The organism is Motilimonas eburnea (assembly GCF_021295345.1).
In the GTDB taxonomy this organism is placed as follows: domain Bacteria; phylum Pseudomonadota; class Gammaproteobacteria; order Enterobacterales; family CBDFNC01; genus Motilimonas; species Motilimonas eburnea.
Genome location: NZ_JAIMJB010000003.1, coordinates 205,863 through 263,021 on the forward strand (window position 1 = coordinate 205,863; position 57,159 = coordinate 263,021).

The window sequence follows — 57,159 nt, forward strand, 5'->3', positions numbered from 1 at the left end:
CATCCCACGGCAACGACCGCGAGGGCGGCACTCAATATAGTGGGATTAGCAGAATACCAATACATCAAAGCGCACTGCTACGCTCAGTTGGAGTAACATCCCACGGCAACGACCGCAAGGGCGGCACTCATCATAGTGGGATTAGCAGAATACCAATACATCAAAGCGCACTGCTACGCTCAGTTGGAGTAACATCCCACGGCAACGACCGCAAGGGCGGCACTCATTGTAGTGGGATTAGCAGAATACCAATACATCAAGGCGCACTGCTACGCTCAGTTGGAGTAGCCTTAGTTTAAAGGCCACTTCGTTCAACTAAAGCCTCGAGCCGAGAAAGAAGTAAACGGCATTATTGCCCCCTTCCGCCCAGCCACTGGCGAGGGTGATCGGCCCTAAGCGAGTATCCACTGAAATACCCAAGCTAGCGGCTGTTAGCATATTATCAACACGGATATCACGGCTGTTTTGCCAAATATTGCCTTGTTCAAAAGAGCCCGATAAATAGACAGGTAGTTTAATCGCACCAAAATCATTATCAAATAAACGGTAGCGGTAAACCACGGCGGCAAATACCTTATGGGGCCCCGATAACTCATGGTGAAGGAAGCCAGACAGGTTTTGATACCCCCCTAACTCAGGTAGCAAGGTTGGGATCCGCGTTTCTAACTCAGTGCCAGCATATTGCGCGTTAAGTTCAACGACATGACGCTGCCAACTGTGCACATTTTGCCATTGCAATTCACCTCGCCAGCCATGATCTTTAAGTGAATCATTTTCCCCCTCGATCCACTGCAACTTGCTGGTGAAACGCGTGCCTTTAGTGGGGAAAAAGGGATGATCTAAGCTGTCTACCCCAAGATAAAGATAGGGGCTATAAAAGTGAAAGCGAGAGTCAAAGCTCGATCCCACCAATTCCAGCTCACCCGTTTCCACTAATCCTCCTAATTCAAGGATAGCGTGTGAGGCGAGGTTGATGCCTAAGGAAGTAGCCAAACCTAAAGTACTGTAATCCGCCCGCCAATATCTCAGCTCTTCGGAGCCGGCCTCATCAGGAAAAAAATAATTACGCTGATCGGCAAGGTAGTAAATTTCCCCGTCCCAGTAGAACTTTTGTTCGACATCTAATGGAAAATAGAGCTCGGTACTCAGTAGCGTTTTCGTACCCAAAATCAGTCGATTACGCCACTCCGCGCCATAACGGGATAAATCGGTCTGGGTATAGGACAGCCCGAAATAGATATCGGTACTATCGCCACTGGTTTCTTCCATGCCCGCCATAAAATCAAAAAAGCCTGGCCCCCATGGCTTTTCCTTCGCGTAGACATTTAGCACCCGCTCACCTTCGCGCATATCAAAGCCATAGTCGACCCGCTCAAATACACCTTCTGCGTACAAGGCCTCAATGTTTTTTTCCAATTGCTGCTCGGTATAGGGTTCACCTTCAACCACTTTCAACCTTGCTAAAATCGTTTCCTCTGCAAGCCTTGCATCAGTGGCGACTTCAACGCGATCCACCACAAATTCATCACCCACAGGAATGCCTGCTCGCACCGTCATTTTTGACGCGTGATAGCGTTGATAGTCTTGTTCGGACACAGATAAAGAGGCTAACTCATGTCTTTGCAACTGAGCAGCCACGACACCTAACGGCAATATTTGTGCCATGCGCTCAAAATCACCGGTGCCAAAGGCGTTAATGGCGGGTTGGATCAAGATGTCTTGCTCTGTCATTAACGCGATCTGCTGTTGGGTACTCGATTGCGTCATAAAATTGGTTAACTGATCCAACACCATCAAATAGGAATCAAGCTGCTCCTTACTGCTTAATGGTGAAGCGATATCCACCGCGATGACGATATCCGCCCCCATTTCTTTTAGTACATCAACAGGTAAGTTATTCACTATACCGCCATCGGCCAACAAGCGGCCGTCAATTTCCATCGGTCTTAGCACCCCTGGCACCGACATACTGGCTTGCATGGCATTAGCCAAGTTACCCGAATCAAGCACATAAGGTTGCATCGAAGCCAGATCCACCGCTACCGCCCGAAACGGGATAGGCAGAGAGTCAAAGCTGGTAAAATATGGCAGGTTTAGGGTTGATTCTCGTAATAATCGCGCCATGGTTTCGCCTTGGATCACACCATGAGGTAAGGCGATTTTTTTACCATCGAAACCGATGTCTGACTGCAACATAAATTGCTCGGTTTGTTTCTTTTTCCGATAACTTAAGCTATCGCGGCTGACCTTGTCGGAAAAACCTCGGCTCCAATCGGTGCCCAGCATACGCTGCTCAATTTCATCGGCCGATAAGCCCGAGGCATACATGCCAGCCACATACGCCCCCATCGAGGTACCAGCAATATAATCAACCGGAATGTTGAGCTCCTCAAGCACCTTAAGCACGCCAATATGAGCCGCCCCCTTTGCCCCACCACCACCAAGGGCAAGACCAATTTTTGGCCGCTCATTGACCACGCGCTCACTCGCCACACTGTATGATGCAACCAACAGCAATGTGATAACCCATAAAATCCGCAACATTTAACTTCCCTACCCCCTACAGGCAAACCACCCTCGCAGATTATACCCCTGCGCCGATGAAAAATAGACCACATAACTTGCATTATGCAGCTCCCCCCCCATTGGGTGATTGCAATTTGCAATTAAATATCAAACAGCTCATTTCAGCATTATTTAATCAATTGAATTAATTAATAAAAATATCGGAACGTTTTCTGCTTAACCCTAACACAAGACAGTCAGCATTATCATGAAGATGAGGAAACACCATGACAACACTTAGTTTAACCCACGCCAAACAGTGGTTAAAAACGAGCCCGCACCCCTTTGCCCGCGGCTTGTTTAATACCCTTAAAACCCTGATGCAATGTTCAATTCCAGCTCCCAAGTGGCTGTTTAAACCTATATTTTGGTTTTATACCAGTTTAACTGGTCTGCTTAGCTGGCTAAGTCGCAGCTTATTTTGGACGCCGATGTTTAAAAGCCAATGTCGACAAACCGGCAAAGGACTTTTTCTCTACGGTGGCATGCCCTACATCAGTGGCTCACCATATATCTCCCTGGGTCACCATGATCGCATTAGTGGCCACATCACCATCTCTGGCCGTAGCCAAGAAAAAAGACCAGAGCTCATTGTCGGTGACAATGTCGATATCGGTTGGATGACCACCTTAGCCGTTGGCAGCCAAATTATTCTCGAAGATAACGTTCGCATTGCAGGACGCGCCTTTCTAGCGGGTTACCCCGGCCATCCGTTAGACAATGCCATGCGCGCAGCGGGCATGCCGGATACACCTGATCAAGTAGGCAAAATTCATATCAAAAATGGCGCGTGGCTAGCAACCGGGGTCAGTGTGATGGCCGGTGTGACCATTGGCGAAGGCAGTATTATTGCAGCTGGCAGTGTGGTTACAAAAGACATTCCCGATTTTGTTGTCGCTGCAGGCTCACCTGCTAAGGTGGTCAAACAGCTTACTCCTAGCGCCGCCTGTAGCCCAAAATCCTAACCAAATGAGGGCGTAACCATGACAAGATCTATGTTGGTGTTTGGTGAAGATTGGGGCGGCCTACCCAGCAGTAGCCAACACCTCATTAAAGGCCTGGTGCAGCAATACCACACTCGCGTAAATTGGGTCAATTCCATTGGCCTGCGCCAACCTCGAGTGAGTATTCGGGATCTTAAGCGCGTGATAAGCAAGTTAGCCAGTAAAGGCTCAGCCCAAGTACCACTTGCTGAAACAACCCCGCAAACAAATCAAGCCAAGCCCTTTAAGGTATTAGCTCCCAAGGCTTGGCCTGCACCACAACATCATTGGGCCAGAGCCATCGCCAGCCAAATGCTCGCCAAGCAATTAGCCGCATACAGTGCTGACATCATTTTCACGGCATTACCCACCGCAATTGACACTATCAATCAATTGCCTCATCAGGCCTTAGTTTATTATGCTGGGGATGATTTTGGCGCTTTGGCAGGCGTCGATCACACCACCGTTTTGGCCAGAGAGCACACCTTGTTACAGCAAGCCGATTTGGTGATTGCTGCCAGCAACGCCTTAGCCGATTTACTTCATTCAAGGGCCCCGCAGCAAAAGAATATTCAGGTTTTACCTCACGGCGTTGACCTGGAGTTATTTCAAAGTGCGGCTCCCCCTGCCGCTGAGCTAGGCTCAGGTCACCTCGTTGCAGGCTTCTACGGCAGCCTGTCCGAGTGGCTTAATCAACCCTTGCTCGTTGAGGTTATGCACGCCCTCCCTCATTGGCAGTTTGTGTTTATCGGCAAAATAGAAACCGATATTTCAATGCTATTGGCCATGCCTAATTTTGTTCATCTAGGGGCTAAGCCCCATCATCAATTACCCCGTTACAGTCAACACTGGCACGCAAGCCTGTTGCCTTTTGTTGATAACCCTCAGATCCAAGCCTGCAATCCACTTAAGCTACGGGAGTACCTCGCCGCCGGTCGCCCCGTGCTGAGCACCTATTTTCCGGCATTGGAGGAATACCGTGACAGTGTCCACCTAGTGCAAAATAGCCAAGATTTAGTACAGCATTTACGCGCAATTGAGCAAAACCAGCCTAGAATTCAACTAGCATGCCGACTTGGCTTACAACAAGTGCAACAGCAAAGCTGGCACCACCGCGTAACCCAATTAGCCACTTGGCTGGAGCGCTTATGAAAACCCAAACCAAGAGTCTAAGCTACCGTTTTTATTGCATTTTAGCCGGAGGCTGGCGACAACGTTACCTCATCGTTATGCCAATTTTGTTGATGCCGATATTGGGGGCGCTGATCGGCATAATGACGCCTAAGCAGTACCACGCTCACACGAGCATGTTGATTCAAGAAACCTCCAAGATGAATCCGTTTCTCGAAGATTTTGCCGTTTCCGCCATGCTCAAAGAGCGTATCGCAGCGCTGCAAACCTTATTGCATAGCCGTCATATTTTAAGCGCCGTTGCCCGTGAGCGCGGTTTGATCAATGAGGATAGCTCTGCCAGTGAGCATGACAGCGCCATCGCAAAATTGTCCAACGCGCTCAACATGAGCATGGCTGGAAAAGACTTAATTCGGATCGACTATAAAAGCCACCAGCCCGCTGGCATGAAAGAAACCCTCACAGTGGTCAGTGAGCATTTTATTGAGCAACTATTGGCACCCGAGCGCTCATCAATGCGAGATTCAACCCAGTTTTTGGCCGACCTATTGGTCGAGCGTAAAGCCGACTTAGCCCAAGCAGAGCAAGCACTCGCCGAGTATAAAAATATCAACGCCGCACAACTGCCCGAATTACATGTCAGTAGCGTGGCGCGCTTGTCGCAATTACAGCAAACCTTAGCCGAGAAAGAAGCCGAACTTGCTGGAGCTCGAAAAAGCTTGGGCAGCCTAGATGCGCAACTGTCCAAAACCAACCCAGTGGTGGGGCGCTTAGAAGAACAAATCGTAACCTTACAATCTGAATTGGCTGTATTAAGAGCGCGGTATACCGACAATCATAGCCAAGTGTTAGGAACCATACGTAAAATTAATCGCCTTGAAGCCGAACGCCAGAAAGCCCTCACCAATAATGACGCCGGGATCAACACCAGCCAATTGTGGGATATCGCCAGTACCGTTAGCCAGGATCAAAACCGCCCCAACAGCCAGCCATTGCTGATATCACAAATGGAAAACTTACAGGCAGCCCGTAGCCAAGTCACCCGTTTAGAAGAAGAAACGGCAAGCTTGGTAAAGCTGATTAAACCATTACAACAACAGGTTGCACGCTACGGTGAACAAGAACGCAGTTTGTCACAACTCATCCGTGAGATTGACGTTAAACGCGAGCTGTATCATGAGCTCGCTCAGCGCCATGAGATGGCCCGAGTGACCGGTTCCCTTGGTAACTACGAACAAGAGAAAAGAATAAAAATCATTGACTTGCCTTACACACCTAGCAATCCGAGTAACCTTCCTCTCATCATTTATGTCGTACTTGGGTTAATAGCAGGTATTGCCCTTGGCGTCGGTTTAGCCACCTTAATTGAGGTATCCGACACCACCATACGCCGGCAAGAGCAATTAATTTTACTCACTGGCAAGCCTGTTTTGGCGCGGATCCCACCATTGCAGGCTAATTAGCAAAACGCAATGCAGCCTGCTTTTAGCTAACAAACAAAAACAAAAAACCATTAATTAACAAAGAGTTATTATTGGCACAAAAAATGTACTTCTTCTTTTATCATCAGTAGGGGGAAGTCATCATGGCACAACACAACTCGATTCAAGTGGTACAACATTTAAAACCTGGCGGCATTGAAACCTTAGCGCTCGAGCTCGATAAGCTCAGCCCCAGCAAAGGAAACCGGTATATCTTAAGCCTAGAAGGTGAACGCCAACATGCCTTGAACACCTGGCCTCGCCTACAACCTGTCGCCAACCGACTTATCTTTATGAACAAGCAGCCAGGATTACGACTCGGCTTAATATGGCAGTTGGCTCAGTTATTTCGCCAGCTCAATATCAGTACGGTGCACAGCCACCATATTGGCCCACTTTTTTATGCTGGAGCTGCGGCTCGCCTTGCTCGCGTGTCACACTTGATCCACACCGAGCACGACGCTTGGTACCTGCGAGAAATGAAAAATCGCCGCTTACAAAAACGCCTTTGTAAACTGCTGCAACCCAAAATTATCGCCGACGCCAAACGCGTCGCGCTAGACGTAGCCAGCTACCTCAAGTGCCCTCCCCCTCAAGTCATTTTAAATGGGATCGATAGTCAGTATTTTAAGCCTGGCAATTCGGTATTGGCACGCGCCAAATTTAACTTACCCTACACCAAATACATCATAGGAAGCGGCGGTCGTTTAGCACCAGAAAAAGGCCATAAGTACCTTATACAAGCGCTGCCTTTATTGCCTAAACAAACCCATTTGGTGATTGCTGGCCACGGCTCAGAGTTTGTTCCATTAAACGAATTAGTAACCAAATTAGGCTTGTCCGATCAGGTGACCTTTTTAGGCCGAGTTGATGATATGGTGAGCTTCTACCAAAGCTTAGACGTGTTTTGTTTGCCTTCATTGAATGAAGGCATGCCACTGGCCCCTCTTGAGGCACAAGCCTGCGGTGTGCCAGCTGTCGTCACGGCCACTGGCGCATCCCGTGAAGCGCTTTGCCCCATTAGCGGCCGTATCGTACAAAAGGCCAATCCTCAAGCCCTTGCGGCGGCTTTACTTGAAGCCATGCTCAGTGAAACACAGGCCAGCATTCCCAGAGGCTTTGTCACCGATCATGCAGACATTCGCCGCACTATCGCAGCTTATCAAGCATTAACAAACGTATCTTAACGAGAAGGAAGAGCATCATGCAGTCCACTCAAGTTTACCTCCTCATCACAGATTGGCTAGGGGTCATTGAGGCCGACCTCAATCAAGGCCCATTAGCGTGGTTCACCTTAATCTGTATCACACTGGTCATTTATCATCACGTGGCTTACCCCTTGCTTCTAAAATGGATTGCCAGTCGCAAAATGGAGCCCGCCACCCCATCAGTGACCATTTCATCTTGGCCAGACATCACCATTTTGATGCCTGTGTTTAACGAGGCGAAATATATTGAAAGTAAAATTTACAACTTAGGTACGCTGGATTACCCCAACACCAAATTGAAAATTGTGATTGGGTTTGATGGTTGTAGCGACGATTCCGTGCAGCGCGCGCAGCACGCACTTGCCATGCCCGAAAACAGCCACCTCAATTGCCAGTTAGTCATCAACCCACACAACCAGGGTAAAGTGGGCTTAATCAATCAATTAATGCAAGGTGTGACGGCCACAACGGCTGCGGCTGACACTTGGGTCGCCTTAACCGACGTCTCGGCCTTGATCTCTTTCGACGCCCTAACCCTAGCCGCACAGCATATCGCCAACAGTAGCCATCAAGTGAACCAACATAAACCGGTTGGCGTGATTTGCAGTCATTATCAAATGTTACAACCCGGTAGCGAAGGCGAAGCGACCTATTGGCGCTACCAAAGTAACATCAAGCGACAAGAAGCCACCTTTGGTGCCACGTTAGGAGCGCATGGTGCCTTATATCTATTTAGACATGATTTGTTTTCTCCCCTCGCCAACGACACCATCAATGATGACTTTATCTTACCCATGCAAATTGTGGCCAAGGGCTATCGCTGTCTCTATGAACCCAATATGAACGCGGTGGAGCTAGAACAGGCTAGCCAACAAATGGACAGCCTAAGACGCAAACGCATTGCAGCCGGAAACACGCAACAACTTGTTCGGTTGCGTTCACTCTTATTGGGTAAAGCCGGGCTGGGGGTCGCCTTTACCTTTCTCTCAGGTAAGGCGTTAAGGGTATTAATGCCCTTTTTAATGCTGGCCAGTCTGATCTTAAGCGCTTGGCTAAGTTATCAGTCATGGATCTTTGCCAGCTTATGCTTGATTCAACTGAGCCTGTATACCTTGGCACTGCTCGCTCCCTTGCTTGATCCCCACTGCCCTAAGATCATTCGCACCATTAATTACTTGGTACTAGGGCACTGCGCTAACCTAGTGGGTAGCACCCGATACCTATGTGGCCTAGAGCAGCACAGATGGCAAAAAATTGAAAAATAACTTGTTTACAACTCGCATTATTAAAGATCAAAGAGGCTCACTATGAACACACTCCCATTTAAAACCGTAAGCGTTGACAGTGTTGCAGATGAATCTAGCTATATCGACCCCATGACGCGTCGCTGTAAACGTGCTTTTGATTTAATCATCGCCACCACCGCCTTGGTGATGCTACTGCCTTTGTTTCCATTAATAGCCCTTGCTATCAAATTTGATTCCAATGGCCCAGTGCTGTTTAGCCAACCACGTATTGGTCGAGCCAAAGCGCAGCAGACGGCTATTTTTAACATGCTAAAATTTCGAACCATGGTTGCCGATGCCGAACGATACAGTGGTGCAGTATGGGCGCAAAAATCCGACCCGAGGATCACCCGCATGGGTAAGTTCTTGCGCAAAACGCGTTTAGATGAGATCCCTCAACTGATCAATGTCGTTCGCGGTGACATGTCCTTGGTTGGCCCCCGTCCTGAGCGACCAGGTTTCTATGCAAAATTAGAACAAGCCATCCCATACTTTGCTGAACGCACCTATGAAGTATCGCCCGGCATAACAGGGCTTGCTCAGGTGAATCAAGGTTATGACACCTGCATTGAAGACGTGAAGAACAAAGTCGCCTTTGATCATGGCTACGCCTTAAGTTTATCGTCGCCTTGGCGCTGGTTAAAAACCGACTGCGCCATTTTACTTAAAACCTTACTGGTGATGATCACTGGCCGCGGTCAATAAGCGTCCCCAATAGCAAGGACGCGATGATGCCCCACCTCATTTATCCTCACCTTCTGTGATGGCAAGCTGCAAAGCGCTTTGCAGCTTGCAAAAAATACCAATCCCGGGTCTCACCAAATAATTAAAACCTACAAATTCAATACCTTACACATTGGCACTGGTTATGCAAACTCCTTTACTGTGAAAACACTTATGCAAAAAGGGGAAAACCATGGATATTTATACCAATACACCACAACAAGATGAGCTCGTCACCTATTTGAGTGGTGACTTTGATGCCCTCAACATCAACCAAATTCGTCAACAATTAGAAGAGGTTGCCAGCCAACATCAAGCTAATCGCATTATTTTGGACCTCTCACATGTGAACTTCATCGACTCTTCGGGAATTGGTGCCATCGTATTTTTGTTTAAACGCCTACATAAAGAAAAACGTCAACTAGAATTAATCGGAGCACAAGGACAACCTAGGCAACTTCTTGAATTGTTGAGAATTCATCAAGCAATGCCCGTGACATGGGCGAACGTATGAAAGCGCATAAAGAAAGAGTTTAGCCGCCACGCCCATTGACGATCAGGTGATAGGTTAAAAACAGGAGCCAATATGAAAGACAAGCTATTGAGTTTAATCGCCAGCCTCGCCCTTCTTTCTGGTTGCAGTCAATGGGCTGAACCGGGACAAGGCGGCATGGCGGAGCACAATTTGTCCGAGCTCATTCCAGTGGAAGCAGAGCAGCCTTTGACTGCCGATCACGGCCTGCGGTTTGACTTTGAGTTGCAACGCCAACTACTCGATACCTTAGTCAACCAAGGCGCACAGCTATGTTACCCCGCGACGGTTTCTCAACTGCAACAAAGAGAAAACCGCATTGCTCGCGAGCTCAAAGCGGGCATGAGTCAAGATGCTGCCAATACCTTACTGGTTCAACGCCAACAAACCGCTCAATTGGAGCGCCAGTTAAACCAAGCGTTAGCAGAGTCTGATTGCGTCATTACCCAGCGCGCACATCAAACCGCCACCCAAGTGGGCATGACCATAGAGCAACTATTAAATGCCGATAATCAGTTCGCCCTCAACTCAAGTGAACTCAACCCCAAATACATCGGCCGCCTTGCCGAAGCCGTTGCCTTATTAAAACAACAAGATCATTACCGCTTAATGATATACGGCCACGCCGACAGCAGCGGCAGTGAACAAGCCAATCAGGCTCTTTCACAAGCCCGTGCCGAACAAGTCTCTCGATACTTAGCTATTTTAGGCTTAGACCCGGCCCGCTTTGAGGTGGCCGCGATGGGCGAAAGCGCGCCGCTTTTCGATCAAGAAGGGGCAGAAAATCATTTAGTTAACCGCCGCGTTAGCATTACCTTGATTGAAAACGCGCATCAAACCCAAGCGCAATAACGATAACGAACAGCGTGCTCAAGGAGGCCACCATGTGGGGATGGATTCAACGTTTAGTCATAGTCATCATGTGCACCTTATGGGGGTCAGCATGGGCAGTGCCATCGCAACAATTAACCCAAGTGGGTGATTTGATCTATGTTAACTTACCTGGCGAAGACAGCTTAACAGGCGAATATGCCATTGATGAGCGAGGACGCATTATCCTGCCCGAGGCTGGCAGTGTCGAGGTGGCGCAATTAGATGAAATCGCGCTAAAAGAAAAAGTGAAAGAAACCTTGAAGCGGGTTTATCGCGACCTCGATAGCCTAGAGGTCTACGTGCTTGAAAAGCGCTTACTGCTGAAAGTCTATGGTTATGTCGAAAACCCCGGTTTAGTGGTGTTACCAGCCGATGCCAGTGTTCAGATGGCCCTCGCTAAAGCGGGCGGTTTACGCGCAGGGGCGCAGCTAAATAAGTTGCAATTACGACGCGATAACCAAACGCAAACCTTTAACTATAAAGCCTACCTTGATTCAGGCGACAGCAGCACTCTGCCGGCACTTGAGCCACTGGATACCCTATTTGTTCCCGCCTCCCCCATGACGGGTAACATAGAGGTTGAATTTGATCCGGCCAAAATGGCGCTTTCAGGTGATGCTTCGGAAACTCGCAGTGCTATCAAGGTATTTGGCGAAGTCAACAGCCCTGGCAGCTTCTCCTACAAACCCGGCAATAGTTTAGTGGATTTGATCATGCAAGCCGGCGGCGTCACTCGCTATGCAGGGGTCGAGCAAATCCGCGTGATCATCGATAACGAGCCAAAAACATTTAATTTAAAACGGTATCTGGATACGGGTGACAGCAGTCATTTACCACAAATCGCCGAGGGCACCACGATATTTGTTCCCAAACAGGAAGAAGAAATCAAATCAGGAGCCAATACCGTGTATGTCATGGGGGAAGTGTTTAAACCCGGTGCCTATGAAGGTAAAGAAGGGGCCACCTTTATCGATATTCTCGCTAATGCTGGCGGCCCAACCCGCTTTGCAGAAAGCCGTCAAATTCGCATTATCAAAGGAGATGGCAGCATAGTGCCCTTTGATATGACGGCTTACACCGAAGGGCAGCTCGCTCGGATCCCGAGCGTACAATCGGGCGACGCGATTTTTGTGCCAGAAAAAACCGACATGAATGAAAAATCTTGGCTAAAAGTAGCGCCGGATCGCGCCGTCAATGTGATTGGTGAAGTGGTACGGCCCGGCCGTTATGAATGGTCTAATGAAATGTCATTGTTAGATTTACTCGCCCATGCTGGCGGCCCCACGTCACGAGCCGATACCAGCAATATCGATGTGTTGATCCCACAAGGCGGCAGCACCAACACCATTAAGTTCAACCTAGATAATTACATCAAAAGCGGCGGCAAGGGCGCCCCCTTACCCGCTATCTATGCCGGTACGATTATTCGCATTCATGATTTGCCCCAAGATCCCAGTGATAACAAATCCCAATGGGTTCGCCAGTCATCTGAAAAATCCATCTATATCTTCGGTCAAGTCGGTGCACCGGGTCGTTATCGCTTCAATGATGATATGCATTTTCTCGATATCTTGTCGGCCGCCGATGGACCCACAGATCAAGCTGACATTCACAATATTCGAGTCAGCCATCGCAACGGCGGCCACGCCCGCGTCAGTAAACTCAACCTAGCCTTGTATTTTGAAACCGGCGATGAACATATACTGCCTAAAGTGCAAACCGGCGATACCATTTATGTCCCCGAAAAAGATCGGCTTTGGCTAAGCCAATCAAAAGAGACGACGGTTCGTGTGTTAGGCGCGGTTAACAAACCAGGGCGCTATCGCTTTGATGACACCATGACGATCCTCGATTTGCTGGCAGAGGCTGGCGGCCCTACGGACAAGGCTTATTTAGAAAAAGTCACCATAGTCAATTTATCTTGCTGTAAAGATAAGGCCACTACCTTTGATTTGCTGGAATTTAGTCAAACCGCCAATTTTGATTCGCTGCCCTTAGTTCGTGTCGGCGATACCGTTTATGTCCCCAGTAAAGAAGACAGCAACTTATACAAAGCCCGTGAAGGCTTGACAGATATCTTCCAGCTGGTGTCGATTGCGGCATTAATCGGTTTATTCTAGGAGGCCCTATGACTCAATTAGCCCCGATAACGAACGAGTATGACGGCGCCTTTAACGCCAGCGCTAAATTGCACCAATACCAAGAGCTAGAACAGATCTACAATCAAACCTTTGGTCAAGGGATCCGTACCCTAGCCGTAGTAGGGTGCGCGCCTAAAGAAGGCGTGACCACCCTGATTAGCGCCTTGGCTGAGCGCACCTTGCTCGCCGGTAAGTCAACCTTAGTGGTTGATCTCAATTTACATCACCCCAGTCTGGCACGTTTACTCCCCAGCCAAGATACGGCAACGAATACCGATATATCAACACAAGATAACCAAGCAGAATTGGTGAGTATTAACCACAGCCAAAGTGTTTTCACGGGTATATGCATAAGCCAACGCCGAGAATGGCTACAGAAATGTCGTGAGCCGCAATTTCTCAAGCAACAATTAGCCGGCTGGCTTGAAGAATTCGACCATGTGCTCGTCGATACCAGTGCCTTAAACCAACGTAATCAGCAAAATATTCCGGCTGAATTAGTCGCCGCCGCAGCCCAAGGCTGCGTTCTCGTCGCGCAAGCGGGGCAATCAACCGAAGGCATGCTCCAATCTGCGCTCGCCCGCTTGGACGAAGCCAGCGCTAACTTGCTCGGTTGTGTCATTAACGATCAATACAACCCCCGTTTAGCGGACGAAATATGCAGGGAAGTTAGGCGGTTACAAAACAAATTGCCCAAGTTAGCAGCTTGGCTATGTCAGCGGGTCAAACAAACCCGTCTCCTTAACACCGAAATTTAACCTGTCATCGATAGAATAAGGTCAGCATTATGAGCTTCAGGATTAAAAATACCCTTGCAACCCTCATTCTCACCCTGCTGATTTTAGTGGCCAGTCTAGGCTACTTGCACTATCACATGGCGAAACTACATCAGCAACAGGTTCAACACCAAAGCCAGTGGTTAGCCAAACAACTCATTGCACAGCTTCAACAAACAGACCAAGATGCGTCAAGCCTCAAGCAAGCCTTGCAAGCTCTCATAAAACGCTCCCCCCTACTTCAGGTGCGCCTGCTTGATGATAACCAGCGTGTGTTGGTTGAAGCCAATACCACCTTAAGCCAACCCGTTGCACCTTATACCTTCATTCACCCTTGGCCCAATGAAAAGGGCGGCATCAGCCAGCTAGCCTTGGTGATTGACACGTCACAAATCGCTCCCCCATTACCCGTATCCACCAGCTTGGGCGTTGCGATGAGTATTTGGATACTCAGTGGGGTGATTGCGTTTTTTATTTCAAGTGCCATTAGTCGTCAATTAGAAGATTTAAAGCAAGGTGCCATTTTGGTTCAGACCATGGGGCCGGGCCACCAACTGCCCGAGTTAGTCAATCACGAGCTCAGTGAGGTCACGCAAGCATTTAACCGCATGTCCCTTGAGCTTGCCAATAATCAGCAAAGCTTACAAAGCTCCAATCAACAGCAGCAAAAAATTGCCACTATCGCTAATAAAAACACCGCGTTAAACAAAGCGATCCTATCTGCCTCCCTCGATGGCATTATTACTATCGACCATCAAAGTAAGATCATCGAATATAACCTACAAGCACAAGCCATGTTTGGTTGGAGCCGCGAGGAAATGCTAGGCCAATCCCTAACGGATCGCATTATTCCTCCTGAGTTTCGTGAAGCGCACACTAAGGGGATGAAGCATTATATGGCCTCAGGGGAAGGCCCTGTGTTCGGGCGGCGCTTAGAATTAGTCGCCTTGCATAAAGACGGCCACACTATCCCGATTGAAATCGCTATCTCACCCATTCGCTATGGCGGCGAAGCCCTGTTTACCGCATTTATTCGCGATATTTCCGAGCGACTTGAAGCTGAGCAAGAACTCAAATTAGCAGCCCATGCGTTTGACTCTATTGAGCCTATGTTTATTACCGATGCCCAAGGCACCATATTGCGTAGCAACCGGGCCTTTTCCATGGTCACCGGGTTTAGCGCTGAGGAAGCCATCGGACAAAATGCGCGACTGTTATCTTCGGGTAAACATGATCCCGCCTTTTACCGCGAAATGTGGCGTGCTCTATTACAGAATGGCCAATGGCACGGTGAGATCTACAATCAACGTAAGAATGGCGAGATTTACCCCGAGCATCTTACGATTACCGCGGTAAAAGATGCAGATTTAAATGTCAGCCATTACATTGCACACTTTATTGATATTAGTGCACAAAAGAAAAATGAAGCCAGATTAAAACAAGCTCGCCAAGAAGCAGAGCAAGCCAGTGAGGCGAAAAGCCGCTTTTTAGCCACCATGAGCCACGAAATCCGTTCACCCTTGAATGCCATTATTGCCATGACGGATATGTTACTGGAGTCCGAACTTAACGCAGAACAGCAAGAGCTGGCCCAGCTGGCTAGCCAAGGAGGCCATACCTTAATGGCCTTGATAAACAACATTCTCGATTTTAGTAAGATTGAATCCGATCATTTGGTGCTGCAACAAGATTGGTTTAGCTTACAACAAACTGCCGAAGCCGTGGTCACTCTGCTCGCCCCCCAAGCACAACAAAAAGACATTGCCTTGTGTTTAGCCATCGATCCCGACTTGAAACAAAGTTACTTTGGTGATCCACTCAGGTTAAGCCAAGTGTTAATTAACCTGATCAGCAACGCTATTAAGTTTACCGAGCAAGGCGGCGTTGCCGTCACCATCAGCATCGTTCGCCAGCAAGGTATCGATATTCAAGTCAGAGACACGGGGATAGGCATCAGCGAAGCAGACCAAGCCAATATTTTCAGTGAATTTGTCCAAGCGGAAAGCAGCTCTAATCGGCGCTTTGGCGGCAGTGGTCTTGGTCTTGCCATCAGCCAACGCATCATTGAGTTAATGGATGGCACCATAGAAGTCGCAAGTACCTTAGGACAAGGCTCTGTCTTTACGGTTTGGCTGCCACTGCAAGCAAGTAAGGATGCGGAGCTCGTCATCCCAATCAAACAACGCGGAAACCCCCACCAATTGCACTTTTATCACGCGATTGATAATCAAGTGCTCATCGATAGCTTGACCAAGCAGCTCGCTTGGTTTGCACTCCCTTTGATCGATATTCGCAGCCAATCAGCCAAACTTGAGCAACCCAGCCTGGTATTTATTGATAACGATCTTTCGGGCCAGCGACGTCAAGCGCTCTCCATCGAGAACACGGCGCAATTAGAATTTATTAACCTACTGCCTCTGGATAAACAAACCCTATTTCATACCCAGCGCCCAGAAGGTTATCAAGGCAGTTTGGCGCTGCCGATCAAGCTTAACAGCCTAGTGCAATTACTTGGCAGTGGCAGTGTCACTAAACATCATCTTCACGCTCATCAAGTTGAGGCTAACCCCAGTATCACCGCCAGTCCAAATCCTCAACATATTCTCTTGGTTGAGGACAGCCCAACGAATCAAGCCGTGGCCAAGGCGCTGCTAAAGAAAATAAACCCTGTCATCAGTGTGGCTGAAAATGGCAAAGACGCCGTTCAGCAATGTAAGCAACAAAAGTTTGCTTTGATCTTAATGGATCTGGCGATGCCCGTGATGGATGGGCTAACGGCCACCGAGATGATCCGCAATGGCGCGGGATTGAACCAACAAACCCCAATTATCGCCATGACGGCCAATGCGTTTGCCGAAGATAAGAACCGTTGCTACCAAGTTGGTATGAATGACTTTCTTAGCAAACCTTTGGATAAAGACGTATTTCGAAGTACCGTGCTGGAGTGGTTAACACTGGCGGCCAGTGTCAACGACCCCGATGAGCAGCCAACCGCACAGCCAACACAAGAGCAGCAGGCGGAGCCCGCTGCAGAATCAACACAAGCTGCGCCGGTGTCGGTGAATAAATCAACCCTAAAACAACTTAAAAAAGACATCCCAACCCAGGTATTGAATGACATTTTGGCCATATTCAGCCAAGAAAGTGAGCAAAGGATCGCCGATATTCACCATCACTATCAACAGCAGGATTGGCGCTTACTTGAAATTGAAGCTCACAGTTTAAAAAGCAGTGCGGGTAGCTTTGGCCTGGAACAATTACAGCAGCTGGCAAAAGCCATCGAAGACCTTAGCCACCAACAGCAAGCGTCCGACTTGGCGCCCTATATTGAGAAATTAGCGCACGTCTTTAACACGTCACAACAAGATTTGCAGCTCGCACTTGCGGCGATGGAGAGCCAAGATGAAAAAGCAACTGATTGATATAGAAAGGGCTGCCAACCTTGAAGAGATAAGTTTAGTACGCCACTTATTGGCGCGCGTCCTTGCTACGCTGGCGATTTCCTCCGCCAATCAAAATAACATCTTACTTTGCTTTGCCGAACTCACGAGCAATATCATCTTACACGCCAACCCTAGCGCTAAAGTCATCCGCAGCCAACTCACTTGTGACAGCGACACCTTGCAATTGTCATTGCTTCACGATGGTCAAGCCTGGCAACCAGAGCGCCCTCAATCCCTCAAACTAGATAACAGTATCAGTCAGCAAACCCATGGGCGAGGCTTGGGTCTACTCCAAGCCTTATGCCCTGATTGGCAATTTCAACTCACCCCCATGGCAGGCATTGTGATGCGCTGGCCTAATCCGCCTGTGCCTCAAGCCGATAAACTCTTGCTGGTTGAAGACGACAACACCATGCGCACACTGTTATCGGCCTATTTAAGCACCGACTATGAGATAGATTGCGCCAATAATGGCCAACAAGCGTGGCAAATGCTGCAGCAAAATAACTACTTATTAGTGCTATCCGACATTCATATGCCCACCATGGACGGCCTTGCTTTACGGGAAAAGACCTTAAGTTTACAAAATACCAGCTTGACCCCGTTTATTTTCATTAGCGCTGATTCAGCGGATACCATCAAGAGCCGCGCGAACTTACTGGCCATTGATGACTATTTAGTCAAGCCCATCGACAAGCAAGCCCTGTTACAAACGATAGACCGGGTATTGATGCGCTATCATCAACTCAGTCATGATTTCAGCGCCATTATCAACCAAAGGATCAGCAATAGTCTGCCTTGCCTTACCCCAAGGGACACCCATGATTGGCGCTTTGCACTCATTGCACGTAATACCGGCCAAGGAGGCGGTGATTTACTCCGCACTTACCCGCAGGGCGATAACATTAGGCTTATGCTGTGTGATGTAGAAGGCCATGATATTGATGCTAAATTTTTTGCTCATGCTTGGGCGGGGTATTTACATGGGCTATGTAAAACACAAGCAGCCAACCCCTTATCCCTGTTGTTACAGCAAATATCCCAAGCCGCCTTTGCCGACCAGTTATTGCAACAAAAGCTACTCACCCTCCTTGCCCTCGACCTGGCTCCCAAGGGACACTTTAGTTATGCCTGTGCTGGCCACCCGGCGCCACTGTTAATTTGCCAGCAAGAAGTTAAACAACTCAGTGGCTCAGGCATGTTGGCGGGGTTAGTGGCGGATACTCAATACCAAACCATGCACGGCCAACTTGAACCGGGACAACGATTATTGCTGTTTACTGATGGTTTATTTGAATCCGCCAAAACGACATCACAACGCCAACAATTAGAGCACACCTTACTCGAACAACTCCCCCTTACCCTGACACTTCCTATAAAACAGGCAGCGCGTCATTTAATGTCTGTTTTTGAGCAATACGCCACACTAGACAGTGATGATACCTTGCTATTATTAATTGAACTCAATGACAATTAAGTCACCTATTTTTCAGGAGCAATCCATGCATGTAATGCCCAAAGTGTTACTGGTTGAAGATACCCTATCACTGGCTGCAACCTATAAGCATTACCTGAGCAACGAAGCCATTTTTTTAACCCATGTTGATAGTGGCGAACGGGCGAAGCAGGCCATCGCTGATTTATTACCCTCTTTGGTGCTATTAGACCTCAAGCTACCCGATATGTCAGGTCAGGAGGTGTTAGCCTGGATCCGTGAACACGAATATCCCTGTAGTGTTGTGGTCATGACAGCCCATAGCTCGGTGGATGTTGCGGTAGATGTTATGCGTCTCGGGGCACAAGACTTTCTGGAAAAGCCCTTTGATGCAGCCCGCCTTCGCACGACGGTCATGAACGCATTAAAACAGCACCGGCTCAACCATATCGTGGCAGAAATTCAAAGCACGGCACGCACCAATTACCACGGTTTTATTGGCTCAAGCCTTGAAATGCAAGCGGTTTATCGCATCATCGATGCCGCCGCCCCCAGTAAAGCCACGGTGTTTATTACCGGCGAAAGCGGCACAGGCAAAGAAGTGTGTGCTGAAGCTATCCACAAACAAAGCCCACGAAAAAACAAACCTTTTATCGCCTTAAATTGTGGCGCCATTCCCCGTGACTTAATGGAAAGTGAAGTCTTTGGCCATGTTAAGGGGTCGTTTACCGGTGCTTCAAGTGAGCGCCAAGGGGCTGCAAGTTTAGCTGATGGAGGCACCTTGTTCCTTGATGAAATAGGGGAAATGGATCTCGATCTTCAGACCAAGTTACTGCGCTTTGTACAAACCGGCGTGGTACAAAAAGTGGGTGGCAGCAAAGCCGAGCAGGTTGATGTACGGTTTATTTGTGCCACTAATAAAGAGCCTTTAGCCGAAGTCGCGGCAGGACGTTTTCGCGAAGATCTGTACTACCGATTACATGTGGTGCCCATTGCCCTGCCCCCTTTGCGTGAGCGCGGTGATGATATCATTCGCATTGCCGAGGCCTTTCTCGAGCAATTTAGCCAAGAAGAGAGCAAAAACTTTAAAGACTTATCTCAACCTGTGATTGAGCGGCTATTAGATTACCCTTGGCCGGGTAATATCCGCCAGCTACAAAATATAATCCGCAACGTAGTGGTGCTAAATGATGGCGAATCGGTGTCACTTGAACATTTACCGCCGCCCCTTAATCAAGCGACGCCACAAAAAGCGGCTGAAACTAAGCCGAAGGCCGCGCCCAGCCAGTCCATCCCAGCCCCCCGAGAACAAACAAGCACCCGTGTCGCCGAAGCCGCTACGCTGTTAGACATGCCAGTACGCCCTCTCGCCGAGGTGGAAAGAGACACCATAGAGCACGCGATTAACCTTTGTGATGGTAATATCCCTAAAGCCGCCGCCCTGTTAGCCGTGAGCCCCTCTACCATCTACCGCAAGAAAATGGTCTGGGATCAAGGCGAATAACTTTCACCTACAAAAAAGCCGAGGGAAACAACCTCGGCTTATAATCTAGCTAAGTGTTTAGCAAACCATTAACGCGGACGGGGAATAAAGCCCACCGCATCGTACACCGCTTTTAAGGTTTTCTCGGTGCGAATCGATGCCTTTTCAGCACCCAGTTTCATGATCCGCTCTAACTCGGTTTGATCTTCACGGATCTGATGGAAACGCTGCTGAATAGGCTCAATCATGGCGACCATGGCAGCTGCGGTATCTTTTTTCAGATGGCCGTACATTTTATCTTCGTATTCAGGCACTAAGTCAGCAATGCTGCGCCCCGTTGCCACCGAAAGTAGCGTTAATAGGTTAGAAACGCCCGGCTTCTCTGTGGTATCAAAGTAAATACGGGCTTGCTCATCGGAGTCCGTTACCGCACGTTTGAGCTTTTTCTCAATTTGCTTTGGCTCATCTAACAACATGATGTAAGCGCCAGGGTTTTCGTCTGACTTAGACATCTTCTTGGTTGGCTCTTGCAGACTCATCACGCGCGCGCCTACCTGCGGAATAAACGGATCCGGCACCTTAAATACCTCACCGTACAAGTTGTTAAAACGCGTAGCGATGTCACGAGTCAACTCTAAGTGTTGCTTTTGATCTTCACCCACTGGCACCTTGTCGGCTTGGTAAATCAAAATATCGGCCGCTTGCAATGATGGGTAGCTAAATAAGCCCACATTGATATTGTTAGCATGCTTGGCAGATTTGTCTTTAAACTGCGTCATACGATTTAACTCACCCATTTGGGTGTAACAATTTAGTACCCAAGCCAACTGGGCATGCTCTGGCACTTGAGACTGGACAAACAGCGCCGATTTTTCAGGATCAATGCCGCACGCCGTGTACAGCGCGACACCATCAAGCACACGGTCGCGTAAAGCTTGTGGCTCTTGACGCACAGTAATCGCGTGTAAGTCAGCCAGCATATAGAAACAATCATGGTCCTGCTGTAAATTCAGCCACTGGTTGATTGCACCGATATAGTTTCCTATTGTCATGCCACCGGTAGGCTGAATGCCACTTAATACAACGGGTTTTGCCATAATTCTTTCCTTTATTTTCTACTTTTGCTGATTGTCATTTGGCCGTTAAGCGCTGACATTACAAGCTAATGAATGCAACAATTCTGAAATATTTTCTAATACTAAATCGGGTTCAGATAAGCGAATATCTTCACCGTAGTTATAGCCATAAGTTAAGCCTGCCACTGCCATGTTAGCGGCTTTGGCTGCGAGGATATCATTTTTTGAATCACCGACCATCAAGGTTTGCTCAATCTTGCTACCTAGCACCTCACAAGCATGCAATAAAGGAGCAGGATCGGGCTTACGTACAGGTAAGCAATCCCCTGCCACCACTAAATCAAATAAACCGGTTAGACCATAAGCCGACAAAATCGGCGCCATGTATTGACCAGGTTTATTGGTCACTATGGCCAATTTGTAGCCCACTTGTTTTAGGCTGATCAGGGTCATTCGCACATCGGGATACAACTGGGATTTATCACTTAAACACGCCGCATAGTGCTGTTTAAACAATAAATGCGCCTGTTGCAGTTCGTCAGCACAAATATCAGCCGAAATATCCACCGAACCCGATAAGGCGCGCTTAAGTAATACATTGGCACCATTACCTACCCAGCCGCGCACTTGCTCTTCGGGAAACGAGGATCTCCCCATCGCAACTAAGGTTTGGTTAACGGCTTGCGCTAAGTCCGGCGCACTGTCGAGCAAGGTGCCGTCCAAATCAAATAAAACAGTATTTATATGTTGATAGTCGCTCATGCCTTCACCTTAGCAAGTTCAGAGCGCATGTTATCTATCACCGCTTTATAATCAGGTTGGTTAAAAATAGCCGAGCCAGCAACAAACATATCGGCGCCAGCCGCTGCAATTTCAGCGATGTTATTAGCGCTGACACCACCGTCCACTTCAAGGCGAATATCATAGCCGCTGGCATCAATTTTGGCGCGAACTTGACGTAGCTTATCTAGGGTTGATGGAATAAATGACTGACCACCAAACCCAGGGTTCACCGACATCAATAGGATCACATCTAACTTATCCATCACGTAATCAAGGTAATGCAGTGAGGTGGCAGGGTTAAGCACTATGCCCGCCTGACAACCGTGATCTTTAATTAACTGAATGCTGCGGTCGATATGCTCAGATGCTTCGGGATGAAAGGTGATGATTGACGCGCCCGCCTTAGCAAAATCGGGAATAATTCGGTCGACGGGCTTAACCATAAGGTGCACGTCAATCGGCGCGGTCACGCCATGATCGCGCAGCGCTTGGCACACCATAGGTCCTATGGTTAAATTAGGCACATAATGATTGTCCATCACATCAAAATGAACAACGTCGGCACCGGCTGCTAATACATTATCGACTTCTTCACCTAAACGCGCGAAGTTGGCCGATAAAATCGAAGGGGCAATCAAAAAATCTTTCATTTTATTATTCTCTGGTAGGGCTCGCGGTGCATTTTACCTAAGGCGTCCGCTTCAAGCTAGTGCGGATTATTTGGCCAATGGCAAAGCTAACCCTGTGAGCCCGATTAGGGACAAAATTAAGGCGTGTCTATGAAACCATCCGATTTTGATAACAAGACCGACAACCCCCAACCGACTTCTTTTAAAGCTAATTTTCTCAGTGCCTTAGCTGCGTTGTTTGGCATTCAATCACAGCAAAATCGAGAGCGTGATTTTAAAGCCGCTTCTCCATGGCGATTTGTGGTAGCGGGGATCATTGCCATCGTCTTGTTTTTAGGACTGCTGTTGCTGGCTGTACAATGGGCGCTGAGTTGAGTTTAACTAAAGCAGGCTAATAACTCGGCGACCTTGTTGCGCTTACTGCCTTTGCTACTAATGGTGCGCTTTACTTGAACGACATTGAGCTTTGCACCATGGTAAAGTTCTCGCGTCAACGGAATATCGTGATTACTCACTAACACGGGAATGTCATTAGCGGCTGCTTTGCGACTTAATCGGCCAAGAATAGCCTGATCGTCCAAGGTAAATCCATTGGCTGCATAGGAGGTAAAGCTCGCACTGGTACTCAATGGCGCATAAGGCGGATCGCAATAAATCACATCACCACTTTTGGCGCGCTTAAAGGTGTCGCCATAGGATTCACAGACAAACTGAGCACGTTGTGCTTTTTCAGCAAAAAACCACAATTCTGCAGCCGGAAAATAAGGTTTTTTGTAGCGACCAAAAGGCACATTAAAACCGCCTTTTTTGTTATAACGACACAAGCCGTTATAACCATGGCGATTGAAATAGAGAAACAAAAGTGCACGCTCAAATTTATCTTGGCAAAGATTAAATTGACTGCGTAGGCCATAGTATTGCTCTGCATCATTGTATTTAGTTGCGAAAAATTTCTCCGCTTCTTTGATGTATTCGGCAGGCTGCTGTTGCAATATTTGATACAAGTGGATCAAGTCTGGGTTAATGTCGTTGAGCAAATACGCTTGATAATCGGTGTTCAAAAACACCGAGCCCGCACCGACAAAGGGTTCAATCAAGCGCTGTGAAGCGGTCGTCTGGGGTAAGTGGCGCGTGATATCTTCAATTAAGCCAAACTTGCCGCCTGCCCATTTTAAAAAAGCCCGATTTTTTTTCATTATTATTGTCAGTCAATCGCTTCTTGCTGGATTTGTTTATAACCCTTGGCCCACGGTTTTAAGGTGCGCAGATTAGTGGGTAAGGTTTTTATCGCACTCATCGCTTCACGGCGTGATTTGTACTCGCCATATATCACTAGGTAAGCGGTTTTACCTTTACGGTTAATTTTAAAGTAGGTCGCACTTTGTTCTATTTCGTGTTCTTTAACAAAGGCCTTAAGCACAGGTAGCGAGCTGACCGCTGCAAGCTGTAAACTAAAATAATTGCTTGGAACTTGCTTTAACTCGGCGACTGAGGTCATCTGAAAGCCTGCTTTTGACGCGGTTTGTTGCGCAACCACCTTCGGCTCTGGTGTCATCTCAACAATCAATTCAGCCTTAGGCACTGAACTTTCCTCTTGAGCGCGTTCATTTAGCTCAATCTCATTCGATGACTCAACTTCACTGTGCGCCTCTGCTTCGATGGGTTGATTTAACACCTGATTTAACTGAGCAACGGAGTTGACGGTCACATTATCAGCCGATACTTGGTCGGGACTAAGTTGTGCTTGAGCCGCACTGACGTCATTGCTGACACTGCCTAAATCCGCAATAGCCTGCTCTGTGAGGGTTACGCGTTTTCGTCCATCGTCTAACTTAACCAGCTCTAGTTCAGAAGGCTCAACCTGTTCAGGCAAGGCTTTATCATCTTGCCAACGACTGACTAAGGCATCGGGGGTGACCGGTGTTTCCGTTGGCTCATTCGTTGGTGCGGCCACCGTTACGCCTTGGGCCGGTTCATCCAGCAAGGCCATCGCCAAGGTGTCGTTATTCTCTGCCAGCTCCACATCATCTTGGGGGACGATAAAGTAATAGAAGGCGCCAGACATCAACAGCGCTGCAATCACCATCAATCCAATTAAGAGCAGTTGATTGTTTGTTTTCACTTTAGCAACAGGCTGCTCGGTTGATGGCTCATTAACAATGACATCGACGAGCTGTTGTAAGCAGGCGGGTAAACCATGACAAGCTTCAATCTGTCTATGTATCGCAGCATTATTTTCAACTTTAGCCTGATAATCGGCGCGCGCTAATAAGCCACGCACAAACTGATGACTTTCCGATTCCGATAACGCGGGTATTTCCATTTCAATCGTCGGTTGTTCGGTTTTACCTGCTAGCAAAGCCACTTGTTGCTGACACCAAGTCGGTTCGGCAAATAGCAGCACATTAATGTGATGATTAAAGCCTTGAAAACGATTTTCTAATAACAACAACCACAATTCGCTAATCACATCCTGTGGTAAGAAATGCGCATCATCAATCACCAATAATATATCTTGCGGTGCCTCTTTGATTAACTGGAAAAAGCTTTCACCCAAGTTATCGGCTGGATTAAATAGCGGATTAGGCACTAATTGCGACAGCAGTTGCTCACGTGCCGTGTTTGCCCTCAGGCCTGGCGCACAACTAAGAAGGCTTTGATTGGATTCAAGATCTTGGTCCAACAAACGCTGAATGATGATACTTTTGCCTGAGCCCGCTTCACCGGCAACAAAAGTTAGGTTTGAGCTAAATTTAACAAGATGTTGCAGCCTGTCGACAAGCTGCAACTGAGAGGGGATGTCAGCCAGTTGGATATGTTGATCCAGCATGACTGGTTAGCTACCTGAAATAACGTTTCTCAGCACATCTTCACAAACATCGGCAAAGATATCTGATTTACCTATGTCGGTAGGCAAGATTAAACGTAACTGGCCATTTAAGACTTTTTTATCGATTTGCATATGATGCATAAATGTCTCAAATGTCATTTCAGCGGGTGCCTTGGTCGGTAAGTCAAACGCGGCGATCAAAGCTTGGATCCGCGCCACTTGTTCTTCTGTGAGCATGGCCAGCGCTTGAGCCGTTTGCGCCGCCAATACCATCCCCGCGGCAACCGCCTCACCATGGAGCCAGTTACCATAGCCCTGTTCGGCTTCAATGGCATGGCCAAAGGTGTGACCTAAATTCAATAGCGCTCGTGTTCCTCGCTCTTGTTCATCTTGGCTCACAATCTCGGCTTTAATGGCACAGCAGCGCTTAATAACATGAGTGAGCGCGTCAGTATTGAGGGCTTTTAACTGCGCAATATTCGCTTCAATCCAACAAAACAGCTCGTAATCGTAAATGATGCCGTATTTTATGACCTCAGCCATACCCGCAGCAAATTCTCGCTCGGGGAGCGTTTTTAAGCAGTCAATATCAATGGTAACGAGGTTAGGCTGATAAAACGCACCGATCATATTTTTGCCAAGGGGGTGATTAACAGCGGTTTTGCCACCAACAGAGGAGTCAACCTGTGACAATAAGGTGGTAGGTACTTGAACAAAGTCCACTCCGCGCTGGTAACACGCCGCGGCAAAACCTGCCATGTCACCCACCACGCCGCCACCAAGGGCAACCACACAGGTATCTCTGGCATGACGCTTAGCCAGCAAGCCATTAAGGATCTGCTCAAACGAGGCTAAGGTTTTGTATTGTTCACCATCAGGTAAAATGACTTCATCAATTTGGTAATCCACTAACGTCTGCTTTAATTGCTGCAGATACAAAGGCGCGACCACGTCATTGGTCACAACCATGATTTTTTTCGCTTTGATCGCAGGCGTGAACAGTTCAGCCTGAGCGAGCAGCCCAGAACCAATGTATATCGGGTAACTGCGGTCACCTAAGTCGACGTTAAGGATTTCCATATCTATTAAAAGTCCAGTAATTTGATGATCTGATTAGCGACCACTTTAGCGCTTTGCTCATCCGTTTTCACGGTGTAGTCCGCAATTTCTTCGTATAAAGCATTACGCTCTTGCGCTAAGCCTTCTAGCACGCCTCGTGGGTCATCGGTTTGTAATAACGGACGGCGTTTATCACGTTGGGTACGCGCTAATTGTTTGTCTACCGTCGTTTCAAGGTACACGACGATGCCGCGCGCCGATAAACGATTGCGGTTATCTTTGTTTTTGACTGATCCGCCACCCGTTGCAAGCACGATGCCTTGACGTTGTGAGAGTTCATCGATCGCTTCCTCTTCACGTTTGCGAAAGCCTTCTTCTCCTTCAACATCAAACACCCAAGCTACATCAGCTCCAGTGCGTTTTTCGATTTCAGTGTCTGAATCGACGAATTCAAGATGTAACATCTGAGCCAGATGTCTGCCAATTGTACTTTTGCCTGCGCCCATTGGGCCGACCAGAAAAATATTTCGTTTCTCTGCCATGGTCCTACGTATTCTAAATAAAGCTGTTTAAACGTCAGCACAGTTCGACTGACCCGTATAACCTGTATATCCGTGATTAAGGCGGTGATTATCTCAATTGTCGGGGGGAGTTTGCAACCATTGAAAAAAAATGAGGCCACATTTTATTATGTGGCCTCATTAATTGTTTGATTAATGCACGAGCTTAGTCAGAAAATGCATCTTGAGTAATGATCTTAGGTGTAACAAAAATCAATAACTCATCTTTACGCTGTTGTTTAATCGTGGTTCTAAATAACGCTCCTGCCCAAGGAATATCCCCCAGTAGCGGTACTTTTTGCACGGTGTCGCTGATTTGCTGCTGGTAAATACCACCTAGTACGATGGTTTCGCCATTTTCAACCAACACTTGGGTGCCGATTTCTTGGGTATCGATTGATACCGCTTGTCCCACGGCTGTGGCGACCACTTCACCCTTACTGTCTTGGGTGATCACTAAGTCCAGAATAATCTTGTTATCTGGCGTGATGTGCGGCGTTACATTCAGGCTCAGTACCGCTTTCTTAAAGGATACCGAGGTTGCACCGCTGGAAGCAGATTCAACATAAGGGATCTCGGTACCTTGCTCGATGTAAGCCGTCTTTTGGTTTGCCGTGGTGATCCTTGGGCTGGCAATGATTTCGGCTTTGTTTTCACGCTCTAATGCCGATAACTCTAAATCAAGGATTTGACCATTAGCGAGCTTAGCCACTTGGAATGCGATGGACCCTGCTGGGTTAGCCACAGGTAAATTCACATTCAAGCGGTCATCTAAGCTAGGGACAGTCGGCGTACCCTCAACACCAGAAGCTGGATTAGTGCCTTCTAAACTACCCGAGGTAGTCCCATTTTCAGTAGCCTTCGTAATACCCCAGCGCACGCCGAGCTCTTCACCGATATTGTCGCGCACCGTTACCATACGCGATTCAATCAACACTTGCTTGACCGGAATATCGAGAATTTCAATCATGCGTTTAACGCTATCGATCACATCTGCTGTATCTTTGATTAATAACGTATTGGTACGCTCATCAACCGACACACTGCCGCGGCTAGATAAAAGTGAAGCATCACTGCTAGACAGCATACGAGAAATATCACCGGCCTTAGCATAGTTAATTTGAATGAACTCAGAATAAAGCGGCGCTAGCTCACTCACTTCTCTCTGGCTCTCAAGCTGGGCTTTTTCTTTCGCCGCTAACTCAGCCGCAGAGGCAACCATCAATACGTTACCTTCCATCCGTTTACCTAGACCTTTTACTTTAAGGATAATGTCTAGAGCTTGTTCCCATGGCACTTCATCAAGACGTAAGGTGATATTACCTTGCACTGAATCCGTTGTAACGAGGTTAAAGCCATTGGTGTCGGCCAAAATCTGCAGCACGGTGCGCACAGAGATATCTTGGAAGTTAAAAGAAATCAGCTTGCCTTGATAAACGGTTTTCTTCTCATCACGCTTTTTCTTTTTAACATCAATAACAAATAGACTATCTAACTGGTCGTAGCGATACTCAAAGTCACCCGCAATTTCCATCTCAAAGCGGGTTTTACCATTGGCCGAAAACGTCTCAACATTTTTCACCGGTGTCGCAAAGTCAAGCACGTCCATCACATAGATAAGTTCATCCTCGATGTAAGTACTTTGGAACTCTGCCAATAATTTTGTACCTCGTTTACGGATATCCACTGCGATGGTGGAGTTATCAAGCTTAACTAATAACTGACCATTACCTTCTTCGCCGCGTTTAAAATCAATAGATTCAATGCTGTTAACGAAACCTTTCGGCGTGCCCGTTGCCGCAGTGTTGGTGACCACTGCCGGCTTAACAATGGGTGCCGGTTTTGCCGCGGGTTTTGTTTGCTTGGCAGGCTCAACCACTTTTACAGGCGCAGGAGTCGGTTTAACCGCTGTGGTTTCTGTCGCAACCGTTGCGGCGACTGCTGTGGTGGTGACTGGCGCAACAGGTTTGTTTTGCTGTACAGACTCAACAATGGTCTGCTCTTTGGCCGAAGCGGGTTTACGCGCAGTACTTGCAACATCGCCAAACCGAACCGTTAACTTGTTATTGTCATGCTGGAGACGATACGGCATCAGTTGGCGCAGTGAAATAATCACTTTCAAGCCATCACTGGTTCGTTCAGCTTTAACCAACTCAACCCCATCTTTATCAACCGGTACGGGATTAAGCTTCAGCACGGATGATGCATCTTTAACATCAATCACTAATTGATTAGGACGGTAATGTAACTTATCCGTATAACGCACAACGGGCTCACTGAACTCCATTTCGAGTTCAACCTTGCCGGCGATTAAGGAATTCACATTCAGCTTATTTAACTGGGGCTCAGCAAAACCTAGGCTTGAAAACAGTGTCGCCCCTAAAATGGCTGCACTCAGCTTGGCCATATTTATTTTAAATTTATTGGTGCTCATTTAAGACTTCCCTGCTCTCTCTTATTCTTCGCCAACCAAGGCAATTTGTGTGGTGCGCTCACTCCAACACCCTTCGCCATCTGGTACCAGTTCTAACAAGTTAATTTCATCTTTCTTGACTGAAAGGATCCGACCGTGATGCTGTCCCATATAATAGCCAGCCTTAACACGGTGTAGCTCACCACCACTGACTTGCACAAGGGCCCAAAGCTCCTTATCCAACTCAATGGTGCCGCGCATAAATAGGTTATCAACTGAAAAGTATTCCAACGGCTGCTTTTGCCTTGAAGTATTCGGTTGAGGACAAGTATCCGGCGCCCCAGGCTTACCCGAAGCGGTCTCAGGTTTAGGAATGGAAAACGGTTTACGTTTGCTTTCACCTAAATACGGGACAACTTCTATTTCCTGAATTTCAGGAACCTTGTCATTTATAGGATAACTTTTTGATTTAATATTTGCCACATAGGAATTAAGGTCATCATTATTAGCCTGACATCCCATTAACGATACCACTACCCCAACTAACAAAAGGCGCTTCATTGTTTGGCCTCCTTGTAAGTATAAGTCTTCGCGGTTAGTTCTACATTCAGCACCTCGTTATCGACTTTTTTAATTGAAATATTATCTAGGATAATAATTCGTGGTAGCTTGGCGATATCAGCGGAAAATTGGCCTATTTGATCATACGAGCCAATCACTTCGATGGCATAAGGAACCTCAACAGAGAACTCGTGTTCAACCTCAGGCAAAGGTTTAAAACGTTTAAACTGCATACCATTGTCGCTACCAATGAAGTTAACATTATCAAGTAGAGTGGAGACCTCACTTTTACTCGGCAGCTTTTTCACTAGCTGGGCAAGTAGCCCTTCTATTTGCACCATCTGCTCACGATAAGCTTCCAAGTTTGACGCCAACGCCGCTTTTGCTTCAAATTGGCGTTTGATTTCCACTTCTTTTGTTTGTGCCTGCTCTAAAGATTTAATTTGATCATTGAAAATAAAATAATAAAAACCACCCACGATCAATCCAGCAATAATGACAAGGAAGATGCCTTTAAAAAGAGGGGGCCAATTACCAATATTCTCAAAATCTAACTCATTTACATCCATTATTGAGCCCCTCCTGCTGCTTGTTCTTTTGCAACCTGACTCAAGACTTCAAAGGTCATATCAAATTTAAATAGCTTGATAGGCTTTGTCTCTGCTGCATAAATACCGCCTAAGGCCTCATTGCCCACTCGGCTCGACTCTTCAATATTTCTAAACATTCTTGAGATGCGGGATTGAGATTCACCCTTACCGCTGATCGCAATTTTAACATCATTAAACGTAAGAGATTCGAGAAAGACACCATTAGGGGTAATTTCAGGCAAGGAGTTAAACAAGTCTGTAGGCCAGTTGCGTCGCTCTTGCAGCTGCTGGATAAGATTAATGCGTTTTTCTACTTCCGCTTTTTTCTCTTTGATGTTTTTAATTTCGGCAATCTGGCGATCTAAAATACTTATTTCGTTATTAAGATAAGCATTGCGTTGGTTTTGCTTATCAATTTCGCCATCAAGGTAAACTTTACCGGCAAACATCAAAGCCCCTGTGACGAGACAGACTAAAAATAGCAAACCATAAAAGTCTTTTTCTTTACGCTTACGCTGGGCTTCACGCCAAGGCAATAGGTTTATATTTGACATGGTGTAAAACTCCTCAATGCCAAGCCTAAGGCCGTCATGTATTTGGGACCATTCATTGCCATTAATTTTTCATCGGCCGTATTAGCATAACTAAATTCAGTGAATGGATTGGCAAGCAGCAATGGAATTTCGAGTTCAGATTCGATTTGACTGACTAGTTCAGGTAATAAGTTACCACCACCGGTCAATACCAACTTGTCAACCTGTGAAAAGCCGCTCGAACTACAAAATAGTTGAATATTACGGCGGATATGCTGAATAGCGGATGTGACAAATGGTGCGAGTACATCAGTGTCGTAATCAGCCGGTAAAGTATTTGCAAGTTTATCTTTTTCAGCCTGCTCAACACTCATGCTATAAAAATTGGCGATGGCTTGAGTAAAATTTTGACCGCCATAATTTTGCACTCGCGCATACACGGTTTCGCCTTTGTTCATCATCGCGAAGGTCATCATGGCTGCACCGACATCAATAGCGGCAACGACCTTATCAAAATCGTCATCATCAAGCACTAATTGGCAAGCACGGCCTAAGGCATGAGATTCGATATCAATAACCTTAGGTTCAAGTCCAGCATCTTCAAGACAAGACGCCTTGGTAACGATGGTGTCCGTTCTTGCGGCACTAATCAGGACATCGTTACGCGATGGATCGGCAAGATTTTTGTTGAGCACTTCAAAATCAATGCTGATTTCATCTATCGGAAAAGGAATCAGGTGCTCTGCTTCAAGCTCAATTTGCGCTTCGAGCTCAGATTCATTGAGATCGACATCCATCTGCACCACACGCGTATAAACATCCGCTCCCGAAACTGCAGCAGCCGCATATTTGAACTTAGCTGGGAAGTTACGTTTAACTTGTTTAATCACTTGGGCCACTTTATCGACTTCGATAAGTTGGCGGTCGGAGATTGCACCCTTAGGCACACTCATTTCTGCAACACCTTCAACTTTATAGCTTTTACCTGATTTTGATAAGGCAACAGCCTTCACAGAATGCGATCCTAAATCGATTCCGATCATAGCGTAGGTTTGCTTTTTCCTTAATCCTGATAACATAACGTCCCAGTTCTATCTTGATAACTAAGTGAAAAGTAGCGTATTTTCGCCGCTATAATAAGCGCAAATATAACTTTCTTCCAATGCTTTAAATCACAAATCACTGTTTAACTGCAAGATATACAGGATATACTAGTCACTCTTTGTGTTTTTTGTTAACTAAGTAGGAATTTTCATGTGGAAATGGTTTAAGCGATTACTGTTAGTCGCACTATTTTTAGGTTTTGCAGGTATCGCTGCTATCGTAGGCATGTATTACTATGTCAAGCCTGATCTTCCTGACGTAAAAACCATTACCGAAGTTCAGTTGCAAACCCCAATGAAGGTTTACAGCAGTGATGGCATGCTGATTTCACAATTTGGTGAAAAACGGCGTATCCCATTAGCCATCAATGAAATCCCACCACAAATGATCGATGCTTTTTTAGCAACCGAAGACAGCCGTTTTTATCAACACCCAGGCATAGACCCTATTGGTATTGTCCGTGCAGCCTCTGTGTATATTGCTAGCGGCCACGCCAAGCAAGGTGCCAGTACCATCACCCAACAAGTCGCAAGAAACTATTTTTTGACCCGTGAAAAAACCCTGATTCGAAAAATCAAAGAAGTGTTTATTGCACTGCATATTGAACAGCTACTCACGAAGGATGAAATTTTAGCCCTGTATTTAAATAAGATTTCCCTTGGCTACCGCTCTTTTGGTGTCGGTGCTGCCGCGCAGGTCTATTATGGAAAATCCGTTGATGAACTCACTCTAGCCCAAACCGCGGTCATCGCCGGTTTACCTAAAGCGCCTTCCAAGCTAAACCCGATATATTCACCGGAAAACGCAAGGAATCGTCGTGCTGTGGTATTGATGCGTATGCTCGAAGAAGGTCATATTACTCGAGCACAATATGAAGAAGCGAATGCGGCCCCTATCACGGCTCGCTATCACGGCGCTGAAATTGAACTTAGCGCCCCCTTTGTTGCAGAAATGGCCCGCCAAGAGTTGGTCGCGATGTTAGGTGAAGAACAAGCTTATAGCCAAGGGCTTAACGTCTACACCACTATCACAGAAAAACCTCAGCTTGCTGCCAATGCCGCCTTAGTCAACAATTTATTAAGCTACGATCTGCGCCATGGCTTTCGTGGGCCCATTGAAAAGTTATGGGATGAGACCAAGGGTGAAGCTCCTTGGGATATGCAGCGTGTTTTTGACCATTTAAGCGAACAACCTTTTTACAACGTCCTCTCTCCTGCTGTTGTCACTAAAGTAAACGACAAGGATATTGAGGTACTTGTTAAAGGCGGTAAGGCCGGTACTATCAACTGGGATGGCCTAAAATGGGCGCGCCGCTTTGTTAATGACAAACGCCAAGGGCCTGCGCCTAAACGAGCCAATGAAATAGTCAGTGCCGGTGATATGGTTTGGGTTAGAACCGATAACGAAGAATTAGTGTTATCTCAACTACCCGACACATCAGGCGCATTTGTTGCAATCAACCCTAAGGACGGTGCGATCCAAGCGCTGACGGGTGGCTTCGATTTCAAACACAGTAAGTTTAACCGCGCCACCATGGCTAAGCGCCAAGTGGGCTCGAATATCAAGCCTTTCCTCTATTCCGCCGCATTGGAAAATGGCTACACCCTTTCAACCCTAGTTAACGACTCTCCCATCAACCATTGGGATGCAAGTCTAGGTAAAGCTTGGCGTCCCAAGAACTCGCCTGCTGTCTACGACGGCCCAATTCGCATTCGCGTGGCGCTGGCGAAGTCTAAAAACGTCGTCTCGGTTCGTTTAATCCGCAGCGTAGGTGTGGATGGCGTCATTAACCATCTCACTAAGTTTGGCTTCAAAAAAGAAGACTTACCTCCTTACGAAACCCTTGCGCTAGGCGCTGCTGAATTAACTCCTCTTGAGGTTGCAACCGCATATGCCATCATAGCAAACGGCGGTTTTAAAGTTTCGCCCTATATTATTTCTCGAGTAGAAGACGCATATGGCAACCTGATATACCAAGCGGCCCCTGATCTTGCGTGCATGACCTGTGGCCCAGAAGTACCTGTAGCAGGTCAGCCCCTCACCGAAGAGCAAGCTCTGGCGCAATTCGATGAAGAGATTTTAGCTTCAAGTGAGCTTGAAACTGAAATAACGCCAGCTGATGATCAGCAAACATACCAACCGCCTCAGTCAAAAATGGCGAAGCGCGTCATTTCCGGCGCCAATGCATTTTTGATCAAAGAAGCCTTATATAGCGCTATTTGGGGGGGGAGAGCCAATGGTGAACATTGGAATGGCACAGGCTGGCGAGCAGCCAGAGAGCTGAAACGTCATGATGTTTCAGGCAAAACCGGGACCACCAATGAAGCCAGAGATGCTTGGTTCTCTGGTATGACCCCATACTCTGTGGCCACAGCTTGGGTTGGGTTTGATAATCATAGCCGCGCCCTAGGCTATGCTTCCTACAACCCGAACCTAGGCAATCAACAAGTCACGGGGGGGGAGTTTGGCGGACGGACCGCACAACCTGCTTGGATAGCATTTATGGCCAGTTTTCTGGCTGATCATCCCGAACAGAAAAAAGCCATCCCCACAGATATTGTTAAAAAAGTAATCGATCTAGAAACAGGCTTGTTGGCAAACGGTTCGGGACGGGAGTCACGTACAGAGTATTTTGAAAAAGGCACCGAGCCAACTCGATATGTACCTGAAGATCAAACCGATATCTTTACTAACCCTGATGAAGAAAGTGAACTATTCTAATTTAGGGTGTTAATAACATAATGCGTTACCTCCCGACGATAGGGAGGATAACGCATCAAGATTCAGTACGACTATTGTGCCCTTTTACTGATCTTTTGTTTTATCAGCTTGCCAAGCTCATTGAAACAAGGCCTTCTAACGCTATTTTTGCGATACAGCAACACAATTTCACGCGCGGGCTTAGGCTCGGTAAATGGGACGTACACCAAACCATCCTTACTGCGCCCTTTTGGCACAGCTAAACGTGGCAATAGCGTAATGCCTATGCCAGAGCTAACCATATGCCGCAAGGTTTCTAAGCTGGTCGCTTTAAAGGTGGTATCTTCATCTGCGCCGGCCGTAAAACAAAACCCCATGGCTTGATCCCGTAAACAATGACCGTCTTCCAACATCAACACCCGCTCACCTTCTAGGTTTGATAGATTGATCTCTGGCTGATTAGCCCACTTATGATCTTGCGGTATCACGAGCTCTAGCGACTCGTGATACAAACTAATGTGGCCATAGCCTTCCATCCCGGGTAACAAGGCGAGAATCAAACAATCTAGTTCCCCTTCCTCCAATTGGCGCAGCAACACATGGGTTTGATTTTCATAAAGGTACACGTCTAAGTCCGGAAAAGCTTGGCGCATTGGCGGCACAATGGCTGGGAGTAAATAAGGTGCGACAGTTGGGATCAAACCAACATGTAAGGGGCCGTTCATTGGCTCACTGTATGAACGGGCCGCTTCCTTAATTTGTTTAACGTCTAATAATACCTTGCGAGCCTTTGCCGCAATATCAAGTCCAGCTTGAGTAAATAAAACCTTGCGGGAAGATCGCTCCATCAACAACACACCAAGCTCATCTTCAAGTTTGCGAATTTGGCCACTCAAAGTAGGTTGACTCACAAAACATTTTTCCGCTGCTTTGCGAAAATGCTTTAATTCCTCAAGTGCCACTAAATACTCTAAATCTCTTATGTTCATCTCGACTCCTACTCGGGATCGACTGCCTTCAGTTGGCGAAAATACCACCGAGTTCGCATAAATAACCGATACCTAGGCTAGATCCACTGCTAACACCTTTATAAATACAGATATAAACGTTAACATGCCAGCGGATTATTTATTTATAAAAGCATGACTATCATGTTTTTAAACACATTGAGGGAGAAGATAATGTGTTGGCGTAAATTAGCAGTGTTAACCTCAGCGATACTTTTAAGTGCGTGTGGCGGCGGTGGTTCCGACCTAAGTGGAGGCGATGATGGTGGTGGTACTGTACCGTCAACAGCGCCTACTATTGCACCGACACCAGAGCCCCTTCCCTATAGTATCAACCTTCAGTTACTCGATTGTAACGATGTTGCAGGTGGTTGGGATCGCACCGTACGCAATCCTGATGAATGTACAGCTACAACAAGTGTTACATCAACCAAACCAGCTATTGTTTATGTTGCTGTTACTGACACCTCTGGTAATCCAATTGCCGAGCATGTTGTATCAGGCGACTCAACTTTGGGCGAACTAAAACCTGATTCCAAAACAGCGCTGACCGACGCTAACGGCATCGCCATTTTAGACTTACAAGCAGGCACTGTATCGGGAGCTGGCACAGTAACAGTATCTACACTTTCAGGCGACAGTGTACAAAGTGATGCAAGTAAAGGTTTCCAAGTTAGCGTAGGTGATATTGATACTGACGCGCCAGTTACTCTTGAAGTTAGACTTCTAAACTGCCCTGATGATTGGGATCGTGTGACTCGGGATGCTGATTTGTGTAGCGAAACAACGGAAGTTAAATCTTCTGCACCTGCTATTTTATACGTTACAGCTTCACAAGGTAATTCACCTGTCGCTAACAAATTGTTTTCGGCATCAACCACACTCGGCGAGATAACTCCAGCATTAACAGCCTTAACTAATGCAAACGGCATAGGCATCTTGGATTTAGAAGCAGGTAGCACAGATGGTGCAGGTCGGGCGACTATCCAAATAGATATCAATGGCGAAGTCACCTCTACTGCTATTGATTATGCAATCGGGATTGATGGTATTACAAGTGAGCAAAACGTAAATATCAACCTGACTATTTTAGCTTGTCCTGAAAACTGGGATCGAACAATCAGAGACCCTAAGCTTTGTCAAGAGACCGTGGATGTTGCGACAGGAAAACCTGTTGTTCTTTACATTCAACTGCTACAAGGAAAAGTTCCATTAGCATCACAAGTTGTATCAGGCGAAACTACTTTAGGTATATTGAAGCCTGAAGTAAGTAAAACGGCATTAACCGATGGTAACGGGGTTGCCCTACTTGACCTCTACGCTGGAGACACGGATGGTGCAGGTATTGTTACGGTCAAAAGCTCCGCATTAGGCGCAGCTGCATCAACAGAGAAAGGTTTCAATGTAGGGGTCAGTGATATCCAACTGAATGTAACCACAAGTTTAGAGGCAAATGAAGAAGCGCAGCAAAACTCAACCGTTCTAATTACAGCAACTGTCACTGAAGAAAGTGGTGAGCTATTTAATGTACCATTACAGATAAACTTCAGTTCACGTTGTACTAGCACTGGCGATGCAGTTATCGATGCCTCTTCTTTTACAGTTAACGGTGTTGCAACTGCCACGTACAAACCAACAGCATGTGTAGACCAAGACATAATAACTGTAGAAGCCCCAGCTAATAACCTTATTAAAGATGTTACCGTCGATATTGCTGCAACTAAAGCGCAAAGTATTCGCTTTATTAAAGCAACACCTGATTATATTGCCATAAAAGGGACTGGCGGGGCCGGTCGTCAAGAGACCTCCGAGGTAAGCTTTAAACTGGTTGATCAAAACGGTAATCCTGCTCGTCAACAAATGGTTAGGTTTAGTTTAGAAACCTTTCCTGTTGGCACCTCAATTAGCCCGATGACGGCTCAAACCAACAATGAAGGTATAGTAAGTACAGTTGTTGAAAGTGGTGAGGTAAATGGTGTAGTTCGTGTCAAAGCCAACTACGACATCAAGGACCAATCAGGAAACTTCATTAAAACTATTTCCAGTGTTTCTGACCAACTTACAGTAAGTACAGGTCTACCTGAGCAGTCCAGTGTATCTTTGGCATTCTCACAACGCATTTTGGATGGCTGGACTCTAGACGGAAACACGACTCAAGTAACCATTCGTTTGGGTGATATCTTTAATAACGATGTTCCAGATGGTACTGCTGTTTCATTTGTAACCGAAGGTGGACGAATTGGTAGCTCTGGGCAAGGCTCTTGTACCACAACGGACAGTACATGTACCGTAACTCTAACAACGCAAAATCCACGCCCACCGGGTAACAAACTACAAGATTTCTCAGGTCCTGGTGGTTGTGCAGCGTACTCCTTTGGAGATGGTGTTGCGCCATGTATCAACCCAGGTGGTATGGGGCAACCTTACGGAGGCCGAGTTACAGTAACAGCATTTGCTGTGGGTGAAGAAACCTTCTTTGATAACAAGCCAGCAAATGGTCAATTTGATAAGGGCGAAACCTTTCATGACCTACACGAAGTTATCTACGATTACAACGAAGATGGATTGTACCAACAGCTCGAAGTGGCTAAGCGAAGCCACAATCCGGATACCGTGGTTAGTGATACTGAGTATGCTGCGTTAAAGAATGCTTATTTAGCATCGTCTCTAACTCCCGTGACAGGTGAAGATGATAATGAAACTTGGCATGAATTTGATCAAAAGTACCTAGACTCTAATGACCCAAACAATCCATTTGATAGACCTTCACCTGGTAATAACCTCTACAATGGTACTTTGTGTACTTTAGAAAGTGAGAGCAATGGATTATGTAGTCGTGAGTTTGTAGAAGTTAGTAACTCTGCAGCAGTTATTTTTGCTACAAACAAATATTATATTCGTGCTCAAGCGCAAGACCCAGTTACAAAAGTATGGTATGACACTGAATCAATCAGCTTGTGTAAAACTGATTGCAGTGATTCTGAAGAGCAGCCTATCAAAATGCGCTTCTGGATTGCCGATGAACATAATAACCCTCCTGTTTCTGGTGGTGTGATAAAAGTAGAAACAAACAATGGTCGATTATTAAGTGATCCAGAAATAGCGATTCCAGACACAGTTAGGGGCATTGACGAAGTCTCACCACATCCTGTTTTGATTACTATAACGCCCGAAGCCGTTGCTAATGGGACAGATAAGGGTATATTTACGCTATCACTTGAAGTAAGGCAGCATACAAGTTTGGTAGAAATTACAGTCATTGATAAAGGCTAAGCTTAATACTTAAGTTCTACCAAAAAGCCCTTCATTCGAAGGGCTTTTTTATTTTCAGCCATAAACACGGCTCAGGCCACACCAATTCAATGATGGATTATCGCCAATCTAAATAGAGCAGAAATACTTTAAAAGTTATATTAAGGTGGCCAGATTTGGTTGACCACTACACAGTTATTTACTTCATATATTATCTTGACGCTTGAGTTACCCCTGCATATACCCCTGCGGCATTTCTATCTGCGCCACCCCAGAAGTCACCGCCGCCTCAGCTACGGCTCTGGCGACTTTAGGGAGCAAACGCGCGTCCATTGGCTTAGGGATAATATAGTCACGCCCAAAGCTTAAGGCCTTGTCACCACTAGCAGCCAACACTTCAGCTGGTACAGGCTCTTTAGCGAGCTCACGAATGGCATGAACGGCTGCTACCTTCATTTCATCGGTAATAGCACGAGCACGAACATCTAAGGCGCCTCGGAAAATAAACGGGAAACACAAGACGTTATTAACTTGGTTGGGGTAATCACTGCGCCCCGTCGCCATGATCAAATCGTCACGTACGCTGTGAGCCAGTTCTGGTTTAATTTCAGGATCTGGATTTGAACATGCAAATATAACTGGGTTTGACGCCATTAATGCGACGGCTTCAGCGGGCAACACATCCGGGCCAGAAACACCAACAAACACATCCGCACCGGCAATCACATCTTCTAAAGTGCGTTTGTCAGTATTGTTAGCAAATAGCTTCTTATATTCGTTTAAGTCTTCACGACGCGTGTGGATCACACCTTTGCGATCTAACATGTAGATCTTCTCTCGCATCGCGCCACATTTGATCAATAGCTCCATACATGCGATCGCGGCAGCCCCTGCGCCCATACACACTATGGTCGACTCAGCGATGTCTTTACCTTGTATTTCTAGCGCATTGATCATACCCGCTGCGGTGACGATGGCGGTGCCATGTTGATCATCATGGAACACGGGAATACTACAACGTTGCACTAATGCTTTTTCTATTTCAAAACACTCAGGTGCCTTGATGTCTTCGAGGTTAATGCCACCAAAGGTATCGGCAATATTCGCCACCGTATTAACAAACTCTTCCGCAGTGCGGTGCTTAACCTCAATATCAATCGAGTCGAGCCCTGCAAAACGTTTAAATAATAACGCCTTACCTTCCATCACAGGTTTTGACGCCAGCGGACCTAAGTTACCCAAGCCCAAAATCGCACTGCCGTTGGTGATAACCGCGACAAGATTACCCTTACCTGTGTAACGGTAAACCTCATCTGGGTTCATGGCGATCTCTTTTACTGGCTCAGCCACACCTGGGCTATAGGCCAGCGCAAGATCTTTGGCTGTTTCAGCAGGTTTAGTCAGTTCAATGCTAATTTTACCTGGCGTAGGTAAAGCGTGATAATCAAGGGCTTGCTGGCGCGCATCTGTCATGATGTTAGGTCCAATATCCTGTTTCGGAAAAAGAAAGTACTAAAATTAAGAAATGTGATGATAGTCAAGTATTGGCCAGATTCCCAGCAAAAACAAACGGGAATGATTCAATCGCTATAATAGTGAGCAGATGTTAAAACGAGGTAAATTTTAGGCATAAAAAAAGGCGCTAAGCGCGCCTTTATTTGAACATTTTGCAAGCTTACTTCTTGCCAAGTACTGCAAAACGCTTCTTGAATTTGTCAACACGACCACCAGTATCAACAACACGTTGAGTACCAGTGTAGAATGGGTGACATGCACCACATACGTCTAGGTTTAGATCTTTACCAACGGTAGACTTAGTTGTGATTACGTTGCCACAAGAACAAGTCGCAGTCACTTCTTTGTATTCTGGGTGGATACCAGCTTTCATAGGGATAACCTCATCAGGGCCGTGTCGCCATCTGGTCAAATTTTGCCAGATACCACACGTCATTAATAAAGTGCAAATATGCACGTGAAATTTAGGGTGCGAATAATAATCCATCAATTGCAAGCTAGCAAGCTTTGCTTTGCGATATTTGCACTCTTATTTTAACTAGCTTGCCGTTACACTAAGCCCAGTTAACTTGATTGCGAAGCGACTATGATTTGTACCCTAGCCTTACCTGTGCCCCTACGTCGACATTTTGATTATCAGATCCCTGAAAGCTGGCAGGTTGAGGTTGGCTGCAGGGTCAAAGCCCCCTTTCGCAATAAAGATAAAATTGGCTTAGTGATTGAGGTAAAGACCACCAGCGAATTTGATATCGCTAAATTAAAATCCCTGACTGAAGTGATTGATACTCAGCCAATCGTACCGCCAGCTATGCTTAAGCTATTCCAATGGGCCAGTGACTACTATCATCACCCGATTGGCGATGTCATTGCACAAGCCTTGCCAGCCCTACTAAAACAAGGTGAACCCGATCAATTAAAGCCCACTCCCCTATGGCAGCTAACTCCGCTGGGATTACAGGCCGAACCAAGCCAATTCAAACGCAGTCCAAAACAACTCATTGCATGGTCCCTACTAAAAGGAAAAAGCCTAACCAGCAGTGAGCTCAATTTAGCTGAGGTCAGCTCCGCTACCTTAAATGCCCTAGCCAAAAAAGGACTGGCCGAGAAAACCCAACAACAAGCACTATATCAGAGGGATTGGTATACTGACTTTGGGCTCAGTGAAACCAAGCCTGAGCTCAATTCCGAGCAAGCCGTTGCCGTGGCTAGTATTAACAGCGCAGATAAATTTGCCTGTTACCTACTTGAAGGCGTCACCGGTAGCGGTAAAACCGAAGTATATTTGAACCTGATCGAACACGTGTTAAGTCAGGGCAAGCAAGCGCTGGTGTTAGTACCCGAGATTGGCTTAACACCGCAAACCGTGGCCCGCTTTAAATCACGCTTTAACGTGCCTATTTATTTGGTTCATTCAGAGCTAACGGATCGCGAGCGTTTAGACACGTGGCTACACGGTCGTGAGGGCAGTGCTGCCATCGTCATTGGCACGCGCAGTGCCATTTTCACCCCGACACGTCACCTTGGTATCATCATCATAGACGAAGAGCACGATAGCTCGTTTAAACAACAAGAAATGTTTCGCTATCATGCCCGCGACTTGGCCGTGATGCGCGCTATGCGCGAACAAGTCCCCATAGTGCTGGGCTCGGCGACGCCGTCGTTAGAAAGTTTAAATAACGCCTTAACCGGTAAATATCATCATTTAAGCCTCAAGCAACGCGCCGGCAATGCCCAACACGCACGTCATTACTTGCAAGATATTAAAAATGTGTCATTGAGCGCCGGCCTATCACCGCAACTGATGGAGCTAATGCACAAACACCTAAAGCAAGGCAATCAGGTGATGCTGTTTTTAAATCGTCGCGGCTATGCGCCAGCCTTGCTGTGTCATGAATGCGGTTGGCTGGCCAAATGTCAGCGCTGTGACGCCTTTTACACTTGGCACCAAGGCGATAACGCCATGATTTGTCATCATTGTAATAGCCACCGAAGCGTGCCTTATCAATGTGAGGATTGTGGCTCAACGCAATTGGTTGGCGCGGGCGTGGGCACCGAGCAACTCGAGCAAACCCTTGCTGAGCTATTTAGCCAATACAAAGCGGTGCGTATTGATCGCGACAGCACCCGCCGCAAGGGCAGCTTAGCCGACTATTTAGACGGCATTCAAAAAGGCGAATATCAAATATTGATCGGCACGCAAATGCTCGCCAAGGGACACCATTTTCCCGATGTCACCTTAGTTGGCATCCTCGATGTGGATAGCTCATTATTTAGCAGTGATTTTCGCGCCCCAGAAAAACTGGCTCAACTGTTTACCCAAGTTGCGGGGCGGGCAGGACGCGCTAGCAAACCCGGCCAAGTGGTATTACAAAGTCATCATCCCGAGCATTATTTACTGCAAGATCTGGTCAATAATGGCTATCAAGACTTTGCCCGCAGCGCCCTCACCGAACGCCAAGATGCCTTGCTGCCCCCATTTTCCTTTCAAGCCTTATTTCGCGCCGAAGCGACTTATGCCAACTTGCCTCTCACCTTTCTCGAAGAGATGAAGGCTATCTTTGAGCCTTACGTCCAGCAATACCCGCAAATTGAGTTGATTGGGCCAATGCCAGCCATTATGGAACGCCGCGCGGGCAAGTATCGCTTTCAATTGTTAATTCAAGCGCCTAACCGAGCGCTGATTGCGGGTTTACTCGGCTCATGCATGTCTGAGGTGGAAAAAATAAAGTCAGGGCTCAAAGTGCGTTGGTCTTTGGATATTGACCCAACCGACTTTATTTAAACCCGTCCTTCGCTTGCCTTGCGCCCGTTTCCGTTCTGGTTTTCGCGGCGCAGACACGTTAAAATCAGGCTCTTATTTTTTTAGTCTCGATTTATTGGCGGTCATCCTGAATGAAACAGCAACTTCAACAACTACTTGAGCAAACAGTCGCATCCCTAAAGCAACAAGGCATTATCCCAGCAGAAGCTGAGCCTCGCATTCAAGTTGACCGAACCAAAGACAAAGCCCATGGTGATCTAGCCACTAACCTGGCAATGATGCTCGCCAAAGCAGCCGGTAAGAACCCGCGTGAATTAGCGCAATTGATCATCGACAACCTCCCAGCGTCAAGCCTAATCACTAAGGTAGATATCGCAGGCCCAGGTTTTATCAACTTCTTTTTAAACCCAGCTTGGTTAGTCGAGCAAATTGAGGTGGCGCTGGCGGATGAGCGCCTAGGCATAAATCAAGTCGAAGCCCCACAAACGATTGTGGTGGATTACTCATCGCCAAACTTAGCCAAAGAAATGCACGTGGGTCATTTACGCTCATCTATTATCGGTGACGCCGTAACACGCACCCTTGAATTTCAAGGCCATCACCTCATTCGTCAAAACCACGTAGGTGACTGGGGCACTCAATTTGGCATGCTGCTCGCCTATATGGAAGAACTACAAGCCAAGGGTGAAGAGATCGATTCTAACCTTTCCAACTTAGAAGTGTTCTACCGCGCCGCCAAGCAACGTTTTGATGAATCAGAAGAGTTTGCAACTCGTGCGCGTAACCTAGTGGTTGAACTACAAAGCGGTGATGAGCATTGTAACAAGCTATGGCGTGAATTTAACGAAGTGAGCTTGTCACACTGTCAAGAAACCTACGACCGTCTGGGCGTTAGCCTTAAGCGCAGCGACGTTCGCGGTGAAAGTGCTTACAATGATGATCTGCCACAAGTGGTGGCCGACTTAGACCAACTTGGTTTATTACAACAAGACCAAGGGGCAAACTGTGTCTTCCTTGAAGAGTTCAAAAATAAAGAAGGCGAGCCACTGCCGGTGATCATCCAGAAAAAAGACGGTGGTTACCTATACGCAACCACAGACTTAGCTGCAATGCGTTATCGTCAAAAAGAGCTTAATGCCGATCGCGTGTTGTATTTTGTTGATGCTCGCCAAGGCTTGCACTTCCAACAGGTGTTCACCGTTGCACGTAAAGCCAACTTTGTTAAGCCGGAAACCAGCCTAGAGCACATGCCATTTGGCACCGTGATGGGCGAAGACGGCAAACCATTTAAAACCCGCTCTGGCACAGTGGCCAAGCTAGCGGATCTTTTAACCGAAGCGCAAAATCGTGCTTACGACTTGGTTAAGTCGAAAAACCCAGACATGGCAGAGCAAGACTTGCGCAATATTGCCGATGTCGTGGGCATTGCCTCGGTGAAATATGCTGATCTGTCGAAGAACCGCACCAGCGATTACATGTTCAGCTTTGATCAAATGCTGAGCTTTGAAGGCAACACGGCGCCTTATCTGTTATACGCTTACACCCGAGTGGCGAGTGTGTTTGAAAAAGCGGAGATCCAACCCGAGCAGCTAACGGGTCAAGTGATCTTAGGCCATGAAAAGGAAACGGATCTCGCGGGCAAACTCGTTCAGTTTAATGAAGTGATCGCCAGCGTAGCACGCCTAGGTTACCCACATTTATTATGTAACTACTTGTACGAGTTAGCGGGATTATTCTCAAGCTTCTACGAAGCCTGTCCAATATTGAAAGCCGAAGATGAAGCGCAAAAGCAAAGCCGCTTGAAACTGGCTTGGTTAACAGCGCGCACCTTAAAGCAAGGCCTAAACTTACTTGGCATTGATACTTTGGAGCGTATGTAATGGCACGGGACTACGTCGGTAATCAACCGAAAAAACGTAAAAGTAATACCAAGCGTAGTCCTGCCAAGTCTGCTGGACCAAAGCGCCTGCCCATCGTTGCTATTGTCCTAGCCACATTGGGATTATCGGGCTTTGGTTATTTTCTTTACAGCATCAGTGGCTCAGCGCAACAAGATGAAGTCAGCGAACCTATAATCAAACCGACTCCCAAACCAAAACCGAAGACAAGCGCAACCGAAAAGCCCTTGCCTGAAAAACCAAAAGAGAAGTGGGATTACATTGAGCAACTAGAAAATAAAGAAGTGGAAGTGGATGTACCCGATGATCCACCGCCCGCGATTCCGTATCAGATGCAATGTGGTTCATTTAGAGCCATGGATCAAGCTGAAACACTCAAAGCAAAAATTGCTTTTCAAGGTTTAGAAAGCCAAGTGCGAAAAGTAAATGGCAACTCAGGAATTTGGTATAAAGTGATTTTAGGGCCATACGAGCGTAAGCGCTTAGCACAAACCGACTCACATAAACTCAACCGAGCCGGCATTCGCAACTGTCAAATCTGGCAGTGGCAAGGTCCCCTGCCAAAATAAACCAACCCTCCCCACTTAGGTGGGGATTTTTTTAGGGAAAAACCCTCACCACGCTTGAAAATGCACTCTCCCTCCCCCATCTTGTTTTTTATCTTGCAAGTTATCTTGCGCTTGAATACTGATGAGGTATCCCGTGACTACGATAGTTTCAGTTCGCCGTGGTAATAAAGTGGTAATTGGTGGCGATGGCCAAGTCTCCCTAGGCAATACAGTAATGAAGGGTAACGCCCGTAAAGTTCATCGCCTTTATAATGGTCAGGTTTTGGCTGGATTTGCCGGTGGCACCGCCGACGCATTCACCCTGTTAGAGCGCTTTGAAGCCAAACTCCAAGCTCACCAAGGTCATTTAGAGCGTGCCGCGGTTGAACTCGCCAAAGATTGGCGCACCGATCGCATGCTGCGCAAATTAGAAGCCTTGCTCGCCGTTGCTGACAAAGAAAAGTCTTATATTATTACCGGCAATGGTGACGTGGTGCAGCCTGAGCATGATTTGATCGCCATTGGCTCAGGGGGCGCATTCGCCCAATCTGCCGCTCTTGCCCTACTTGAAAATACCGACCTAGAAGCCGATGCGATTGTTGAAAAAGCGCTAACGATTGCGGGCAACATTTGTGTTTATACCAACACCAACCAGACCATTGAAGTACTGGAATACTAACCCATTTTTGTCAGCTGACCCGTTACACTCAGCTGGCCCTAAAACAGGATTGATATTATGTCTGAAATGACGCCGAGAGAGATAGTAAGTGAATTAGATGACCATATCATAGGTCAAGACAACGCCAAACGAGCGGTTTCAATTGCATTGCGTAACCGCTGGCGTCGTATGCAATTAGAGCCTAGCATCCGCCAAGAAGTCACGCCCAAAAACATCCTAATGATAGGCCCAACGGGTGTAGGTAAAACCGAAATTGCTCGCCGTTTGGCAAAACTCGCTAACGCACCTTTTATTAAGGTAGAAGCCACTAAGTTCACCGAGGTGGGCTATGTCGGTAAAGAAGTCGAAACCATCATTCGCGATTTAGCCGATGTCGCCCTAAAGATCACCCGTGAACAAGAAATGGAAAAGGTGAAATTTCGCGCCGAAGAACAAGCGGAAGAGCGTATTCTTGATGCCCTGCTACCACCAGCCAAAACCAGTTGGGATAGCAGTGATAACAAACCGGAAGATGGCCATGCTCGTCAAGTATTTCGCAAAAAGCTGCGCGAAGGCCAGCTTGATGATAAAGAAATCGAGATAGAGGTTGCGGCGCCACAAGTAGGCGTGGAAATCATGGCTCCTCCGGGCATGGAAGAAATGACCAACCAATTACAAGGCATGTTCCAAAACCTGTCGGGCAACAATACCACCAAGAAGCGTAAGCTAAAGGTGAAAGAGGCCCTTAAAGCCTTAGTCGAAGAAGAAGCGGGCAAACTGATTAACCCAGAAGAGCTCAAAGAAAAAGCGATTTTTGCTGCGGAAAACAACGGCATCGTCTTCATTGATGAAATCGATAAGATTTGTAAACGTGGCGACAGTTCAGGCCCAGATGTGTCTCGCGAAGGGGTTCAGCGTGATTTACTCCCCTTGGTTGAAGGCTCAACCGTGAGCACCAAACACGGTATGATCCGCACCGATCATATCTTGTTTATCGCATCAGGAGCCTTCCAAGTCGCGAAGCCATCGGATTTGATCCCTGAACTGCAAGGTCGACTGCCTATACGCGTTGAGCTAGAGGCCCTCAAAGCCGACGATTTTGTCCGTATTTTAACCGAGCCACACGCTTCATTAACCGAGCAATATGCTGCCCTAATGGCAACCGAAGGGGTTAAGGTTGAATTTACCGAAGAAGGCATTCGCCATATCGCTGATGCGGCTTGGCGTGTCAATGAGAAAACAGAAAACATAGGTGCACGTCGCTTACATACCGTGATGGAGCGTCTAATGGAGTCCTTGTCTTTTGACGCATCTGATCGTGATGGTGAAAGTATCATCATTGATAAAGATTATGTTATAAAAGCCCTAGACGAACTCGTTGAAGACGAAGATCTCAGTCGTTTTATTCTGTAATCGAGAAAGAAACAAGGCCGTGCAATACGGCCTTTTTTATTTCAACAAGGCTTTCGCATAACGAATAGGAATGGCATAGGAGATGCCGCTCGGATGGGTTAATGCGGCTTCCTTTGAGCCTTGCACAAAAACTTTATTAATCACGCCTATCACTAACCCTGTCTCAGGATCGTATACCGGGCTACCACTATTGCCAGGGTAAGCTGTCGCATCTAGCTGAAACACCTTGTATGGTTTACGTAACTGCTTAATCATTTGTGGCGTAATTTGTTGACTACTGATTTGTGGCGTCGCAATCGGCGTGATCGCCGATATAATGCCACGATGAGTCGCAGCATAGAGCCCCAAAATCGCGCCAATAGGATAACCGGTGAAGGCAATACTTTGCCCTTCGCGAACATGACTATCATTTCCGAGGCGCAGGGGCGTTAATTTTACCCCCTTTACTTTCAATATCGCTAAATCATGTACTCGGTCTGACGCAATCAGTTCGGCATCATATACCTTAGGCTTACGGCCCTGGCCGACAAACACCACCAACTGCTCTCGTTTACTGGCGTTAAGATCACTGGGCACCACATGATAGTTGGTCACGATTAAACTGCCGTCACCCACCACAAAGCCGGTACCACTGAACTCGGATTGGGGGCTGCCGATAGGACTATGACTTCCCACCGCAACAATGGATGCCTTAACTCGCGCGACCGTGTTCGCCAAGTTAGCAAAGGCGGTTTGGCTAAAGCCCAAGTGTATGATCAACAAAGCGACGCTTAAATGCCGTACACAATTCATTTTTTTGCCTGTTTTGACAAAGTATTAAGCTAAGTTTAGCCGATCGTATCGGGCAAGAATTGAAAATTACTCCATACTTTTAATATGTCGATGCTGGAGTTGTCTCTACATGAATCAAGCAAACAATCATCATAATCGGGAAATGCCCCCTGGCTCAGAGTCTTCTTCTTTCGTCGGTTCCAGCTCATCCCCCTTGAGCACAACACCTTGGCCACAGACGAATGGTAATACGGGTGAGCGCTATTTAGTGCCCATTTTTGCGGGCGGAGGCACTCGCCTGCCCGCTCATATTGGTATTTTACAAGCCCTTCATGATTTAGAAGTGCACTTTGATCACCTTGTTGGCGTGTCTGGTGGCAGTATTATCAGCTCGCTGTATGCCAGTGGCTTAAGCCTAGACACAATAAAAGGCATCGCATTAGACACCGACTTTGAGCAGTTCAAAGGCTTTTCTTTACTCAGTTTGCTGCGTAACGGTGGGCTATGCTCCGGTGATAAATTTGAAGCTTGGTTAGACCATCAACTCGGAGGTAAGCGCTTTGCCGATCTCCCTATTAATCTGCATGTGGTCGCCACCGACGTACGCTCCGGCACCCCCGTGGTGTTCGATGCACTGAATACACCCAATGAAAAAGTATCCCGTGCGGTTCGCTTTTCCATGTCTATCCCACTCATTTTTGCCTTTAAGCCTTACGAGAATCATTTGATGGTGGATGGCAGTATTCTCTCTGAAGATGCCTTACATCAAGACTGGGCGGAGAATGGCACGCCGGTGATTTGCTTTCGTCTACGCGGTGATGGCGATACTCACCCCATCAACACCAATAAGCTGTTTCCTTTAGCCTCATATATTTCCTTGCTAATCAGAACCTTTATGACCACGATTTCAAGAGAATACGTAAATGAAAAGTTCTGGCATCGAACCATAGTCGTTAACACGGGCAACACCTCCCCGGTTGATTTTCATATGTCGATGGAAGACAAGAAGCGACTTTATACGATAGGCTACGACACCGCGGTGAATGTTGTCCCTTTAAAAATATGGCAGCAACCACAGCAAAAAAAATAGAGACATAATCTATTTCAACAAGATATATTGGAATGTAAATATAAAATACATATAAAAATCAGCATAATCCTAAATTTAGTCAACCCCGATACTGTATTACTCTGTTTACATAGCAACAAACTATTTCCTATTGATAATTATTGGAGTGACTTATGACATTACGTCTTCTTCCCCTAGCCGCAGCCACCCTTTTCCTTAGCGCATGTGCAAGCAATGATACTCATCAAACCGTAAGCGTAGAGGACATCACAGGACAAAAGTGGCAATTAGTCAGCGTAGATGGGGAATCCATTACACCGCTTGGTAATAAAATACCGCAATTGCAATTAGACACTTCCCTAAAGGCTAATGGTGTAGCAGGATGTAATAACTTTTTTGGTCAAGCACAATGGCAAGATGGCCAATTGAAGATTGAAAATATGGGCATGACCATGATGATGTGTCCAGAAGGGTTAGATCAAATTGAGCAAAAAGTCAGCGCGACCTTATCCCAATGGAGCACCGCGAGCTTAGAGGGTAATCAATTAACCTTAACAGGTAACGAGCACACGCTTATTTATCAATACGAAGATTGATCTTAACCGGCTTGACTCCTTGCTAAGGCGATAAGGCGATTCAACATACGTCTTAGCAATAACGGCACTGAATCTCGTCCGTTTAATTCAACCGCTTCGGCAATGGCTAACGCTAAACGAGGTTTAGAGCTTCGACCTATCGCCTTATCAATGACCTTAGTGATCCCGAGCTTATCCAGCTCGGGTCGCTTCACTTTGCCTTGGCGTAAATACACATCACTAAAACCATTGTTGAACAAAAAATGTTCAATATCCTTGTCGGGTAAACAAGTTAACCGCTCTCTAAGCCCCTCATGCCCAAGCAATGCCTTAGCCTGCGCACTGTATTTTTTACCCGCTTCGTCACCATCGGTTAATAAGTGCCATTCGATACCAAAATCCTTTGCGACCTTAATCAAAGGCGGTAAACCACATTGAGCAAACTCAACGATGCGCACTCCCTCGGCAGCAAAACTAAAGCCACATACTCGGGCCAGTTCCGTCAGTAGCCAGAGTTCAGTTTCGCCTTCAACCAATAGCCAACACCGCGCGAGTAAACTCGCAGGGCGATTGATTCTGACATGGAATGCGATCCGCCTAAATTCATCACTGGCAAACATGGCTTCATTCAAAGTGTGTACTAACGTTCTATCAAAATGGCGCACAAGGCGAACAATATCGTCTAACTTAAAGGCCGCCAATAAGTCACATGAATTGGTGGTCACCAACTTTTGAATCGGAAGTTGATCCAAAAAAGCCCAACTAGTGAGTAGATTAATGGGGTGTAAGCGGGCTTCGGGATCTTCAACCAATAAGATTGGACTACTTCCTCTGCGCAGCAAGCTTGGCCCTCGCGCCCTTAAGAAAGAGCCGAGTAATACCAACAAAGCGGCCCGGTTATGTTTGCCAGCCGTGACTTTTAACAACTCACTGAAATCGTCAATCGCACGAAATGAGATCGGCTTTAAGCCCATTTCACGTACTTTTCGTGGCTGGCTAGGTTGATCGGCTAAGGTAAAGCGGGGGGTTAAATAGTGTTCAAAAAGATACTTGGTCGCCATGATGGCTTGCTTCAGTTCTCGCTCGGGCAGTGGTTGCGAGGAAGCATGCAAGCGAAGCACAGTCTTTTCCACTAATAGCTCAGATTGAATGCGTTCCGAAGTATCTGCAATATCAGACATCCATGGCTGCAGGCTGCACTCTTGACTGATCCTTAACACAGGAAAGAATGACATTAATTGCTTGGCTAGCTCATTGGTATTCTCAAGGGCTAACACATCCCCTTGACTATTGAGGAAAGCACGCTGGGTATGGACTTGATTATCTTCACCTAAACTGCCTTCGACTTGGTAGTAAATACGCTTTTTGTATTTAGGGGCACCTATCCACAACGGGGCAATAGATCGAAATCGCGCGCGTAGATGTTGACCAACATGCGCTTCCTCGAATGTAAGCACTAGGGTGATTTGGCGATGAGTTATCTCTGTTTCAGGCGCAACATGAAAGTCTTCTAGGTGAAATTTGTATAAGCGCTGAGCACTATTGAGCAGCAAGCTTAAGGCATCTAATAGACTGGACTTACCCCACGCATTTTCACCGATTAAGACGCAAGTCGACGATAACTCAAGTGATAACCTCGCGATACCTCTGAATCCGACTATCTCTATATGCTTAAGCAAACTTACCTCGACGACCAACAGCCCTACTATGACTTATAACCGAAAAAACTGAAGTTGGGTAAGTAAAAAATAAAAAACTGCGCGATCAAGCACTTGCTTGTAGGCGATAATTCGGAGGCTTAATGGTTTCCGTACTGATGACCCAATGCCATTAACTTAGTTGATTGAATTTTATCAGGTAGCGCCTCTTTTGCCCCCACCTGCATGGCTTGAACAGCTTGATTCACTCCTTTACACTCGGTCACCACTACATTAACATCCTGAGCAATATCTGGATATTGTTCGATTAGTGATACAATTGATCCGCTATCTAATTGAAATGTTGACACAAGCATCGCTAAAAGTGACTTTTTCTGGTCAAGAACAAATTCAGCAGTCGATTTATACTGCTTAATTTCAATATCAGAAGACTCCAGCCAAGTGGAGAATACATCAGGCACGCTTTGATAGCCTAACAAGCCAATTTTCATGATTAATGTCTACATGATGAAGTGATAGGTTAATGATAAGGGCGAATAACGCACTTCTGAATTAGGGATTTCCCATAGGTTAACCCGAAAGTTAACGATTTAACCATAGGTTAATCCAGGCATTAGCCCATAAACAGTAATCATACGCACACCCATATTTTAAGGGGGGGAAAACTTGAAAACCATCTATAAAGACAGTGTGTTGGCAAAGAAGCTCATCATTGGCACCGTGCTTTGTAGCTCAATTATCACCCTTATCCTCACTTCCATCACCTTGTATACCCAATACTCACGCGATATCAACCAGTTGAATCAGTCCGAGCAGATTATTAAAAATTCATTGTTGAATAGCTTAAGTGAAAGTATTTGGGATTACGATGATAAACTCATTCGGTTGCAACTTGAGGGAGTCCTCAGCCAACCCTATATCGTCAAAACACATCTCGCCCTCGTCGACGGTCAACGATTTAGTTCAGGCGTTATCGAACATGACTGGGTGAAGGTATATAGCTTTCCAATTCACCATCAACATCGAGACAAGCAACGAGAGCTCGGCATACTCACTGTCACTGCCGACCTTCATGATATTTATCAAGAGCTGGTCAATGCCGCAGCGATGACATTGCTGTTCAATGCGATCAAAACCTTCGCTGTTATGCTGTTTATGCTATTTCTTATCGATAGATTAGTGGGTCGCCACCTCGTTAAAATTGTGGCCAACTTAGAGCGGGTAACGCCAGATCAACCACCGCATCCAATCCAACTCAACCGCACCGGCAAACAGCAACCCGATGACATGGATAAATTGGCCATCGCCATCAATGCGATGCAACAAAGGTTGTTCGATGCCCATCAAGCAGAGCGGCTAGCCAGCCAAGAGAGGGCTCAGCTACAAGAAAAAATAATCAATCAAAATCAACAGTTAGCACAACTTGATCGCGTTTTTACTATGGGCGAGATGGCCACCTCTTTAGCCCATGAGTTAAATCAGCCCTTAGCCAGCATTACTGGATTTGCCGATATCTGTAAGCGGCTCGTAGGCCAAGATCCAATCAACACCCCGATGGTTGAAAAAACCTTAGAGAAGGTATCCAGTGAGGCCATGCGCGCCTCTGAAATCATAAGACGCACACGAGAGTTTGTAAGAGATCGAACACCACAACGTGGCTCACATAAAGCCACCCTGCTAGTCGCAGAATCTATCGCCATGCTGCAAGATATGGCAACAAAAACGCAAGTTAAAATTGACTTTGAAGCGCAGTCACCTTCCCCTTCTATGGACGTGGACAAGGTGCAATTACAACAAGTGCTGATTAACCTGATACGCAATGCCATCGAAGCATTAAAACAACAACACGATGCGCAGGTGAAGGTCAGGATAGAAGAACTTAATCAAATAGTCATGATTCATATCGCCGATAATGGCCCAGGTTTGGCACCCAAAGTGATGCAAAACCTATTTAAGCCTTTTATCACCACAAAAGAACAAGGAATGGGAGTTGGCTTGTCGATTTGTCATAGTATTATTGAAGCCCACGGCGGCAATATTATGGTGACTAGTGAAGCAAACAAAGGCGCTTGCTTCTCAATACAACTGCCATTAAGTCCAAATCAGGAGAGTGCATCTAAATGAGCCAAGAAAGCCCGATTATCTATATCATAGATGATGATGAATCCATCCGAGAAATGCTTGAAATGATGGTTGCCAGCGTCGGCCATCAGTTTAAAAGCTACAGCGACGGTCAGCAGTTTCTCGACGACTTTGAAGAACAACATGGCTGCATTTTGCTAGACATCCGAATGCCGGGCCTGTCCGGAATGGTGGTACAAGACAAATTAAACGAACTTAATGCACTCTTACCCATCATATTCATCACCGGCCACGGTGATATCGCAATGGCTGTTGAGGCGATGCAAAAAGGCGCCTTTGACTTCATGGAAAAACCATTTCGTGAGTTTGAGCTGTTAGAAAAAATCGACAAAGCCCTCGCCCAAGACAAAGAGCAACGCCATGATCTTACTAAAAAACATGAAATAGATCAGCGTATCGCCTCTCTGACTAAGCGAGAGCGCGAGATTATGGACTTGGTCGCTCAAGGCCATGCCAATAAAGTCATCGCGATCGATCTTAATATTGCACAAGGAACCGTGGAAATACATCGCTCTCGCATCATGAGCAAAATGAAAGCGCGTAGCCTAGCGCAACTCATGCGCATGCTCATGGTTGCAGGCGAACTCAAAGGTGATGACTAAACACCATGGCAAATGCGCATAATAAACATCAATACTATATAGGGTTGATGTCAGGCACCAGCCTAGACGGTGTGGATGTTAGCATCGTCAATTTCGCATCTTGGCCAATTGAGCCCATTTATAGCCAAACTTTTGAGCTCCCAAAAGGTATGAAAGAGAGTATATTAAGCATTTGCCAAGGCCAGTCTCTCACCTTGTTACAACTTGGCACGCTAGACCATCAAATCGGCCTGTTTCACTCTCAATGTGTGGATAACACACTTTACCAAGCCGGGATTTCTGCAAAAGAAGTCATCGCTATAGGAAGCCATGGCCAAACCGTATATCATCATCCCAGTGGTGATTTCCCCTTCACACTGCAAATCGGCGATGCCAATATCATTGCCGCGCAAACCAACATTACCACCGTCGGTGACCTTCGCCGTATGGATATGGCATACAAAGGCCAAGGCGCACCGTTAGTCCCCGCATTTCATCAGGCTATTTTTACGCCAGAACAAGGCACCAATATCGTGTTAAACATTGGTGGCATTGCGAATATTACAGTGCTGAGACAAGAACAAGCCACCGTTGGCTACGATACCGGGCCTGGTAATATGTTAATGAACGCTTGGATCGAGGAGGAACTGAACCATCCCTATGACAAAAACGGGCACTGGGCGGCTCAAGGAAACCTGATCCCGGAGCTGCTAGAGACATTGCTGCAAGATCCTTACTTTGCATTGCCTGCTCCCAAAAGCACAGGTAGAGAACATTTCAATCTAGCTTGGTTAAAGCAGTATTTACAGCCCGAGTATCGAAGCGTTGATGTTCAACATACCTTGATGTATCTCACCGCACAAACCATTGCCGATCAAATCAATTTATTTAGCGGGGTAAAGCGAGTCATTATCTGCGGCGGTGGTATTCACAACCACACTCTATTCGAAACACTTAAGAAATTGTTGCCTGGACGGCAAGTGATCTCCAGCATAGAGTATGGAATGGACCCCAACTATGTCGAAGCGATTGCCTTTGCATGGCTCGCTAAACAACGAGTCGATAAACAGGCTGGCAATCTACCGCACGTCACCGGCGCACAACAAGCAGCCATCTTAGGCGCGATATATGAGCCAACAACCTAGCTCTTATTCGTTAAATGGCGCACTAACCAGACTAAAATATGAAGTAAGAATAAACTCCCAGAAGCGACAGCGAAAAACATTGCAGCAATAGCTTCAACACTGTTGGGCTTATCTAAATAATACCAACTCGCAGCACTCAAAAAGAACAATAGACCTGTTTGAAACATACAAGCATGACATCGACCTAACTTCTTAATAAACCAATCACTGCAACGCTGACAATTCATAAAAAAAACCTTATCCTTATAAATTAAATTGTTGCTCAAGGAAAGATAAAGGCATGAAACAAAAATATAACTTGTTGTTATTGATAGCATGTTTTGCTCACAGCGCCCATGCTGACAAGGTATATACATGGGTTGATGATAATGGCGTTGCACACTTTTCTCAAGATAAGCCAAAAGGTGTGAATGCCAAACAAGTGCAATTTGTTGCTCCGCCACCCGTTGATGAACTGCCAGCTGCCAGCACAGTACAAACGAGTAATGATGACAATAAATCAGATGAAATGATTTCAGGCAACTGGATAACATCGCCAAGTACACTGCGTAAATCAACCCTGATCCTTAAACCAAATCGGCAATTTAGCTATCAATCTCTTAACGATCCGAAAAACTCCGTTGATCTTATCGGCACCTGGCATTATGAAGAGGGATTTCTTCAGCTCCAAGTGAATAAGAAAATCGTCCTAAAGCGTGGGAAAAAGTCAGAAAGCTATGAAAATGAGCCTATTGATGTACAAGTGTTACAATTAACAAATAATAAAATGAGCATCATGATTGACGATCAAAATATCGACTTAGCTCGATTTTAAGCTATATCCTTAATTTCGGCTCCTCAATCCTTCTCACCCGTATCAGGATCTTTAGAGCCGAGCTTGCTCGGGGAAGAGCCGTATCAAGTTTTCTTTTCAGTAGACGAAAATAAGCCCAAGTCATTTGATTCAGGTTTAGTGTGGGAGCATGATAAGAGGGGTGTCCTACTCTGCTTTGTTGCTGGTCTTTAAGGAGAGATGTTGCTTTCAGCAGACGTAAATAAGCCCAAGTCATTCAACTCAGGTTTAGTGTGGGAGCATGATAAGAGTGGTGCCCTACTCTGCTTTGTTGCTGGCCTTTTAGGAGGGATGTTGCTTTCAGCAGACGTAAAAAAGCCCAAGTCGTTAGACTCGGGCTTTCTTGTTTGGAGCTTGGCGGTGTCCTACTCTCACATGGGGAAGCCCCACACTACCATCGGCGCTGCTGCGTTTCACTTCTGAGTTCGGCATGGAA

General features: G+C 46.6%; 47 protein-coding genes and 1 rRNA gene. 27 read left to right on the top strand and 21 right to left on the bottom strand.

Going from position 1 to position 57,159, the window contains the following annotated elements; all coding sequences use genetic code 11:
* Window positions 1-315: 315 nt before the first annotated feature.
* Window positions 316-2,544, bottom strand: a complete 2,229-nt coding sequence (locus tag K6Y21_RS04630) for a patatin-like phospholipase family protein (RefSeq protein ID WP_233070598.1) — start codon at window positions 2,542-2,544, stop codon at window positions 316-318.
* Window positions 2,545-2,792: 248 nt separating this feature from the next.
* On the opposite strand from K6Y21_RS04630, the gene K6Y21_RS04635 reads away from it, so the two are divergent.
* From K6Y21_RS04635 to K6Y21_RS04695, 13 genes are all read left to right on the top strand, one after another.
* Window positions 2,793-3,530 (top strand): acyltransferase, encoded by a 738-nt coding sequence (locus K6Y21_RS04635; RefSeq protein WP_233070599.1) that lies wholly within the window; start codon window positions 2,793-2,795, stop codon window positions 3,528-3,530.
* Between the two features lie 18 nt (window positions 3,531-3,548).
* Entirely contained in the window at window positions 3,549-4,700 is a 1,152-nt protein-coding gene (locus tag K6Y21_RS04640) for a glycosyltransferase (protein WP_233070600.1), read from the top strand.
* Window positions 4,697-6,142: a GumC family protein gene (locus tag K6Y21_RS04645; RefSeq protein WP_233070601.1), complete on the top strand. Its 1,446-nt coding sequence runs from the start codon at window positions 4,697-4,699 to the stop codon at window positions 6,140-6,142. Before K6Y21_RS04640 ends, K6Y21_RS04645 begins: the two co-directional genes overlap by 4 nt.
* 122 nt (window positions 6,143-6,264) lie before the next feature.
* Complete coding sequence (locus tag K6Y21_RS04650; RefSeq protein WP_233070602.1) at window positions 6,265-7,347, top strand: glycosyltransferase; 1,083 nt, start codon at window positions 6,265-6,267, stop codon at window positions 7,345-7,347.
* Window positions 7,348-7,364: 17 nt separating this feature from the next.
* Entirely contained in the window at window positions 7,365-8,633 is a 1,269-nt protein-coding gene (locus tag K6Y21_RS04655) for a glycosyltransferase family 2 protein (protein WP_233070603.1), read from the top strand.
* A 42-nt stretch (window positions 8,634-8,675) separates the two neighbouring features.
* A complete protein-coding gene (locus tag K6Y21_RS04660; protein WP_233070604.1) occupies window positions 8,676-9,359 on the top strand; it encodes a sugar transferase in 684 nt (227 codons plus the stop codon).
* Window positions 9,360-9,570: 211 nt separating this feature from the next.
* Window positions 9,571-9,891 (top strand): STAS domain-containing protein, encoded by a 321-nt coding sequence (locus K6Y21_RS04665; protein ID WP_233070605.1) that lies wholly within the window; start codon window positions 9,571-9,573, stop codon window positions 9,889-9,891.
* A gap of 72 nt (window positions 9,892-9,963) precedes the next feature.
* The gene (locus K6Y21_RS04670; protein WP_233070606.1) at window positions 9,964-10,761 is read left to right on the top strand and encodes an OmpA family protein; all 798 of its coding nucleotides are present in this window, start codon (window positions 9,964-9,966) and stop codon (window positions 10,759-10,761) included.
* 32 nt (window positions 10,762-10,793) lie between these two features.
* Entirely contained in the window at window positions 10,794-12,902 is a 2,109-nt protein-coding gene (locus tag K6Y21_RS04675) for an SLBB domain-containing protein (RefSeq protein WP_233070607.1), read from the top strand.
* An 8-nt stretch (window positions 12,903-12,910) separates the two neighbouring features.
* Window positions 12,911-13,681 (top strand): P-loop NTPase family protein, encoded by a 771-nt coding sequence (locus K6Y21_RS04680; RefSeq protein ID WP_233070608.1) that lies wholly within the window; start codon window positions 12,911-12,913, stop codon window positions 13,679-13,681.
* 29 nt (window positions 13,682-13,710) lie between these two features.
* Complete coding sequence (locus tag K6Y21_RS04685) at window positions 13,711-17,121, top strand: PAS domain S-box protein (protein WP_233070609.1); 3,411 nt, start codon at window positions 13,711-13,713, stop codon at window positions 17,119-17,121.
* The gene (locus tag K6Y21_RS04690) at window positions 17,102-18,619 is read left to right on the top strand and encodes a SpoIIE family protein phosphatase (protein ID WP_233070610.1); all 1,518 of its coding nucleotides are present in this window, start codon (window positions 17,102-17,104) and stop codon (window positions 18,617-18,619) included. The genes K6Y21_RS04685 and K6Y21_RS04690 overlap by 20 nt, the downstream gene beginning before the upstream one ends.
* Window positions 18,620-18,644: 25 nt before the next feature.
* The gene (locus tag K6Y21_RS04695) at window positions 18,645-20,081 is read left to right on the top strand and encodes a sigma-54-dependent transcriptional regulator (protein ID WP_233070611.1); all 1,437 of its coding nucleotides are present in this window, start codon (window positions 18,645-18,647) and stop codon (window positions 20,079-20,081) included.
* A 68-nt stretch (window positions 20,082-20,149) separates the two neighbouring features.
* On the opposite strand, the gene trpS is transcribed toward K6Y21_RS04695, so the two are convergent.
* The 3 genes from trpS to rpe are packed head-to-tail and all read right to left on the bottom strand — an operon-like array spanning window position 20,150 to window position 22,569.
* A complete protein-coding gene (gene trpS / locus K6Y21_RS04700; RefSeq protein WP_233070612.1) occupies window positions 20,150-21,157 on the bottom strand; it encodes a tryptophan--tRNA ligase in 1,008 nt (335 codons plus the stop codon).
* A gap of 45 nt (window positions 21,158-21,202) precedes the next feature.
* On the bottom strand, window positions 21,203-21,898 hold the full coding sequence (locus tag K6Y21_RS04705) for a phosphoglycolate phosphatase (protein ID WP_233070613.1): 696 nt from the start codon (window positions 21,896-21,898) through the stop codon (window positions 21,203-21,205).
* Window positions 21,895-22,569 carry a ribulose-phosphate 3-epimerase gene (rpe, locus tag K6Y21_RS04710; RefSeq protein ID WP_233070614.1) on the bottom strand — a complete coding sequence of 225 codons (675 nt, stop codon included), beginning with the start codon at window positions 22,567-22,569 and terminating at the stop codon, window positions 21,895-21,897. The genes K6Y21_RS04705 and rpe overlap by 4 nt, the downstream gene beginning before the upstream one ends.
* A 129-nt stretch (window positions 22,570-22,698) precedes the next feature.
* On the opposite strand from rpe, the gene K6Y21_RS04715 reads away from it, so the two are divergent.
* Window positions 22,699-22,923 carry a DUF2970 domain-containing protein gene (locus K6Y21_RS04715; RefSeq protein ID WP_233070615.1) on the top strand — a complete coding sequence of 75 codons (225 nt, stop codon included), beginning with the start codon at window positions 22,699-22,701 and terminating at the stop codon, window positions 22,921-22,923.
* 2 nt (window positions 22,924-22,925) lie between these two features.
* On the opposite strand, the gene K6Y21_RS04720 is transcribed toward K6Y21_RS04715, so the two are convergent.
* The 9 genes from K6Y21_RS04720 to K6Y21_RS04760 all read right to left on the bottom strand — a co-directional run bounded on the left by K6Y21_RS04720 (window position 22,926) and on the right by K6Y21_RS04760 (window position 32,173).
* On the bottom strand, window positions 22,926-23,747 hold the full coding sequence (locus tag K6Y21_RS04720) for a Dam family site-specific DNA-(adenine-N6)-methyltransferase (RefSeq protein WP_233070650.1): 822 nt from the start codon (window positions 23,745-23,747) through the stop codon (window positions 22,926-22,928).
* Window positions 23,748-23,752: 5 nt separating this feature from the next.
* Window positions 23,753-25,378 carry an AAA family ATPase gene (locus K6Y21_RS04725; RefSeq protein WP_233070616.1) on the bottom strand — a complete coding sequence of 542 codons (1,626 nt, stop codon included), beginning with the start codon at window positions 25,376-25,378 and terminating at the stop codon, window positions 23,753-23,755.
* 6 nt (window positions 25,379-25,384) lie between these two features.
* Complete coding sequence (gene aroB, locus K6Y21_RS04730) at window positions 25,385-26,458, bottom strand: 3-dehydroquinate synthase (protein ID WP_233070617.1); 1,074 nt, start codon at window positions 26,456-26,458, stop codon at window positions 25,385-25,387.
* A gap of 5 nt (window positions 26,459-26,463) precedes the next feature.
* A complete protein-coding gene (aroK, locus tag K6Y21_RS04735) occupies window positions 26,464-26,979 on the bottom strand; it encodes a shikimate kinase AroK (protein WP_233070618.1) in 516 nt (171 codons plus the stop codon).
* 184 nt (window positions 26,980-27,163) lie between these two features.
* Window positions 27,164-29,431 carry a type IV pilus secretin PilQ gene (locus K6Y21_RS04740; RefSeq protein ID WP_233070619.1) on the bottom strand — a complete coding sequence of 756 codons (2,268 nt, stop codon included), beginning with the start codon at window positions 29,429-29,431 and terminating at the stop codon, window positions 27,164-27,166.
* 21 nt (window positions 29,432-29,452) lie between these two features.
* Window positions 29,453-29,971, bottom strand: a complete 519-nt coding sequence (locus tag K6Y21_RS04745; RefSeq protein ID WP_233070620.1) for a pilus assembly protein PilP — start codon at window positions 29,969-29,971, stop codon at window positions 29,453-29,455.
* Window positions 29,968-30,540 (bottom strand): type IV pilus inner membrane component PilO, encoded by a 573-nt coding sequence (locus K6Y21_RS04750; protein ID WP_233070621.1) that lies wholly within the window; start codon window positions 30,538-30,540, stop codon window positions 29,968-29,970. The genes K6Y21_RS04745 and K6Y21_RS04750 overlap by 4 nt, the downstream gene beginning before the upstream one ends.
* Entirely contained in the window at window positions 30,540-31,115 is a 576-nt protein-coding gene (locus K6Y21_RS04755) for a PilN domain-containing protein (protein WP_233070622.1), read from the bottom strand. The genes K6Y21_RS04750 and K6Y21_RS04755 overlap by 1 nt, the downstream gene beginning before the upstream one ends.
* On the bottom strand, window positions 31,103-32,173 hold the full coding sequence (locus K6Y21_RS04760) for a pilus assembly protein PilM (RefSeq protein WP_349629458.1): 1,071 nt from the start codon (window positions 32,171-32,173) through the stop codon (window positions 31,103-31,105). The genes K6Y21_RS04755 and K6Y21_RS04760 overlap by 13 nt, the downstream gene beginning before the upstream one ends.
* A 175-nt stretch (window positions 32,174-32,348) precedes the next feature.
* Here K6Y21_RS04760 and K6Y21_RS04765 point away from each other — a divergent pair, with 175 nt between their 5' ends.
* Complete coding sequence (locus tag K6Y21_RS04765) at window positions 32,349-34,919, top strand: penicillin-binding protein 1A (RefSeq protein WP_233070624.1); 2,571 nt, start codon at window positions 32,349-32,351, stop codon at window positions 34,917-34,919.
* 71 nt (window positions 34,920-34,990) lie between these two features.
* Here the strand turns inward: K6Y21_RS04765 and oxyR are convergent, their stop codons facing one another.
* Window positions 34,991-35,887 carry a DNA-binding transcriptional regulator OxyR gene (oxyR, locus tag K6Y21_RS04770; RefSeq protein WP_233070625.1) on the bottom strand — a complete coding sequence of 299 codons (897 nt, stop codon included), beginning with the start codon at window positions 35,885-35,887 and terminating at the stop codon, window positions 34,991-34,993.
* Between the two features lie 192 nt (window positions 35,888-36,079).
* Here oxyR and K6Y21_RS04775 point away from each other — a divergent pair, with 192 nt between their 5' ends.
* Window positions 36,080-39,178 carry an Ig-like domain-containing protein gene (locus tag K6Y21_RS04775; protein WP_233070626.1) on the top strand — a complete coding sequence of 1,033 codons (3,099 nt, stop codon included), beginning with the start codon at window positions 36,080-36,082 and terminating at the stop codon, window positions 39,176-39,178.
* A gap of 207 nt (window positions 39,179-39,385) precedes the next feature.
* Here the strand turns inward: K6Y21_RS04775 and K6Y21_RS04780 are convergent, their stop codons facing one another.
* Both K6Y21_RS04780 and rpmE read right to left on the bottom strand, forming a co-directional pair.
* Window positions 39,386-40,630: a malic enzyme-like NAD(P)-binding protein gene (locus tag K6Y21_RS04780; RefSeq protein WP_233070627.1), complete on the bottom strand. Its 1,245-nt coding sequence runs from the start codon at window positions 40,628-40,630 to the stop codon at window positions 39,386-39,388.
* A 202-nt stretch (window positions 40,631-40,832) separates the two neighbouring features.
* Complete coding sequence (gene rpmE, locus K6Y21_RS04785; protein ID WP_233070628.1) at window positions 40,833-41,045, bottom strand: 50S ribosomal protein L31; 213 nt, start codon at window positions 41,043-41,045, stop codon at window positions 40,833-40,835.
* 213 nt (window positions 41,046-41,258) lie between these two features.
* On the opposite strand from rpmE, the gene priA reads away from it, so the two are divergent.
* The 5 genes from priA to hslU all read left to right on the top strand — a co-directional run bounded on the left by priA (window position 41,259) and on the right by hslU (window position 47,950).
* Window positions 41,259-43,454 carry a primosomal protein N' gene (priA, locus tag K6Y21_RS04790; protein ID WP_233070629.1) on the top strand — a complete coding sequence of 732 codons (2,196 nt, stop codon included), beginning with the start codon at window positions 41,259-41,261 and terminating at the stop codon, window positions 43,452-43,454.
* A 110-nt stretch (window positions 43,455-43,564) separates the two neighbouring features.
* The gene (argS, locus tag K6Y21_RS04795) at window positions 43,565-45,313 is read left to right on the top strand and encodes an arginine--tRNA ligase (protein WP_233070630.1); all 1,749 of its coding nucleotides are present in this window, start codon (window positions 43,565-43,567) and stop codon (window positions 45,311-45,313) included.
* The gene (locus tag K6Y21_RS04800; protein WP_233070631.1) at window positions 45,313-45,900 is read left to right on the top strand and encodes an SPOR domain-containing protein; all 588 of its coding nucleotides are present in this window, start codon (window positions 45,313-45,315) and stop codon (window positions 45,898-45,900) included. The genes argS and K6Y21_RS04800 overlap by 1 nt, the downstream gene beginning before the upstream one ends.
* 133 nt (window positions 45,901-46,033) lie before the next feature.
* Window positions 46,034-46,558: an ATP-dependent protease subunit HslV gene (hslV, locus tag K6Y21_RS04805; protein WP_233070632.1), complete on the top strand. Its 525-nt coding sequence runs from the start codon at window positions 46,034-46,036 to the stop codon at window positions 46,556-46,558.
* A gap of 57 nt (window positions 46,559-46,615) precedes the next feature.
* Entirely contained in the window at window positions 46,616-47,950 is a 1,335-nt protein-coding gene (hslU, locus tag K6Y21_RS04810; RefSeq protein WP_233070633.1) for an ATP-dependent protease ATPase subunit HslU, read from the top strand.
* A 36-nt stretch (window positions 47,951-47,986) separates the two neighbouring features.
* On the opposite strand, the gene K6Y21_RS04815 is transcribed toward hslU, so the two are convergent.
* Window positions 47,987-48,742 carry a S1C family serine protease gene (locus K6Y21_RS04815; RefSeq protein WP_233070634.1) on the bottom strand — a complete coding sequence of 252 codons (756 nt, stop codon included), beginning with the start codon at window positions 48,740-48,742 and terminating at the stop codon, window positions 47,987-47,989.
* A 109-nt stretch (window positions 48,743-48,851) separates the two neighbouring features.
* Here K6Y21_RS04815 and K6Y21_RS04820 point away from each other — a divergent pair, with 109 nt between their 5' ends.
* Together K6Y21_RS04820 and K6Y21_RS04825 are read left to right on the top strand one after the other, a co-directional pair.
* Window positions 48,852-49,811, top strand: a complete 960-nt coding sequence (locus tag K6Y21_RS04820) for a patatin-like phospholipase family protein (protein WP_233070635.1) — start codon at window positions 48,852-48,854, stop codon at window positions 49,809-49,811.
* 152 nt (window positions 49,812-49,963) lie between these two features.
* Window positions 49,964-50,386: an META domain-containing protein gene (locus K6Y21_RS04825; RefSeq protein WP_233070636.1), complete on the top strand. Its 423-nt coding sequence runs from the start codon at window positions 49,964-49,966 to the stop codon at window positions 50,384-50,386.
* A gap of 2 nt (window positions 50,387-50,388) precedes the next feature.
* Here K6Y21_RS04825 and K6Y21_RS04830 read toward each other — a convergent pair whose 3' ends face one another.
* Window positions 50,389-52,044, bottom strand: a complete 1,656-nt coding sequence (locus K6Y21_RS04830) for a DUF2813 domain-containing protein (RefSeq protein WP_233070637.1) — start codon at window positions 52,042-52,044, stop codon at window positions 50,389-50,391.
* A 119-nt stretch (window positions 52,045-52,163) separates the two neighbouring features.
* Window positions 52,164-52,514, bottom strand: coding sequence for a hypothetical protein (locus tag K6Y21_RS04835; RefSeq protein WP_233070638.1), 351 nt, complete (start codon window positions 52,512-52,514; stop codon window positions 52,164-52,166).
* Window positions 52,515-52,689: 175 nt separating this feature from the next.
* Here K6Y21_RS04835 and K6Y21_RS04840 point away from each other — a divergent pair, with 175 nt between their 5' ends.
* The 3 genes from K6Y21_RS04840 to K6Y21_RS04850 are packed head-to-tail and all read left to right on the top strand — an operon-like array spanning window position 52,690 to window position 55,891.
* On the top strand, window positions 52,690-54,147 hold the full coding sequence (locus K6Y21_RS04840) for a sensor histidine kinase (protein WP_233070639.1): 1,458 nt from the start codon (window positions 52,690-52,692) through the stop codon (window positions 54,145-54,147).
* A complete protein-coding gene (locus K6Y21_RS04845; protein WP_233070640.1) occupies window positions 54,144-54,767 on the top strand; it encodes a response regulator transcription factor in 624 nt (207 codons plus the stop codon). The genes K6Y21_RS04840 and K6Y21_RS04845 overlap by 4 nt, the downstream gene beginning before the upstream one ends.
* A 5-nt stretch (window positions 54,768-54,772) precedes the next feature.
* Window positions 54,773-55,891 (top strand): anhydro-N-acetylmuramic acid kinase, encoded by a 1,119-nt coding sequence (locus K6Y21_RS04850; protein WP_233070641.1) that lies wholly within the window; start codon window positions 54,773-54,775, stop codon window positions 55,889-55,891.
* On the opposite strand, the gene K6Y21_RS21445 is transcribed toward K6Y21_RS04850, so the two are convergent.
* A complete protein-coding gene (locus tag K6Y21_RS21445; protein ID WP_432757976.1) occupies window positions 55,888-56,247 on the bottom strand; it encodes a DUF3624 domain-containing protein in 360 nt (119 codons plus the stop codon). The genes K6Y21_RS04850 and K6Y21_RS21445 overlap by 4 nt on opposite strands.
* On the opposite strand from K6Y21_RS21445, the gene K6Y21_RS04855 reads away from it, so the two are divergent.
* Window positions 56,172-56,705: a DUF4124 domain-containing protein gene (locus K6Y21_RS04855; protein ID WP_233070642.1), complete on the top strand. Its 534-nt coding sequence runs from the start codon at window positions 56,172-56,174 to the stop codon at window positions 56,703-56,705. The genes K6Y21_RS21445 and K6Y21_RS04855 overlap by 76 nt on opposite strands.
* Window positions 56,706-57,075: 370 nt before the next feature.
* Here K6Y21_RS04855 and rrf read toward each other — a convergent pair.
* Window positions 57,076-57,159: ribosomal RNA gene (rrf, locus tag K6Y21_RS21450) — 5S ribosomal RNA — on the bottom strand; the annotation flags it as partial.

Coding starts and splice junctions, on each gene's coding strand:
- K6Y21_RS04765 (WP_233070624.1), top strand. CDS start 32,349: ATGTGGAAATGGTTTAAGCGATTACTGTTAGTCGCACTATTTTTAGGT.
- K6Y21_RS04715 (WP_233070615.1), top strand. CDS start 22,699: ATGAAACCATCCGATTTTGATAACAAGACCGACAACCCCCAACCGACT.
- K6Y21_RS04745 (WP_233070620.1), bottom strand. CDS start 29,971: ATGAAGCGCCTTTTGTTAGTTGGGGTAGTGGTATCGTTAATGGGATGT.
- K6Y21_RS04820 (WP_233070635.1), top strand. CDS start 48,852: ATGAATCAAGCAAACAATCATCATAATCGGGAAATGCCCCCTGGCTCA.
- K6Y21_RS04670 (WP_233070606.1), top strand. CDS start 9,964: ATGAAAGACAAGCTATTGAGTTTAATCGCCAGCCTCGCCCTTCTTTCT.
- rpe (WP_233070614.1), bottom strand. CDS start 22,569: ATGAAAGATTTTTTGATTGCCCCTTCGATTTTATCGGCCAACTTCGCG.
- K6Y21_RS04685 (WP_233070609.1), top strand. CDS start 13,711: ATGAGCTTCAGGATTAAAAATACCCTTGCAACCCTCATTCTCACCCTG.
- K6Y21_RS04665 (WP_233070605.1), top strand. CDS start 9,571: ATGGATATTTATACCAATACACCACAACAAGATGAGCTCGTCACCTAT.
- K6Y21_RS04835 (WP_233070638.1), bottom strand. CDS start 52,514: ATGAAAATTGGCTTGTTAGGCTATCAAAGCGTGCCTGATGTATTCTCC.
- K6Y21_RS04645 (WP_233070601.1), top strand. CDS start 4,697: ATGAAAACCCAAACCAAGAGTCTAAGCTACCGTTTTTATTGCATTTTA.
- K6Y21_RS04650 (WP_233070602.1), top strand. CDS start 6,265: ATGGCACAACACAACTCGATTCAAGTGGTACAACATTTAAAACCTGGC.
- K6Y21_RS04780 (WP_233070627.1), bottom strand. CDS start 40,630: ATGACAGATGCGCGCCAGCAAGCCCTTGATTATCACGCTTTACCTACG.
- K6Y21_RS04775 (WP_233070626.1), top strand. CDS start 36,080: ATGTGTTGGCGTAAATTAGCAGTGTTAACCTCAGCGATACTTTTAAGT.
- K6Y21_RS04705 (WP_233070613.1), bottom strand. CDS start 21,898: ATGAGCGACTATCAACATATAAATACTGTTTTATTTGATTTGGACGGC.
- aroB (WP_233070617.1), bottom strand. CDS start 26,458: ATGGAAATCCTTAACGTCGACTTAGGTGACCGCAGTTACCCGATATAC.
- K6Y21_RS04630 (WP_233070598.1), bottom strand. CDS start 2,544: ATGTTGCGGATTTTATGGGTTATCACATTGCTGTTGGTTGCATCATAC.
- K6Y21_RS04760 (WP_349629458.1), bottom strand. CDS start 32,173: ATGTTATCAGGATTAAGGAAAAAGCAAACCTACGCTATGATCGGAATC.
- argS (WP_233070630.1), top strand. CDS start 43,565: ATGAAACAGCAACTTCAACAACTACTTGAGCAAACAGTCGCATCCCTA.
- K6Y21_RS04755 (WP_233070622.1), bottom strand. CDS start 31,115: ATGTCAAATATAAACCTATTGCCTTGGCGTGAAGCCCAGCGTAAGCGT.
- K6Y21_RS04680 (WP_233070608.1), top strand. CDS start 12,911: ATGACTCAATTAGCCCCGATAACGAACGAGTATGACGGCGCCTTTAAC.
- rpmE (WP_233070628.1), bottom strand. CDS start 41,045: ATGAAAGCTGGTATCCACCCAGAATACAAAGAAGTGACTGCGACTTGT.
- K6Y21_RS04740 (WP_233070619.1), bottom strand. CDS start 29,431: ATGAGCACCAATAAATTTAAAATAAATATGGCCAAGCTGAGTGCAGCC.
- K6Y21_RS04635 (WP_233070599.1), top strand. CDS start 2,793: ATGACAACACTTAGTTTAACCCACGCCAAACAGTGGTTAAAAACGAGC.
- K6Y21_RS04815 (WP_233070634.1), bottom strand. CDS start 48,742: ATGAATTGTGTACGGCATTTAAGCGTCGCTTTGTTGATCATACACTTG.
- priA (WP_233070629.1), top strand. CDS start 41,259: ATGATTTGTACCCTAGCCTTACCTGTGCCCCTACGTCGACATTTTGAT.
- trpS (WP_233070612.1), bottom strand. CDS start 21,157: ATGGCAAAACCCGTTGTATTAAGTGGCATTCAGCCTACCGGTGGCATG.
- oxyR (WP_233070625.1), bottom strand. CDS start 35,887: ATGAACATAAGAGATTTAGAGTATTTAGTGGCACTTGAGGAATTAAAG.
- K6Y21_RS04675 (WP_233070607.1), top strand. CDS start 10,794: ATGTGGGGATGGATTCAACGTTTAGTCATAGTCATCATGTGCACCTTA.
- K6Y21_RS04855 (WP_233070642.1), top strand. CDS start 56,172: ATGAAACAAAAATATAACTTGTTGTTATTGATAGCATGTTTTGCTCAC.
- K6Y21_RS04655 (WP_233070603.1), top strand. CDS start 7,365: ATGCAGTCCACTCAAGTTTACCTCCTCATCACAGATTGGCTAGGGGTC.
- K6Y21_RS04725 (WP_233070616.1), bottom strand. CDS start 25,378: ATGCTGGATCAACATATCCAACTGGCTGACATCCCCTCTCAGTTGCAG.
- K6Y21_RS04845 (WP_233070640.1), top strand. CDS start 54,144: ATGAGCCAAGAAAGCCCGATTATCTATATCATAGATGATGATGAATCC.
- K6Y21_RS04750 (WP_233070621.1), bottom strand. CDS start 30,540: ATGGATGTAAATGAGTTAGATTTTGAGAATATTGGTAATTGGCCCCCT.
- K6Y21_RS04690 (WP_233070610.1), top strand. CDS start 17,102: ATGAAAAAGCAACTGATTGATATAGAAAGGGCTGCCAACCTTGAAGAG.
- K6Y21_RS04850 (WP_233070641.1), top strand. CDS start 54,773: ATGGCAAATGCGCATAATAAACATCAATACTATATAGGGTTGATGTCA.
- K6Y21_RS21445 (WP_432757976.1), bottom strand. CDS start 56,247: ATGTATATACCTTGTCAGCATGGGCGCTGTGAGCAAAACATGCTATCA.
- aroK (WP_233070618.1), bottom strand. CDS start 26,979: ATGGCAGAGAAACGAAATATTTTTCTGGTCGGCCCAATGGGCGCAGGC.
- K6Y21_RS04660 (WP_233070604.1), top strand. CDS start 8,676: ATGAACACACTCCCATTTAAAACCGTAAGCGTTGACAGTGTTGCAGAT.
- hslU (WP_233070633.1), top strand. CDS start 46,616: ATGTCTGAAATGACGCCGAGAGAGATAGTAAGTGAATTAGATGACCAT.
- K6Y21_RS04800 (WP_233070631.1), top strand. CDS start 45,313: ATGGCACGGGACTACGTCGGTAATCAACCGAAAAAACGTAAAAGTAAT.
- K6Y21_RS04640 (WP_233070600.1), top strand. CDS start 3,549: ATGACAAGATCTATGTTGGTGTTTGGTGAAGATTGGGGCGGCCTACCC.
- K6Y21_RS04825 (WP_233070636.1), top strand. CDS start 49,964: ATGACATTACGTCTTCTTCCCCTAGCCGCAGCCACCCTTTTCCTTAGC.
- K6Y21_RS04695 (WP_233070611.1), top strand. CDS start 18,645: ATGCATGTAATGCCCAAAGTGTTACTGGTTGAAGATACCCTATCACTG.